This is a genomic window from Oscillospiraceae bacterium, from assembly GCA_035380125.1.
Taxonomy (GTDB): Bacteria; Bacillota; Clostridia; order Oscillospirales; family JAKOTC01; genus DAOPZJ01.
Genome location: DAOSWV010000016.1, coordinates 1 through 57,671 on the forward strand (window position 1 = coordinate 1; position 57,671 = coordinate 57,671).

Below are 57,671 nucleotides of genomic sequence, written 5' to 3' on the forward strand. Positions count from 1 at the left end.
GGTTGGAACCGATCTTGGAGGTTGCGGGTGTCGTGGTGGTCGAGGAAGCAACAGATGTTTCTTCCGAAGACGGAACGACAGAGGTTTCTTCCGAGGACGGAACGACAGAGGTCTCTTCCGAAGACGGAACGACAGAGGTTTCCTCCGAAGACGGGACGGTGGATTCAACCGACGGAGTTGTAGATTCAACAGACGGGGTCGTGGATTCAACCGACGGAGTCGTGGAAGATGCCGGTTCTGAGGATTCAGATGTCGTACAAGCTGCGAACATGGTGATTACCATGACCAATGCAAGCAAGACGACAATAGCCTTTTTCTTCATGCGAAAAATCTCCTTTCAAATTTTGAGGCAGAATGCCCCTAAGTGGTTTTTATTTTATCACATTTTGTGGTTATGTGAAAGTAAAAATAGCAAAATGTTATATTTTAACCACTTAAAAGAATAATAATACAATTTGTTTTAGGGGATTGCACCCATTATTGGCGTTTATAATATACAAATTGCACAAAAAAAGACCGATTATAAAGAATCGTCCGATACATAATTTAAAATATTAAAAACAAAAAAGGTTACATAAAAACAGATTTTTATGCAAAAATTATCCCAATTTGTATAATTCTGATTTTTGTATTATTTGATTGCATTTATGGATTTCATAGTTATGACACGCTCAATTCCCGATTCATCCCGGTCAATATTTATGGTAAATCCGCAAAACATCTCTTTTGCATCAGCAGCTTGTCCGACTCCGAGTTCGGCGCAAAGCGCACCATCTTCCTTCAGCCGTTTTTCCGCTAACTCCGTAAGAACACGATAAAATTTCAAACCGTCTTCACCGCCGTCCAGGGCAGTGCAGGGTTCCCGAAGCACTTCCCGCTGAAGGTTGGGGATATCATCTTTCGGGATATAAGGCGGATTGCAGAGAATCAGATCGGGCGCGGGCAGTTTTGTCAGTTTGTTTTTTAATATATCCGCCCGAACAACCGCACAATTTTCACGGTCCCCCACATTTTCCCGTAAAATCTTTAAAGCTGCCGCATATTTTTCAACAAAGAACACCTTCGCATCGGGCAGCAACTGTTGCAGACCCAAACCCACACAGCCGCTCCCGGCGCACAGATCCCACACGATTTTTGCCTTGGGTACGGCCCTTGCACCGGCACGCACCAACAGTTCCGTCTCGGGTCTCGGTATCAGGACGCCCCGGGCGACCTTGATTTCCAATCCCATAAAATCCTGTGTACCTATTATATATTGTAACGGTTCGCCCGTAGCTCTTGTTTGTACCGCCCTCAGAAATGCGGACGGATTTTCAACTTCAAAATCCATTGCCAGTTCTGCCGCAGAGCAGCAAAAAAACCGCTCGGCCAGCCAGCGTGCTTCGGCGGCGGTGTTTTCAACGCCCGCCGCTTTCAGCGTCTCGACCGCCTCGCGGTATAACTTTTTCGCGCTTTTATTCATTCCCTGATCTCTGCCGATTCGATGGATTCAGCCGGTTGTTGTTCAGCCTTAACAGGCGGATCGACCGGTACGGTGATTTCGAGATTCAAAGCCGCCTGCAGCGAAGCGATGCCGACTTCGAGAATACCGTCGTCGTCCGGTTCCTTGGTGGTAATGCGCTGGAACCAGAGACCGGGCGCCGAAATAATCGTCGTCAGCAGATTGTCATGTTTTCCGCAGAACTGCAGAAGTTCAAAGCCAAGCCCCATTATAATCGGTAAAAGCAGCAGTTTGACGCCAACCGTGATCAGGCTGTTCAAAGCATTGGATGCCGTAACATTGTCAAAACGCACAAACGTATAAACGACAATGCCGATGGCCAGCATTAAAAACAGAAAACTCGTGCCGCAGCGGGGATGGAAGCGTTTTTGCTTTTTCACATTCTCAACAGTCAGCGGCAGATTGTTCTCATAGCAAAAGATCGTTTTGTGTTCGGCGCCGTGATACATGAACACCTTTTTGATCTCTTTATTTAATGTACACAGCAGCAGATAGCCCACATAAATAATCAATTTCAGCACGCCCTCGGCCAAGCCCTTCCAGATGCCCAGATCGCCGACCAGTTTCCCGATAACGTCAACGACCAAAAAATTCGGCAGCCAGAACATCAAAAATATAGCCGCAACGATGCCCAACGCCCCGCCCAGCCAAACTGCTGCGGACATCAGCGTCTCGTCTTTCTTTTTCTGTTTCTCGGTCATTTTTTCGGCTTCTTCATCCTCGGGAAAAGTCAGCTCGATTGAACGGTTCAGGGCCGCATAACCCACCTTCATGGACTCGATAAAAGCGACAATGCCGCGTATCACCGGCGTTTTCAGCCATTTGTGTTTATCCCGCGCACTGACGCTCGGAGATTTCTCAATAAACAGTCCGCCGTTCGGAAGGCGAACGACAAATGCGTTTTGTTTGGTCGAGTTGGCGCGCATCATAATGCCGCCCATCAACGCCTGACCGCCCACCGGGGCGTAATTGCAAGCCTTTTTCTTCTCCTTGGCCATAATTTAAGTCCTTTCCAAACCCAAAAGCGATCGTAAAAACGGTTTATAAAGCCGTCATCTGACGGCTGCCATTCAATTCTATCTGATATTTTCACGCTTGTCAATGGACTTATAATGTGGTAATATAGGAAGCGGGTTGGTGTGCGAACGCGCACTGATACGATTTTCGGGAGGTCGGATGATGCCAATTAGGGCGAGATTTATCGCATTTGAAGGGTGCGACGGGACCGGTAAATCCACACAGGCGGCCCTGCTCACACAGCGCCTGCTGTCCGCGGGACAACGGGTAAAAATGCTCAAATTCCCGGCCTACGACAGCCCGTCCAGCGGACCCGTGAAGATGTATTTGGGCGGAGAACTCGCCAAAGACCCCAACGCGGTCAACCCTTATGCGGCTTCATCACTATATGCGGTCGACCGGTTCTGCTCGTTTCGCAGCGATTGGCAAAAAGATTACGAGAACGGCGTTTTACTGGTCTCCGACCGCTATACAACCTCAAATATGATTTTTCAGGGCGCCAAACTGCAAAACCCCGAGCGCACGGACTATATCCGTTGGCTCAAGGACATGGAATACGGAAAACTCGGTCTGCCCGTACCCGATCTGGTGCTCTATCTGGATCTGCCGGTTGACGTCAGCGAAAAGCTGGTGCGACAGCGCTCGAATCTCACGGGGCAGGGCGAGGATATCCACGAGAGCGATTTAAATTATCAGCGTGCCGTACACGACGCCGGCCGAGAGATCGCCGAAAACGAGGGATGGATCGTCATCAACTGCGCAAAAGACGGCATGTTGATGCCGCCTGACGAATTGAGCGCATTCATCTGGTCAAAGATTAACGATTAGGGAAGTTTCTTTTTATGCATTTCGAGGAGGTCACCCTCTCACATCGTCCCATCATCACCTCCATCGTCGCCGAGAGCGGCGAACTGGGCTGCGAATACTGTTTCGGCAATTTCTTCATGTGGGCTTGGGTCTATAACACCCGCATCCACCTCGGCGATAACTTTTTCGTCACCAAGGAAGAACGGCCTTTCAAGCGCTTTCTGTGTCCGATCGGCAATCCGAACGACGCCGAACTGCAGGCGCTGATTCCGGCATTGATTGCCGACGCGAAACAAAACCGTCATCCGTTTACGATGCACCGCGTACGCAAAGAGTGCATCGGCCGCATCCGAGAGATGTTTGGCGACCGCTTCATCTTCACCCCGGAACGCGATGATTTCGACTATATCTACCGCCGCGACGATCTGGCTTTTCTGCCGGGCAAGAAGTACCATTCCAAGCGCAATTTTATCACCCGGTTCGAGGCGGAAAACCCCGACTGGTCCTATGAGGAGATCAACGAAAAAAACCTCTCCGCCTGCGTGGAAATCTGCGAAAAATGGCTGACGACCCAAATCGGAAACACCGGCGCTGAAATCGAATATAAAGCGCTGTGTCTCGGGTTTGACCACTACGAGGAACTCGGTTTCAAAGGCGGACTCCTGCGTGTCAAAGGCGTTCCCGTCGCTTTCACTTTCGGCGAACCGATTACAGACAAATGCTTTGTGACCCATGCCGAAAAAGCGCTGCGTGAATATACCGGCATCTACGCGATGATCAACCGCGAATTCGCCAAAAACACCTTATCCGATTACGAACTCATCAACCGTGAGGAGGACATGGGCATCGAGGGCCTGCGAACCGCCAAATTATCCTATCACCCGACGATGCTTTATGAAAAATACATCATGACCGAGAGGAGCATTTTATTATAATGGTATACGTATTTATGGCCGACGGCTTTGAGGAACTCGAACTGACCGCGCCCGTGGACATGCTCCGGCGGGCAGGGGCACAGGTCGCTCTGGTCGGCATCAGCAAAAGACAAATCACCTCGTCGCACGGATTTGTTCTCACCGCCGACATCTCCGAAGCGGAAGTCGACTTAAAAAAAGCTGAGATGCTGGTTCTGCCCGGCGGCAGCGTCGGCACCAAGAATCTCATCGCCAGCAAGACTGTTAAAAACGCGGTCGAAACGGCAATCAATAATAACATCTGGATCGGTGCGATCTGCGCAGCCCCGAGTTTATTGCAGCAGCGCGGTTATTTAGACGGCAAAAACTTCACCTGCTATCCGGGCTGCCAAAACGATTCACTCGGCGGCAATTATACGGGAAACCCCGTCGAAGTCGCGGGGAATATCATCACCGCAAAAGGCGCAGGCATATCCCTGCTGTTCGGAAAAGCACTGGTCGCGGCGCTGTACGGAAATGCGGCGGCCGAAAAACTCTGCGCCACCATGCAGATGATTTCATTGTAAGGCATGTAATTCGGAGGGAGATATGAAACAAAAACGCGAGAAAAGTCCGGTGGAAAAAGGCACGCTTAAAGAACGTTGGCGGCGTTTTCGCCGTACCGCGATGGGTGATTTGACAGTCGCCTTGATTTGGGTTGTAGCCGGTATCATGATGGGTGCGTGGCTGGTCGGTGCATTTTCCGACGTGCTGGGTATCATGAAAGACGATACACAACACGAAATCCAGATACAGGCCGGATGGTCCACGCTGGATATGGCCTATGCGATGAAAAAGGCCGGCGTGATCAACCACCCTTGGGTCTTCTCGGTCTACACCATGCTCAACGACACCGACGGCACCTTTAAATCGGGTACCTATCTGCTCGACGGCGGTATGACCTATGACAAGATCATCAGCACCGTCCAGCGTAAACAGAGCAGCCAGACCGTGCGTATCACCTTCACCGAGGGCATGAACGCCGCCGAAATCGGCGCGCTGCTCGAAGAAAACGAAGTCTGTCTCAAGAGCGAATTTCTGAAAGCCATCAACACCGGCACTTATAATTATGATTTCATCCCGACGGACGGAGCCGAAAGCGGCCGTTTTTACCGTCTCGAGGGCTATCTGTTCCCGGACACTTATGATTTTTATATCAATGAAAATGTCGATTCGGTCATCAAGAAATTTTTAAACAACTTCAATACGAAATTCACGGCCAACCTGCGCGAACGGGCTGCCGAGATGGGTATGACGATCGATCAGGTGGTCACGCTGGCCTCGATCATCGAAAAAGAAGCGCCCGATGTTTTCGAAATGGCCAATGTCTCCTCGGTTTTCCACAATCGTCTGCTCAATCCGCAGTCCTATCCGAAACTGCAGTCGAACGTGACGAGCTACTATGTCAAAAATGTCATCAACAAAGCGCTGACCTACACCGATCCGTCCTATTCGCAGGCCTACGACACCTATATTTGTAACGGCCTTCCGGTCGGCGCCATCTGCAATCCGGGCGGTGCTGCGCTGACGGCGGCACTCTACCCCTCCGAATCGAATTATAATTACTTCGTCACCGACGCAGACGGAAATTTCTATTATGCCCGCACGCTGGCTCAGCATAACGCCAATATCAGCAAGGCCAGCAAAGCCGGCTCCAACATCGGCGGCACCTACACCCATGATTGATAATTGTGTAGGGGCGACCCCATGTGGTCGCCCGGCGGGTAGTGCCCGCTCACAACCGCGTCGTAGAATCATCAGCCCATTCGCCTGATAGCGCGCGCTTCCGACCTCGGCGCTTCTCTGCAGGGGCGGTCCGCCCGCATCACAACCGTAGGGGCGACCCCATGTGATCGCCCGGCGGGTAGTGCCCGCTCACAACCGTGTCGTAGAATCATCAGCCCATTCGCCTGATAGCGCGCGCTTCCGACCTCGGCGCTCCCTCGGGCTATGCTTCCTTCATTGTCACTGTTCACTCTTAACTGCCAACTGCTAACGAACTCTTATCTATGCCATCGCATTATCACTGCTGACTTTTATTTTAAGGAGACTCATGCAGAAAATCTATCTCGACAATGCCGCCACAACACCTGTGTGTGACGCGGCGTTCGAAAAATTCAACGAAATCTCCCGCGAAAATTGGGGAAACGCCTCGGCTCTGCACGAATACGGCCGCCGCGCTTCTCAAATTCTCGAACAGTCCAAGCATATTTTCACCGAACTCTTGGGCGACGGAGAAGCGGTATTCACCAGCGGCGGCACCGAGAGCAACAATCTGGCGCTATACGGCGTCTGCGACAAGCACCGCAGCGGCAGAATCATCATTACGGCGGACGAGCATTCGTCTCTCCTGAATCCGGTCAAACAACTGGGGAGCAAGGGCTTTGACGTGGTCATGGTCCCGTTCGGCGGCGGAGAAGAGACCTTTTTAAACAATTTTTCGGCGGCACTGACCCCCGACACCATTTTCTGCGGCGTCATGGCGGTCAACAATGAAACCGGTTTGATTTTCCCGGTCAAAAAGGTCGCCGTGCTGACGCATAAAATCGCCCCGAACGCCGTCTTTCACACCGATGCGGTTCAGGCGTTCTGCAAAATTCCGTTCAGTCCCAAAGCCCTTGGCGTTGACACCTGTTCGTTCAGCGGACACAAAATCGGTGCTTTTCAAGGGGCGGGGGCACTCTGGATCAAAAAGGGCGTCAAACTCACCCCGCGTTTTTACGGCGGCCGCCAGCAAAACAGTCTGCGTCCCGGCACCGAACCCATCGCTCTGATCGGCGCATTTGCCGAGACGGCCAAGCAGATGGCCAAAACCCTGCCCGAACGCACCGAAAAAGCCAAGGCCTTTTTCGAGACGCTGCGCAACCGGCTGTTCGGCTCCGAGGTACTGTTCAACGGCACATTCGGCTCGCCGTTTATCGGCAGCATCTCATTACCGAAAGTCCCCTCGGAGGTTCTGATGCGCTTTTTAGAGGAAAACGGCATTCTGGTCTCGGCAGGTTCTGCCTGTATGGGCGGGAAAACCAGCCCTGCCGCAGCCGACCTGATCGGCGAAAACGCCAAATACACCCTGCGCGTCAGTTTGGGCCCGCAAAACACCCCCGATGACGCCGCTGCCCTCGCCGCAGTATTGATTTTAGCCCAGGAGCGCTTTGCCAAACAGGTACAAAAATAACCGTAGGGGCGACCCTATGTGGTCGCCCGCCTGTGTCATCCTGAGCGAAGTCGAAGGATCTCGGTCTGATGAAACCTAAGGACAACAGCTGTAGGGGTCAGCGTCCCCGACGACCCAACGGCGAGACGCCGCTCTCAAACGCGTCGTAGAATCTACTGTCCGATCGCTTGATAGCGCGCGCTTCCGACCTCGGTGTTTCCCTGTATGGGCGCCCCCATGTGGTCGCCCGCAAATTCCCCTCTTTGGAGGGATGGACGCGAAACGGATGGGGTGGTCAAATAAAGATTCCCGCCGCGCGGTACCTTTCCTTTTCACTCTTCATTTTCATTCACACAAGGAGAAATCATGCAAGAAGTCATCCTCTTAAAACTCGGCGAAACCGTCTTAAAAGGCCTCAACCGCAACGTATTCGAAGACATGCTGCTGCGCAATCTGCGTCGGCGGTTAAAACGCGTCGGAAGTTACCGCGTCTCGTTCGCCCAGTCCACAATCTATATCGTCGCGCTCGAGAACAAAGAAGGCGAATTGTCCGATATCGACAAAGCCCAGGAAGTCGCCGACCGGCTGTTCGGCGCGGTTACCGTGGCCAGAGCCGCCGCAGTCGAAAAAGATTATGACAAAATCGCCGAAACGGCGGTCGAATACTGCGCCGACGAGCTCTCCCGTGCCAAGACCTTCAAAGTCGCCGCCAAACGCGCGGACAAACATTTCCCCATGAATTCCCCGCAGATCTGCGCCGAACTCGGCGGCTATCTGCTCGATCATTTTCCGAATCTCTCGGTCGATATCCACAACCCCGAAGTCACCGTGACCGTCGAAATCCGCGACTGGGCGGCCTACGTCCACTGCGGCAGCCACAAAGGAGCAGGGGGGCTGCCGACCGGCACCTCCGGCAAGGGCATGGTGTTGATCTCCGGCGGTCTTGACAGCCCGGTCGCCGCCTGGATGATGGGCCGACGCGGCCAGATTCTCGAGGCGATTCACTTCGAGAGCCCGCCCTATACCGGCCCACAGGCAGTGCAAAAGGTCATCGATTTATTGCGCAAGGTCTCGCAGTACGCGGGGCGCATCAATCTGTACATCGTCGGATTCACCGAGATTCAGGAGGCCATCGCAAACAACTGTCCGGAACCTTTTTTCACGATCATCATGCGCAGGTTTATGATGCGCATCGCCCAAAGACAAGCGCTTGCCACCGGCTGTGAATGCCTGATTACCGGCGAGAGTTTGGGGCAGGTCGCCAGCCAGACCATCGGCGCATTGGCCTGTACAGACGCCGTCTGTGAGATGCCGGTTTTACGGCCTTTGATCGGCACCGATAAAGAGGAGATCATCCAGATTTCCCGCAGACTCGATACCTATGATATCTCGATATTACCCTATGAAGACTGCTGCACGGTCTTCACCCCCAAACATCCCAAGACCAAACCGCATCTTGATGAAATCATTGAAGCCGAAGCCGCCTTGGATATCGACGGGCTGATCGAAAACGCCATGGCCACATTGAAAAAAATCAACATCAATCCATAAACAGATAGATAAAATCGAGGGAGATACATAAAGAAAGGCAACAATATGAAGACGGGATTTAAAATCATACTTGTGGTATTGGGAGCAGTTTTAATCACGGGCGGTTCCATCGCCCTGACCTCGCTGTCCGGCAGCGGGCAGTCCGTTTTTGCCCCGATCGGCTCAAGCAGCGAACCCGAAAGCGAAGAATCTTCGTTCATCGCCGTCATTGCTCCCGCCTCCGAACAGTCCGTTCCCGAACCCTCTTCCGAACCTGAACCTTCCGCCGAATCGGTTGAGCCGGAAAGTTCCAAAGAAAGCAGCAAAACCTCTTCCAAAAAGACCAGCAGTAAGGCCTCTTCGGCAGCTTCCCAAGCCAGTCAGGTGACCACCTCCATCGCCGAGGTGTCAAGCACGCCATCCACCGTCAGCGAGATGACCAAAGAGGAGCTATGGGCGTCGAAGATGGCGATTTTAAACGATTGGGAGCAGTTTCAAAAGATGCTCGACGACCCCGACAACGATTTCTGGGACGACGAAGAATTTTGGATGGGCGAGGATCAGATGTACCTCAACCCCGAATCCTATTATGCATCCTCAAACTCGACTTCGTCCCGCGCGACCTCGGTTCCGACCTATCCCGACAGCGAGCGCCTGGAGGTTATGAAAACCGATAAAGTCACCACCCGTTACGGCACCAAACTGACCACGGATACCTATTACAACACCGTTTTACGCATCATCGGCGCAGAGCTGTCCCCGTCCTATTCCGACGAGTGCATCAAAGCCCAGATGGTCGCATCCTACACCTTCCTGCGTTATCATGCGGGCTATACCGATCTGCCCCCGACCGCGATTTTAGACGACCTCGACGACATGAAGGCCTACTGGAAAGACGAAGGCATGCAGAGGCTCTATAATCTTTTGGCGGAAGTCGGCGGCTATATGCTGTTCATCGACAACCACCCGATTTTATCAACTTACGGCGCAATCAATAACGGCACAACCAATAACATCGTCGACGTGTGGGGCGGCAGCGGCATCGACGGATACGGTACGCCCTACACCTATCTGGCCGGCGGCATTGACTGCCCATGGGATCGTCTGGCAAAAGGGTATGCCTCGCAGGTCATTCTCTCCTCCTCAATCGTCAAAGAGCAGCTCGAGAATTATTTCGGCGTCACTTTGGGTAACGACCCCTCAAAGTGGATTGTCATCAAAAGTTATAACGCCTTCGGCTATGTGATGAACGTCTCCATCGACAGCAAAGTAAACACCACCGGCAAAGATCTGCGCGGCTATGTCTTCACCAGTTCCCATGTGGGCTCCAAAAACTGTCTGCGCTCGACTTCGTTCACGGTCGAATATGATGCCGCAACCGATTCCTTCTATTTTGAAGTTCAGGGTTACGGCCACGGGGTCGGCATGAGCCAGGAAGGCGCTCAGCAAATGGCACTGGCCGGCTACACCTGGCAGGATATTGTCAAGTTCTATTACCCCGGAATTACAATCGTGTAGTATTCTAAATCGTATAATATTCTATAATGTAGGGGCGAACTGTGTTCGCCCGTTGACCCTATGGGAATATTGCTATTCACCAATATACTGCGGGTTTTCGGGCGAACACAGTTCGCCCCTACATTTTTTTATTATTTATTGCAATAAATCTCGTTCTCAATCGTTATATCATTGTAGGGCTTTTCAGGGCCGCAAAGGATGGTGAGCATGGACAACAACCAGAAAAGCAAACTCTTTGAGTTCTTCGCCGCTGAAAGCCGGAGCTTAAAGCGGTATGTGACCGGCAAATTACATCACTTCAGCGAAGCGGATGCCGAAGATATCATCGGCGACGTGATGCTGAAGCTGTTCACGCGCACCCCGCCGTCCGGCCCGCTCGACAACCCCGCCGGCTATGTCTATCGCGCTCTCAACAACAAGATCATTGATTATCAGCGAACGCAGCACCGGACAATCTCGTTGGAAAATTGTCTGGACGAGGACGGAGAACTCACCCTGATGACCCTTCTATCCGACGGCGCACCCGGCCCTGAGAAAGAGACCGAACGCCGCGAGTTTATGCGGCGGTTCAAGGCGGCGGTCAATGCGCTCGAACCCAAACAGCGTGCGGTATTCATTGCCACCGAAATGGACGGCAAATCGTTCAAAGAATTGTCCGAGCGCTGGAATGAACCGATCGGCACCCTGTTATCCCGCAAATCCCGAGCGGTCAAAACCCTCAGAAACCTGTTAAACGATGAAACCATTGAATAAGGAGAATCTATATGATGTGCGGTTTTAAATCAAAATGGAAAAACGTCCCCAAGCCTCTTCAAATCACGGTTTATGTGATTTTGGGTGTCCTCGGCGTCGCGGCGATGGGTGTGCTCTTCGGCTTCATCATTATGTGGCTGTGGAACTGGTTGATGCCGGCGATATTCAACCTCGGCGAGATCACCTATTGGCAGGCCATCGGCATCTTTATCCTTGCAAAGCTGATATTCGGTTTCGGCTCAAGCAGCAGCGAATCCAAATCCCATAAAGAAAAAAAGAACCACAGCGATGACCGGGGTTCTCACTGGTCTGAATATGATGCCTGGTGGGAGACCGAGGGCAAAAAGTCCTTTGAAAAATATACAGCCGAAAAAGAAACCCCCGACCCCGACAATGTATAATTTCTTAAATACCCCTCGATTGATCCGAGCACACCGCCTAAAAAAATCATGTTATTCTGAGCTCCGCATTTGAATGGTTTGCCATCAAATGCGGAGCTGAAGAATCTCGGGCAGATTATGGCTACAGATGCGATATCCTTGGCTTCTATCAGTCAGAGATCCTTCGCTGCGCTCAGGATGACAGCCGAGGTTCTTTGGTAAGTGGTACCCCCGGCAAACCGGGTTTTTTATTTACACTTTTCAACAATTTCGTTCGCAAGCATGTGTAATTCATTCAAATCCTTTGCCACAACCGCGCGTTTGCGGAATGTTGCCGCACCCTGTACGCCTTTGATATACCATGCCGCGTGCTTGCGGCAGTCCAAAATTCCGCGTTTTTCGCCCCTGCGTTCGCAGGTCAGTTCGCATTGCCCAATCATCGTCTCCATACGCTCGGTCACGGTCGGTTCGGGTGTTCCGGCGGCGATCTCGGCGAAAATAAACGGGTTGCCCAAAGCCCCTCTCGCCACCATTGCGATTTCGCATCCGGTGGCTTTTTTCATTTCTTCAAAACGCTGCTTATCTACAATCCCGCCGTTCGCGATCACGGGAATCTTTAACGCCTCTCGCACCCGCCGGATGATCTCTTTGTCGGCATCCCCGGCATAGCCCTGCGCTTTGGTCCGCCCGTGTACCGCCACCGCCGCTGCGCCGTTTTCCTGCGCGATTTTAGCGATCTCGACCGCGTTCACACTGTTATTATCCCAGCCTTTTCGGATTTTGACGCTGACCGGCAGATCGACCGCTGCCGCTACCGCTTTGACGATTTCGCCCGCCAGTTCGGGACTTCTCATTAATGCCGACCCGCAGCCGTTCCCCGCCACTTTCGGCACCGGACAGCCCATATTGATGTCGATAAAATCCGGTTCATATTCGGCGGCAATTTTCGCGGCTTTTGCCATAATGTCCGGCTCGCTGCCGAACAACTGTATCCCGCAGGGCCGCTCGTTTTCGGTGAACCGCATCAATTCGCGGCTCTTTTTGTCCTGAAAACACAACGCCTTGGCGCTGATCATCTCGGTCACGGTGAACACCGCGCCGTAACTTCTGCAAATTTCACGGAACGCGGAATCGGCCACACCGGCCATCGGAGCCAGCGCAGCACCTTTGATTTTGTTGAAGTCAAAATTGCTCATATTGTAAATTTCCGATACCCGTCCAGCATCGCGTCATATTGCTTCATAAATTCCTCAAACCCCGGAAGTTCCGCCAAAACCGCAAACGCCTCTTTTACCGCTTGTATAAACGCCGGGTCAATATACTCTCCGCCATGCAAAACCAGCGGACAGATATAAGTTGCCCTCGGGTCGGGCTGAACCTCGATGCTATCGCCTTTGAACACCGGCACAAACGGATAGATTCTGCAGGCCATCGGGCGCCATTCGCGTTTGCAGCGCCCCTTACAGACTGCTGTTTCAAACCCGTCTTTTTCGGAAAATTTCAAAAACCGCTGCCCGTCCAAAAATTCTTTTTCATAGGGAAACAAAATCATGCCGTCTTCGTCGCCGCCCTTGCAGCATTGCTTATTGCAGAGTTCCCCGCAGTCGGCCTGAATCGGTGTTAAATCATCGAGCAGCGCATAGGCCTTTTCCCAAATCTCAAATGTGTCCATTATTACCTCTTAACCGCAATCAAAAACATCGCCTTTTTACCCTCGGCGGCAAACATCTTCTCATGTTCGGTCTCAATGTTGCCCGGATAATCACTGTTCGCCAAATTTGATGTCAAGTACACAATCTCAAATCCGCTCTCGGTAAAATATCCGAGGGATTCCTCAAATAATTCCTCGTCGTCGGTCTTAAAAAATATTTTTCCGCCATCCCGAAGAAATTCACGGTATTTCATCAGCTGTTTGGTGTGCGTCAGCCGCTTTTTCTTGTGTTTCGGGCGACCCCACGGGTTGCAGAAATTGATGTAAATGCGCTCGACCACATCCTCGGGCGACAGCATCCGCTCAATCAATCCGATCTCCTGCGACATGGTTTTGATATTTTCAATCGGCTTTCCGGCCTCAGCAAACAAGCGCTCAATCGTGCGCTTTGCCACGACCAGCACTTCACTCTTGATGTCGACGGCAATCAGATTGATATCGGGGTTTTCCAAAGCCAGCCGAGCAGCAAATCCGCCCTTGCCGCACCCCAGTTCCAGCCAGAGCGGCTGCTCTTTTTCAAACGCCGCTTTCCAGTTCCCGCGCCAAAGCTCCGGCGCGTCAATATGATGTACCCACGCCGCAAGTTCCGGTCTGGCGTAGGGCTTTCGACGCATGCGCAAGATGTTTTGTCTCCTTATAATAAATTTGTTCCCTGCATATGCGCTTGCATGCGCAAAGCAATAATCCTCTTATCTTAATACTTTTTCACTGCAAATGCGTTCCATGCGCACTTAATTATCTTCCTTTACCTTACAGTTTATATCTTTTTATACAGTTCCAAATACTGTTTTGCCGATTTGCCCCAGGTGTTGTCACAGGAAGCGGCGTATTTGCGCAGACGGTTCCAGTCCTTTTTATCGACATAGAGTTTTAACGCGTCGTCGAGGGTGTTTAACAGATCGCCCCCGTCGTACCGCCCCATCAAAAAGCCGTTTCCGCTGCCGAGGCGGCAGTCGGTGACAGTGTCTTTCAGCCCGCCGACCGGGTTGACCACCGGCACGCATGCATACCGCATCGCAATCATCTGCGAAAGCCCGCACGGCTCGGTTGCTGACGGCATCAGGAACAAATCCGACCCGGCGTAAATCTTTCTCGCAAGCGACCCGTTAAACCCGAAATACACGCCGACCCTGCCCGGATATTTTGCGCGCATCTTCTCGAAGAAATCGCAGTAGTTATGTTCGCCCGATCCGAGCAGCACAAAACGGACGTCCCGCTCCATCAGCCGCTCAAAAACCTCCAAAACCAAATCAAGGCCCTTCATCCCGACCAACCGGGTGACCATCGCAATGATCGGCGTTTCAGGTTCGGCATCCAGCCCGAATTCGAGCTCAAGCGCCGCTTTGTCATAGGTCTTTCCGCGCAGATTGGCCGCGGTAAAGTTGGATTTGATCTCAGTATCGGTCTCGGGGTTGTAAAACTCCTCGTCGATGCCGTTGACAATACCCGTCAGTTTCTGCGCGTTGCTGCGGATGATGTTGTCTAATCCGTAGGCAAACTGCGGCGTCTGAATCTCTTCGGCATAGGTCGGGCTGACCGTGGTCAGCGCGCTGCAGCAGACGATGCCGCCCTTCATAAAGTTCAGCTGCCCGTCGAACTCGAGAATCGGCAGCATGCGCTCATCCAGTCCCAGCAAATCGCCGAGGTGATAGGGATTGCACAGTCCCTGATAATTGATGTTATGAATGGTCAATACCGTGCGCACACGGTCAAACAGCGGCGTGTCGCGGTACATGGCGTTGATGAAAACCGGAATCAACGCGGTGTGCCAGTCGTTGACGTGGATCACCTGTACCCGCAGTTCCAGATGCAGCAGCATGCAGATCACGGCCTTGGAGAAGAATGCAAACCGCTCGCCGTCGTCGTCATAGCCGTAGGGCTTGTCCCGTTTAAAATAATATTCATTGTCGATAAAGTAATAATCGACCCCGTCTTTTTTCAGCAAAAAGATCCCGCAATACTGGCTGCGCCAAGCGAGTTTGACGTTAAAATTCATTAAAAACGTCATCTGTTCACGCCAAACCTGCCCGATCGAGCCGTACAGCGGCGAAACGACCGAGACGTTTTCGCCCAGCTTCACGAGTTCCTTCGGCAGAGAGCCTGCCACGTCCCCGAGTCCGCCGGACTGAGAAAACGGAGCCACCTCGGAGGCGGCGTAGAGTATATTCATGGTGCACTCCTTTCGCTGTAAAACCGTTTCATGTAGGGGGCGACCCCATGGGGTCGCCCGCCGTAACTTTTCTCTCTCGAAAATCAAATCTAATACGCAGTTTGCCCTTATTATATCACGGGCGACCACATGGGGTCGCCCCTACGGCTTTTCAAGCACTTGCTGTTTTTATCACACCACACCGTTTTTGGGTACAAATAGGGGGTTTTCGGCGCATCCGACCAGCACACGCCCCTCGGTAATCACCGTATTCTTGTCGCAGACGAGGCCGGTAATATCGGCATTTTCCCCGACGGTGCAGCCCTGCATCAGAATACAGCCCTTTACCTTGGCATTTTTACCCACCGTAACGCCGCGGAATAAAATCGAATCGCTCACCGATCCCTCAATCCGGCAGCCGTCGGCGACCATCGTATTCGAGATCTCCGCAGTCAATCCGTAGCTGGCGGGCATCTCATCGCGCACCTTGGTATAGACGGGATGATTGTTGAACAGTTCGTCGCGAACCCGTTTTTGAAGCAATGCCATATTCGCGGCGTAATATTCCCGCATCGAGCCGATGCGCAGCGCAGTCCCGGTGACCTCATAAGTATTGATTTTTAACTCGCCGATCACCTTCTGCTGCAGAATCTCCTGCTCAAAATCACAGATACCGCGCCCCTGAGTCTTATCAATCAGTTCCAGTAAAAATTTCTTGCTCATAAACATGGTGTTGAGTCCGCAGTTATATTCACCCTCGGTATTGGGATCGAGCCGTACGCCCTTGATGGCGCCGTCTTTGTTAAGATCATAAGTCACGGTATCGACCAGCCCGTCACCGGACAAGCGCATCTTCTGATAGCAACAGGTGATGTCTGCTCCGCTCTCGATGTGTTTTTCGGCCAGTTCTTCAATGTCCAGATTGAACACAAAATTGCAGTCGCTGAGCACAAACCAATCCACGGTCTCATACTGGATAAAATCGCGGGCGGTCACCATGGCCTCGACCCTGCCGCGGTACATGCCCGAACCGGCCGACGCATACGGCGGAATGATAACCAAGCCGCTGCGCTTACGAGACAAATCCCAGTCGCGTCCGCTGCGCAGATGATCCATCAGCGATTTATAATTGCTCTTGGTGATGACTCCGATGGCGGTGATGCCCGCGTTGACCATGTTGGACAGCGCAAAATCGATCAGCCGGTAACGGCCGCCGAACGGCACCGAGCCGCAGCTGCGCATGGCAGTCAGTTCGCCGATGGTCTTTTCGTGCATATTGGAAAAAATAATAGCGCCGATTCTGTTTGCGCTCATCTGGATTCACCGTCCTTCATGTCGCTGTCGATGATGGCCTTCGGCGCAACCGTACAGCCGCTGCCCACCTTGATGCCCGGCCCGACCACGGCCACACCCCAGTTGTCGCGGCACTTCATGCACTCGGGCCGGAAGCCGACCACACTGGCCGCTCCGATCTCGGCGTTTTCGCCGATAATGGCATACTGCACCTGCGCACCGGTCCGGATAGTCGCTCCGCTCATCACGATGCTGTCAAAAACCTGCGCGCCGTCTTCGATGGTCACACCGGAGAACACAACCGAAAAGTCGAGATCCCCCGCAATCTCACAGCCCTCGCTGACCAGCGAATTCTGAATCACGCTGTTGGTCGAGATATAATGCGGCGGCTTGACCGGGTTTCGGAAATAGATTTTCCAGCTCGGATCGGACAGATCGATGGGCCTTGCCGGATTCAGCAGGTCCATGTTGGCCTCCCACAGGCTGTCGATGGTGCCGACGTCCTTCCAGTAACCGGTGAACGGATATGCATACATCCGTTCTTTTGCCGCCAGCATCTTGGGAATGATGTCCTTGCCGAAGTCATTGCTGCTCTTCGGGTCGGCCTCGTCCTCAACAAGATACTTTTTCAGTTTTTCGAAATTGAAAATGTACACGCCCATACTGGCCTGGTTGGATTTCGGGTTTTTGGGTTTTTCCTCAAACTCGTAGATCCTGCCGTCGGGTTCGGTGTTCATAATGCCGAATCGATTGGCCTCGTCGATGGGCACCTCGAGCACGGCGATGGTGCAGGCGGCCTCATTTTTGATATGTTCTTCCAGCATCTTGGCATAATTCATCTTGTAGATGTGGTCGCCCGACAGAATCACGACGTTATCGGGGCTGTATTCCTCAATAAAAGCGAGATTTTGATAGATGGCGTTGGCCGTACCCTTATACCACTCACTGCCGCGGCTCCGCTGATAGGGCGGCAGGATATGCACGCCGCCGTTGAGCCGGTCGAGATCCCAGGGCAGGCCGTTTCCAATATAGCGGTTCAGTTCCAGGGGCTGATACTGCGTCAAAACCCCGACGGTGTCGATGCCCGAGTTGACGCAGTTGGACAGAGTGAAGTCGATGATGCGGTATTTTCCTCCGAACCCGACTGCGGGTTTTGCCATATCCCGCGTCAGAACATGTAATCGGCTGCCTTGTCCGCCGGCAAGCAGCATCGCAATACAGTCCTTCTTTTCCATCGTCATCATCCCTTCGTTACAGAAAGTTTTCTTTATATTTTGTCCCGCTCGAGAAACACCGCCGACAACGGCGGGAGTGTGAGCGGGATCGAATGGTCAAATCCGTGCATCGGAATATCGTCAACCTTCACAGCGCCGTTATGAATCCCCGCGCCGAAAAACCGCTCGTCGTCGGTAGTCAGCACTTCGCGGTATTGTTCGGCTTTCGGCACGCCGATGCGGTAGCCCTCGTGCGCATTGCCCGCGAAGTTAAACACACAGACCAGCTGTTTATTGCCGTCTTTTCGGATAAACGAGATTACGTCGTTTTGGCTGTCGTCGGCGGCAATCCACTGAAAACCGTCCCAGCCGTTATCGTCTTTCCACAGCGCCGGGTGTTTCAGATAAAATTCATCCAGCACGGCTTTGTAGCCCTGTAATTTTTTATGCGCCTCAAAATCGAGCATAAACCACTCCAGCCCCGAGGCATAGTCCCATTCGCGGAACGGCCCGTATTCGCAGCCCATAAACATCAGCTTCTTGCCCGGATGTGCGGTCATATAGGCCATGAACAGCCGCGTGTTGGCGAATTTCTGGGCATAGTCGCCCGGCATCTTGTCGAGCAGCGACTTCTTGCCGTGTACGACCTCATCGTGCGAAATCGGCAGAATGAACCGCTCGGAAAACGCGTACATCATCGAAAAGGTCAGTTTGTTGTGGCTGCCGCCGCGAAAATACGGATCGGTCTCCATATACGACAACGTGTCGTTCATCCAGCCCATGTTCCATTTAAACGAGAATCCCAGCCCGCCGTCGGCAATCTCGTGGCTGACTTTCGGAAAGCTCGTCGATTCCTCGGCAATCATCATTGTACCCGGATACGCCCCGAGAATATGCCCATTCAACGTTTGCAGCAAGGCTATCGCCTCAAGATTGTGGTTGCCGCCGTGGATGTTGGGCGCCCACTCCTTGCGCCCGTAGTCGAGGTAGAGCATCGCACTGACCGCATCGACCCGGACGCCGTCGAAATGATAGCGGTTGATCCAGTAATCTACGCTCGACACCAAAAAACTGACGACCTCATTTCTGCCGTAGTCAAAATAGTGCGTGCCCCATTCGGGACTCTCACGCTTGCGGGGGTCGGCGTATTCATAACAAAAATCCCCGTCGAATTGATAAAGCCCGTATCCGTCTTTCGGAAAATGCGCGCCCACCCAGTCCATAATCACGCCGACGCCGGCCTTGTGGCAGCGGTCGACAAATTCCATCAGTTCGGGCGGTTCGCCGTAGCGCGAAGAGGGCGAAAAATAGCCGGTTGTCTGATACCCCCAGGACATGTCGAGGGGATATTCGGCCAGCGGCATAAATTCGATGTGGGTGTATCCCATCTTTTTAACGTAGGGAATCAACTCATCCGCGAGCTTTTGATACGAAAAATGGTTCCCGTCTGGATATTGCCGCCACGAACCCGCGTGCACCTCATAGATATTCAAGGGAGCGGTGAAGATATTCTGTTTTTCCCGCCGTTTCATCCAGACCGAGTCGCCCCATTGATGCGTGTTGTCAATCGGATAAAACTTCGACGCGGTACCGGGACGGGTCTGGGTGTGAAATGCATAAGGGTCGGCCTTGAGCACGGCGTTTCCGTCCGCCGAGACCACCCGGTATTTATAGCAGTCGAATTTTTGAACGTTTTTTATGTAACACTCCCATACGCCGTGACTGATTTTTTCCATTTTATCGGCAACGGGAGACCAGCCGTTGAAGTCGCCGACGACCGAGACGTCAGAAGCGTTGGGCGCCCATACGCGGAAAACCGCGCTGTCTCCGGCGGGATGCGCCCCCATAAATTCATAAGCACAAAAGGCACGGCCGGCGTGAAAGTCGGTCAAACGCTCTTTCAGTTCCGTTTTCCCGTCTCTCATCGCCGTCCGCCCCTTCCGATCACTGCAATTTATTTCAATATATCATTTTTACCTTCATTTTGCAAGTACAAATCAGGCCGCCGGGCGTTTTGCAAGCGCCTCGGTCTGAGCCAGCATCGTGTCGGCAAACAGACCGTAGCCCCGCGTGGGGTTGTTGACGAACACATGCGTCACCGCGCCGATCAGCTTGCCGTTTTGCAGAATCGGGCTGCCGCTCATACCCTGTACAATGCCGCCGGTCTGTTCGAGCAATTTGGGATCGGTGACTTCGATAATCAGATTGCGCCCGCCCGAATCCTCGCTCATGTCGATTTTCAAAATTTCAATTTCAAATTGCTGTGGTCCGTTTTCATCGATTGTTGAGAGGATATACGCCTTTCCCGTCTCGATCTCCTGCCGCATGGCCACCTTGACGGCCTCACCGTCCGGCCGGTCGTAGAGCTGCCCGTAAACGCCGCATTCACTGTTGATTTCCAGCGAACCGATGGTGTCGCTCAAAATCGTGCCGACCAGTTCGCCGGGTGTGCCGGATTGTCCCTTGACAATGCCGGTGATTTTGGCTGAGGCGATCTCACCGCCTGAGATCGGCAGCACTTTCCCGCTCTCAAAATCGCTGATGGCGTGTCCCAAGCCGGCGTAAATGCCGTCGGCAGGCCGGTAAAACGTCATTGTCCCGATGCCAGCGCCGCTGTCGCGCACCCACATGCCCGATCTGTATTTTCCATCCTCGGTGCGTTCGGGAATCAATGTCGTCTCAAAGGTTTTGCCGTCGCGCAGCACCTTCAGTTTCAGCTTTTTCCCGCCGCTGTTTTCGATCATACGGGCCAGCTCCTTGGCGCTCATGGGTTTTTTGCCGTTGATCTCCAATATGGAATCCCCCGGCATCAGTCCGGCCTTGGCTGCGGGGCTGCTCTCTCCGTCCTCACCGACACTGACCACCACGACGCCCTCCGTTTTCAGCCGGATACCGAACGCATCGCCCACGGCAATCACGGCGTCGTTGTCCACAATACGCACGTCTACGGTTTTGATCGGCACCGCACCGAACATCAGCTGGGCCTCATAACCCGACCCGGCAGCCAATGTCGTCACAACCGCATCGGTTTTCAGCGACAACCGCCCGTCCGAGAACGGTGCGCCGCCGGTTGTCACATAAAACACGTCGGGATATGACCCCGCACTCAGGCAAACCGCACACATCAGCGCAAACACCGCCGCCGAAGCCGCTCCCGTCACTCTCCGAATCCATTTTCTCGCGTCAAAATTTTTCATATAAAAATTGTCCCCGTTTTTGGGGACATCCTTTCCATCCCTTTTTTACGGCCGTTTTTCGCGCCGGCCGCACTCCTATTTTCAGCCGCCCGAATCGGAATATGAGTGAAAATATTTGATAAATTTCATCCCTTTTATAGATTTTTGTATAGTGGCGTGGTATAATAACGCTTATGGTAACTTTTTGGATTTCGGGCTGAAAAATTTGAAAAAAAATTGCGTTGATTCTGTTCAAAACGCCGCCCGAAAGGAAAGGAAGACAGCAGCAATGCCTGAGATAAAACCGGAACGCATCGCCGACGCGGTCTCGTTTACGGCCATCAACAACAATTTTTTTAAGACGGTCCGTATTTCCGTCAATTTCGTCCTTCCGCTTAACGCAGCAACTGCCGCACAAAACGCGGTGCTGCCTTTTATTTTGTGCCGCGGAAAGGATTTTACAGCCACAAAACGCCGACTGGAAAATCTTTTCGGTGCGCAGTTGAATCCGCGCGTGCAAAAAGTCGCCGATCGGCAGGTGCTTTCCATCGATTTGGAACTTGTCAAATCCGAATACGCAAAAAAAGACCTGCTGCCCGAAGCGGCCGAGCTGCTGTGCGAATTGATTACAAAACCGCCGGTTCGTCTGGGCGCATTTTTCAAAAAAGACACCGACGCCGAAAAACAGAACGTCTGCGGCCTGATTTTGGCCGAGCAAAACGATAAACGCGCATTGGCCATCAAACGCTGCACCGCAATCATGTTCGACGGCCAACCCTTCGGGCTCGATAAATACGGCGAACTTGAACAAGTCGCCGCACTCGACGGCAAAATGCTGTATGCGGCGTGGCAAAACATGCTCAAGACCGCCGTCGTCGAGATTATCTTCATCGGTGCCGACGGCACAGACGAAGTCAAAAAAATCTTTGCCAAACACTTCGGCGGCAAGCGTGAACCGGTCTCTTTCGGCGCAATTGAAACGCCCAAACCCTGTGAGGAATACGGCGAGGTCGAAGAACGCATGAACATCACGCAAGCCAAACTGATCATGGCCTACCGCACCACCGAGATCCTGCCGGGCGATCTGAAAGCGTTCGAAGTCATGCGGTCCTTGTTCGGCGGTTCAACCACCTCAAAATTATTTTCCAACGTGCGTGAAAAACTGGGGTTGTGCTATTACTGCGCGGCTACTTACAATAAATTTTTAGGCATGCTGATGGTCGACAGCGGCGTGCTGGAAGAAAACGTCCCGAAAGCCCGCGAGGCAATCAATGCCCAGCTGAAGGCCATCTGCGACGGTGATTTTACCGATGCCGACGTCACGGATGCAAAGCTCTATCTGCAAAACATCTATCGTTCGACCGAGAGCTCCCTGCAGCAGCTGTCGGCCTATTGGCTGTCCGAAATTTTAGCCGGCACCATGCGTTCTCCCAACAAGGCGGCCGATTCATTCGATTCCGTCTCCCGCGAACTGATCATCGCCGCGGCAAAAAGCTGCTGGCCGGATACGGTTTATCTGCTGGCCGGCACAAAGGAGGACACGAAATGATCTACCAAAGCAAGATATTAAACGAAACCACCGAAATTCTCACTCACCGCAGCGGCCTGACGGTCATTTTGTGTCAAAAACCGGGCGCGGTCAGCAACTATGCGGGCTTCTGCGCCAAATACGGCTCCATCGACACCCGGTTTAAATTATCCGAAGACGACGGCTACACCGACATTGTCGACGGCGTTGCGCATTTTCTCGAACACAAACTTTTCGAAAGCGAACAGGGCGATGCCTTAACGCTGTTTGCCAAAACCGGCGTAAACGCCAACGCGGGCACTTCATTCGATAAAACCAATTATTATTTCACCGCAACCCGCAACTTTTACGAGGCGCTGCGCATCCTGCTCGACTTTGTCACCCATCCGTATTTCTCGGAACAGACCATCGCCAAAGAACAGGGTATCATCGGTCAGGAAATCAAAATGTATGACGATCTGCCGGGCTGGCGGGTCTATTTCAACTTCCTCGGCGCGCTCTATCACAACAGCGCCGTCAAGATTGACATCGGCGGCAGCATCGAAAGCATCTCCAAGATCACTCCGGCGCTGCTCAATAAAATCTATTCGGCCTTTTATTCACTGCGCAATATGGCACTGGTTGTCTCGGGTGATTTTGAGCGCGAAAAGGTGCTTTCTCTGTGCGACGAATGCCTTGTCTTTGCACCCGAAATCGAAATCGTGTCCGACGAAAAGCCCGAACCGCCGGAGATCGTGCGTGATTTTGTCAATCAGCAGCTTGAAGTGGTTATGCCGCTGTTTCAGTGCGGTTATAAAATGCGCAAACCCTCGGCGAATGAAGAGCCGATCTATTTTGCAGCCGGTGAAGCGCTGTGCGAACTGGCCGTCGGCGAGGGTTCGACCCTCTACCGCGAGCTCTACGATACCGGTCTGATCAACTCCAATTTCGGCGGCGGTCTTGACGGCAGCCGCGGTCATTGCTGCCTGATATTCGGCGGTGAAAGCCCGGCTCCGGAGACGGTTGCGGAAAAAATCAAAACTGCTTTTGCCGGCCTCTTCCAAGGCATTTCCGACGAGGATTTTGAACGCGTCAAATCCAAACTCTGCGGACGTATTTTAAATCAATACAACACCCCCATCGGCGCAGGGCGAATCGCCAACGAGGCCTTTTTCTCGGGCGTTGATCCGTTTGCCCATGCCGAAGCCTATTTCAATCTGCAAAAATCCGACCTCGAATCGCTTTTGTCCAAAGAGGTCGACTACAGCCGTTTCGCCCTGTCCACGGTCACGGGTTTTGAACGTTCATAAAAAGTAAATTCATATTAAGTCACCACCGCGCCCACACAAACCCTGTATATAATGGATTCATACCGGTCTGATGAGAAAGGTTGAAACCTCTGCGAAAGGGAGGAAACAAGCATGTCTGAAAACTGGATCTCGTTCCCGAATCTCGGCATCACGTTCAATTTAAATCCGATCGCCTTCACCATTGGTTCTTTCCAAGTTAAGTGGAGTTTGATATTCACGGTCATTGCGGTTATTGTAGGGGGATATCTCTATTTCAAAGCGATCACAAAACAAAATTTTGAGAAAAGACAAGTGTGGAGCGTCACGGCAGTCACGGCGTTTTTCGCATTGGTCGGTGCCCGCCTGCTCTTTGTCATCCCGAATAACCTCTGGCTTATGGATCAAATCTATCAAGTCACCGGATCTTATCCCGATGCCGGTTATTACAACACGCTTTATAAATTTATCGCGTTTTTCGACAAGAATTATGCCGGACTGAATCTGTTCGGCGGTCTGATTTTCGGTCTGATCGCACTGTCGGTTTTGTGTAAAATCAAAAAATGGCCGCTGGCCAAATATCTCGACAGCTTTGCTTTTTCGCTGCCTGCCGCCGTGGCAATCAACGCACTGGGTTACATAACCGATCAAACTTCTTTCGGACAGCACAGCAATTCACTATTGGCCATCAACGGCAGTTATATCGAAGATCAGGTATACAGCCTGTATCAAAGTTCGGTTTTAAGGGGCGGCGCCTCTGTCGGGCCAAACGTCAAATGGATTGTGGGAAATCCGGTCGCACCCACTCCGATTTACGAGATTCTTGGCTGTATTGCCGTGATTTTGATCGTGACCTTGATTTCCAAACGTCTGCTGTTCACCGGTGAAAAATTTCTGTGGTCCCTGGGGCTGTATTCGTTGGTCCGCGCCTTCACCGAAAGTCAGCGCGTCGACGCCGCGCTTTTCTGGAATATGCGTATCAACGTGATGTTTGCCGTAATTGCGGTTGTTGTCTGTGTAATATTGATCGTAATTATCCGCTGGCAGGTCAAGGAAGGCCGCCTGCGCAATATCTCTCAATATATCGACGCCCGCAAGAATAACGGTTTTGAAAACGATGTGTTTGTCCAAAAGGTCTACAGAGGCGAGGCCGCAGATGTCGCCCCCGGCGAGGCCGCAGATGTCGCCCCCGGCGAGGCCGCGGATATCCTCGATGAAGCTCCGGATAAAGCCGAGGATGCAGATACACCCGAACAAACAGGCGGTAAAGGGCAGGTTTGGACTGCCGATGATACCGATGACGATACCAAATAAAATCTCCGAGGAGGAAAACGATGGCGATACTCATTGACGGAAAGGCGCTCGCCGCAAAAGTGAAAAGCGAAGTTGCCCAAGATGCCGAACTGCTGCGCGCAAAAGGTGTAGCCCCCTGTCTGGCGGTGATTCTGGTCGGCGAAGATTCGGCCTCCCAGATCTATGTCCGCAACAAGAAAAAAGCCTGCGAGGAAAACGGGATTGCATCGCGGTCCTTCGAACTCCCCGAAAACACCTCCGAAGCGCAGGTGCTGGAACTTGTCGCCGAACTCAACGCCGATCCCACGGTCGACGGCATTCTAATCCAGCAACCGCTGCCCCGCCACCTCGATCCGCTCAAGCTGATGGAGTCGGTCGATCCCAAAAAGGATGTCGACTGCCTGACCAACGACAGCTGCGGACGCCTGATGTCGGGCAGGCCGTATTTTCTGCCCTGTACCCCGGCGGGCATCATGCGGATGCTCGAAGAATATCACATCCCCGTCGCGGGCAAAAACTGCGTCGTCGTCGGACGCAGCGGCATCGTCGGACGCCCGATGTCCATGATGCTGCTGTGGCAAAACGGCACGGTCACGGTCTGCCATTCCAAGACCAAAGACCTGGCCGCCGAATGCCGCCGTGCCGACATTCTGGTCGTCGCCACCGGCAAACGTAATCTGGTCACCGCCGACATGGTCAAGGACGGCTGCGTCGTCATCGACGTCGGCATGAACCGCGATGAAAACGGCAAGCTGCACGGTGATGTCGACTTCGAAGCCATTGAGAAAAAAGCCTACGCCATCACACCGGTTCCCGGCGGCGTCGGCCCGATGACCATCGCAATGCTGCTGAAAAACACGATTTCCGCCGCGAAAATGCGGCTTGAATCCAAGGAGAGATAAATCAATGAAAACATCAAGAGCGGTTCTTGCTCTTTTCACGGCACTGTTTCTGTTTGCAGGCTGTTCGGCGCCCTCCGCCTCAACGGTTTCCACGGTTTCGACACCGGAAGTAACCGTCCCGACGGTTGTGGAAAACCCCGCATCCATCACCATTACCAATCAAAACTTTTTCGACGGGAAAGACAGCGACCAAAAGGCCGAATGGCTGACCACCCTCGGCCAAAGCGCACCGGAATTAAATATCGGTTCGCTCACGTTGGGTGACAGCGGCTACATCGAGACGGTCATTGAGATGGCCCAAAGCAAGACCCTGAGCGGTTTTGTCTATGTAGACAACTACGCCGACCTGTGGACATTGGTCAACGCGGGCGTGGTTGTTCCGCTCGACCAATACGTCGAAGACAGCGACATATATGCCTCTCTGCCCGAAAACTTCAAAGCGGCACTGACGGCCAACGGTTCGGTCTGGGGCATTCCCGCCGACGGCGAATACGTTCTGCCCTGGGTGCGCAGCTACCGCACAGAGTGGCTCACAGAGCTGAATCAAACCGTTCCGACAACCACTGATGAACTGAAAACCCTACTTGCAGCCCTTGTAGAACACGAGGAAGCCGGCCTCTATACCGTAAACGCCACCGGACTCGCCGATATTTTCGCGGCTTTCGGCGCGCCGCTGACCTATGGAAATCCCATCGGCTATAACGAAACCCTCGGCTGTGTGGCCGACGCCATGCTGACCGACGGAGCGCAGAACGCACTCTCGTACTTACGCGAACTCTATGCCATAGGCGCCATCAACAGCGACTTCCTTGAGACCGATTATGACGAACTGGTCAAAATAATGACCAAAGGCACCGCCGCGAGTACCTATTATCCGCTGGGCGGCGCCAAGTTGAGTTTCGGCGCCACGCTGGCCAAGGACAGCGATCTTACACAATATCAAATTTACACCGAATCGACCGGCGGCCTCAACGGCAGCGGCGCCCCGATCACGGTGCAGGGCGGGGCCTATTGCCTGCTCACCGGCAGCAGTCAACCGCTTGAAACCACCCGCTATCTGCTTAAAATGCTGTGGGGCAGCGAGAGCAACTGGCTCAGCTGCAGCATCGGCATCGCGGGGTATACCAAAACCGACAGCGGACTGGTACTCGATTATGCCGACAGCAATCATGCGCTGATCCCGTGTCCGAATCTCTGCGGCACGCTGCCTGGCATGTTCGAGGCCAAGGATTATATGCGCTTCTACAACGACACCTCCGACGCCGAGATAGAGCTCGCGCAGGTCGCCTCGGTGCACTATTACACGATGATCACCGAAGGCCTTGCAAACGGCAGTTTCTATTTCCGCCATCCGCTGCTGTTCGGTATCTCCTCCGTGACCTATTCCGAAAAAGCGGACGATTACAACGCCGCCTTTGTTAAATTGTTGCAATCGGCGATCACCGACTCAACTATCACGGTTGCTCAAGCGCTGGACGTCTATAAGCAGGATATGTTGGCACTTGATGCCGAAATAGTCCTGACCGAAGCCAACACCGCGTTCGGCATCTATCCGGTTCAGAGCTATTATCCGGTTGTCGAAACTTCAAGCGCAGTCTCCTCTCAGTCCTGACGACCGTTTAGCCGAATAAATCCTTACCCTGAAAGGATGATTATAAATGATGACAAGCCGCGAAATCATGCTGGCCACATTGAATTTTGAAAAACCGGAGCGCGTTGCGCTCAATTTGAAAGATCCGAATAATCCTGTTTTTGACGACACCTGCTGGATTTCCGCACTGCCCGACAAACAGTTCGACGGCAGCTGGAAAAGTCCCGAAGAGGTCCTCTCAAAATACCCCGACCTCAAAAATTTCCGGGGCGAGGTGCGCACCGACGAATACGGCAACCTATGGGGACGCCTGCCCGGCGATTTCGGCTGCGGCGAGGTCATCCACGGCGCGATCACCGATTGGGAGCAGCTCAAGGACTATCAGCTTCCGCACATCTCCGACAAAGCCCGTTTCGCCAACTCCAAAAAAGATTTTGTCAAAGATAAATTCTCAATGGGCGGGCTGCCCGGTTATCCGTTCGCCATCATGCGCTATATTCGCAAGATGGAATATTTCTTCGAAGACCTGCTGCTCGAACGCGAAAACGTCATGATCCTCAACGAGATGGTCATGAAAGAAATTCTCGGCGTGATCGACAATTACGGCGAACTGGGTACCGACGCGATCTTCACCTGCGAGGACTGGGGCACGCAGGACCGGCTGCTCATCAGCCCAGCGTTGTGGCGCGAGGTCTTCAAACCCTCGATTAAGCGGATTTTCGACCGCATCCACGAACACGGCATGTATGCCATCATGCATTCCTGCGGCTATATCTGGGAAATTCTGCCCGATCTGGTCGAAATCGGTGTGGATTGTATGCAGTTTGACGCGCCGACCCTGATGGGTATGCAGCGGGTCAGCGACCTGTTCGGCAAAAAGGTCTCGATGTTTTCCCCGGTCGATATTCAGACAATCCTGCCGATTCCCGACCCGGAAGTCACCCGCCGAAGCGCACGGGAAATGATCGACACCTTCTGTCCCAAGGGCGGCGGCTTGATTTTAAAGGACTACGGCGATTATAAAACCATTCAAATCCCGCCGGAAAACGTCGCCGCCATGCACGACGAGTTCATCAACTACGGCGCAAATCTCTCAAGATTTTATAAATAATGTAGGGGCGGATATCATCCGCCCGTGCAGCAAAGAGGTGTCAACCATGGACAAAATTAAAGTCGCCATCATCGGACTCGGGCGCAGCGGACGCAACATCCACGCCAAGCATCTGCTCACCGACGACCGCTATCAAATCGTCGCCGCCTGCGATGTGCTGGCCGACCGCCGGGAGCGCGCCAAAGCCGAGTGGAACTGCGATGTCTGCGCCGATTACCGCGACCTGATTAAAAGGAACGATATTGACCTGTACATCAACGCCACCCACAGCGACACCCATTACGCCATCACTAAAGAGTTGCTCGCCGCCGGCAAGTCGGTCGTCTCCGAGAAACCGGCCGCCAAATTGCCCGAAGAGGTCGAAGATTTGATAAAAACCGCCGAAAAAAGCGGCAGCAAGTTCTTCGCTTTCTTCCAGCAGAGCCGCAACGCGCCGTATTTTATCAAAGCCAAAGAGATCGCCGACAGTGGCGTTTTGGGGCGCATTGTCTTCGTGCGGGTCGCATTCGACGGATTTTCCCGCCGCTGGGACTGGCAGACGGTGCAGCGCAAAGTTGCCGGCAATCTTTATAATACCGGACCTCATCCGGTCGATCAGGCGCTTCGGTTTTTGAATTACAACGGCATGCCCGAGGTCTTTTGCCACATGGACCGCGCCAACAGCTACGGCGACGCCGAGGACTTTGTCAAAATCCTGCTCAAAGCGCCCGAATGCCCGCTGGTCGAGATCGACATCTCGTCCTGCTCGGCCTATCCGGACACGACTTATACGATTCAGGGTACCCGCGGCTCGCTCAAGGGCACGATGACCCACATCGACTGGAAGTATTTCGATGCCGAGACCGCGCCCAAACACGAACTCGTTCTGACCCCGATGGTCGACGAAAACAATCTGCCGACCTATCCCGCCGAGACCCTCACTTGGACGGAAGAACATTGGGATATTCCCGAGGAACAGGCCGATCTGTTCAAGACCATCAGCAAGCGGTATTACGATCTGGTCTTTGATTCGCTGACAACCGGCGCCGTGTTCCCGATCAAGCCCGAACAGGCGATCCAGCAGCTCAAAGTCATCCGGGAGTGCCACCGTCAGAACCCGTTCCCGGTCAAGTTTTAAACGCTCCCCCGAACGAAAGGAAATCACTATGGAAAAACTGCCTTTTAAAATCGATCTGTCCGATAAAGTTGCGGTTATCACCGGCGCGGGCGGCGTACTGTGTTCCGGTTTCGCCAAGTCATTGGCGGCCTGCGGCGCAAAAGTCGCGGTACTTGACCTGCGGCTCGAAGCGGCGCAAAAAGTCGCCGACGAGATCACCGCAGACGGCGGAATCGCCGTTGCGGTCGCCGCCAACGTGCTCGAAAAGGCCTCCCTCGAGACCGCGCGCAAAGAGGTCGCCGAAAAACTCGGCGTCTGCGATATCCTGATCAACGGCGCGGGCGGCAACAATCCCAAGGGCACGACCGACAATGAAACTTTATCGCTCGCCGATCTGGATAATCCCGACATCCGCACCTTTTTCGACCTCGACCCCGACGGCGTGTCGTTTGTCTTCAATCTCAACTTCATCGGCACGCTGCTGCCGACGCAGGCCTTTGCCAAGGACATGGCCAAAAACGGCGGCGGCATCATTTTAAATGTCTCGTCGATGAACGCCTTCCGCCCGCTCACCAAAATTCCGGCCTACAGCGCGGCCAAAGCGGCGGTCTCGAATTTCACGGCGTGGCTGGCGGTGCATTTCGCACCGGTCGGCATCCGGGTCAACGCCATTGCCCCGGGCTTCTTTGTGACGAATCAAAATTATAATCTCCTGTTCGATGCCGAGGGCAACCCCACGGCGCGCTCCAAGAAGATTCTGGCCCACACCCCGATGAACCGCTTCGGCGAGCAGGAAGACCTGACCGGTACCTTGCTGTGGCTGTGCGACAACGGGGCCTCCGGCTTCGTCAACGGCGTGGTCGTCCCGGTCGACGGCGGTTTTGCCGCCTACAGCGGCGTCTAAATCGGAACTGCTTACGCAGTTCCTTTAGAAGAATATTTCTTACGCAATATTCTTCCCGACTGCAAATAACTCCTTCGAAACCGGGAAGAACATTTCTTGCGCAATATTCTTCCTAATCTCCGAAAACTCTTATTAAAATCAAACTGCGTGCAAAAATGTAGGGGCGGATATCATCCGCCCGCCAACTCACTATTCGAATGATAAAAAACGAAGGGTTCTCGTTTGAGAATCCTCCGTTTTTATTTGCAAATCTGCGGAACCTGCCATCGGCAACCCTGATATCTTTTTAACTCGTCTTTGCGAGAAAAAGCGTGGGGCAGAGCCCCATGCTTTGACGAAGCAATCCAGAAGCCCAACCGATCCGAATTGCCGCGGGGTTGAAGCCCCTCGCAATGACGACCGAATCCAATCAATTTTCAGATCACTACATTTCTGTTGCAAATTTTCACTTATTATATCTTTGTAACCTTACTTTTTTACTCCATATATAGCGTATAAATCCGATGCAAATACTCTTTCCCCCGGAACACATAAACCTTGGTCTCTCCGCAAAACCGGAACCCGTGCCGTTCCGCCAATCTGACCGATCCGAGGTTTTCGGGGTAAATATGCGCGTCAATCCGTTTCAATTTCATCCGGTCCCGGGCAAACACCAAAATCGCCTCCAGCGCTTCCGACATATATCCTTTGCCCCAAAAATCCGGCTGCAAATCGTAACCGATCTCGGCTCTTTGATTGCGTCTGTCCCAGTTGTGAAACCCGCAGGTGCCGATCTTTTCGCCGCCGTCCTTCAAGACCAAAATCCAGCGGTGCAGGGTACGGGGCTCGGGCTGCGTGAAATAGTCAATCAGTTCATCGGCCTCTTCCAGATTGGAAAACGGCTCGGTGTCATATAAATACCGGTTGACGGAATCATCGGAAAATTGCTTTAAAATGAACGCCCTGTCGTCGGCAGAGATGTTTTTGAGCATCAGTCGTTTTGTTTCGATCGGTGAAAAAAATTCGGATTCCCCCATTTTTTCTCCTTTCAGCTGCTCTGCTTCTGTTCCTCCTCGACGATCATCCGCTTGCGCATCCACGGCAGCATAATCCGCTCACGCGGCATCTTGGGCGGTTCTTTCCAGTTCTCGGGATTGATCTTGGGCAGCAGAGTAAACACCATCAGACTGACCCCGGCCTCCAGCACAAACGTCATAAACAACAGCATCTGAACGCTGTTCAGCGCCAGCCCGAATAAGGTGATCGAAAAATCCCCGACCAGTTTGACAAAACCGGTGCCGAACAGCATGCTCAGCAGCGCCGATGAATGCACCGCAATCACATAAAACGACATATACGCCGTTCGGTCGGCCTCCGGAAGGTTAATATACGGGAAATTCGAATAGGTCAGCGTGATAAACAGACCCGTGACGTGCTGCATCAAACGAACCGTGATAAATAACCAATTTAAACTCCCGTCGACATTATGTACAAAAGTATACAACAAATATGTCGGTGCCTGAATCAACACCCAGATCGCATAGGTCTTGAACCAAGACCAACGCGCGATCTGCCGTTTGGCGATGTTTCCGAACAGAATAAATACGAGGAAATACGAGGCGTTGATGCCGTTGATCAGCGAATAGCTGACCTTGACGTTTTCGATCAAATGCACGTTGATGAACGGAGCCGAGACGTTGGCGGCAAACGTATAAGCGAACATGACCAACATTGTCAGCATGAATTTTTTATTTTTAAAAGGCAGTGTCAGAACTTTTCCGGGACTGAGTTTCTGTGCGGTCTGCGGATACGGGTATTCCTTGGGCAGCAGCAGCACCAACACGTCAAAGAAGGCGATGGCATAGGCAATAAAACGCAGGATGACAATGATGCGCAGCTGTTCGGGACCGCCGGCGGGCAGCGCGTCGGTGATGGCCGAGGAGGCGATCAGCACCGCGCCCGTCATGATGTTGTTAATAATGTTGGACTGGTTGAAATAATCCGCCCGGATGTCCTCCGGCAAAAAATTGAGGTGCCACACCGAATAGCCCTGTGAAAAGATGTTGTTAACGGCGTTTGCCAAAAAAATGATTATGGCAAAACCGATAATCCGGGAACTCGGATCCTTCACCAATTGGGGCAGCAGCGTCAGTCCCAGAATATTGATGGTGTAATAGAGAATACGCCCTCCGGCCAATACCCACTTGCGCTTTTTAAACCGCTCCAATACGAGCGGCGACAATAAACAGAACAGCGACGCCATATACGGCACGAACGAGAGAATGCCGATATTGACGAGATTAATCCCGTATCCGACCAGGAATCCGGAATAAAACACGCCGCCGGTGAGGTTTGCGGCAATGCTGGCGATGACCGCCGAAGCGATCATGGCGGAACGGCCGCGCGCTTTTTCCTCATGCAGATTGAACACGCGGAAAAAAGCCGAATTTTTTATAACAATTTTTATATTTCTCATGCTGTTAAATCCTTCATAAAAAGCGAACGCATTTCCCGTTCGCTAAACATTATTTTACTGAAATTCTCGGCGCTGTCAATCAATTTATGAAAATTTGTTATTTGCGCTGTTTTTCCTTGTCAATCCGGCACATTTTTGGTATAATTTCTGAGGAAATGCCGAAAAAACCGATTATTCAGCATTGAAAACACACATAACATCCGGCCCGGGGTTCCCCGGAATGAACCGAATTGCCGATCCCGTTTTGCTCTTTACTTTATCTTCGGAGGCAGCAAATGAAACAATATCCCCCCAAACTCTATCTGGCCTCGGGTTCCCCGAGAAGGCGCGAATTGCTGACTTTGGCCGACATCGCATTTGAAGTACGACCCTGCAACGACCCCGAAGAGACAACTGCTGTCACTCCGGTTCAAACCGTGCTCGATCTGTCGTCGCATAAAGCGCACGCGGTGTTTGACGGCCTGAAAAACGACGGGGCAAAGGACTTTGCCGTCTTGGGCGCGGACACGATTGTCGTCATCGACGGCGAAATAATCGGCAAACCCCAAGATGACGAAGACGCACGGGAAATTTTAAAAAAGCTCTCGGGCCGCACGCACGAAGTTTTCACCGGCGTCTGCATTTTAGTGAATGAAAACGGTAAAACCCGTAAAAAGACCTTTTGTGAACGCACCGCTGTCACGATGTACCCGATCACCGATACTGAGTTAGACGATTATCTTGCCAGCGGCGAGCATATGGACAAGGCGGGTGCCTATGCGATTCAGGGGCTTGCGGTCAAATTCGTGCGCAAAGTCACCGGCGATTACAGCAACATCGTCGGCCTTCCGGTCGCCCGCGTCTATCACGAGTTATCCAAACTACACGTGCTTTGATGATTCATCTGTAGGGGCGATTCGTAATCGCCCGTATCACATCCGTAGGGGCGGATATCATCCGCCCGCCGAGCAATACTTTAATGATTGATTCTGCACACATCAACCGTAGGGGCGGCCCCGTGTGGCCGCCCGCAACTCGTTATCTGTATCAAAATGATGCCGGTTCCTAATGTATCAGGGATTTACATCTCGTCTGCCGGATAGCACGTGTTTTCGAATCTTATTCCCCTCTGAAAGGTGTCGTTTACGACGCCTTAGGGGCAGGCACGTAGTGCCGGGGTGGTCATTTCCCGTAGGGGCGGATATCATCCGCCCGCCGAGCAATACTTTAATGATTGATTCTGCACACATCAACCGTAGGGGCGGCCCCGTGTGGCCGCCCGCAACTCGTTATCTGTATCAAAATGATGCCGGTTCCTAATGTATCAGGGATTTACATCTCGTCTGCCGGATAGCACGTGTTTTCGAATCTTATTCCCCTCTGAAAGGTGTCGTTTACGACGCCTTAGGGGCAGGCACGTAGTGCCGGGGTGGTCATTTCCCGTAGGGGCGGATATCATCCGCCCGCCGAGCAATATTTTAATGATTGATTCTACACACATTAACCGTAGGGGAGGCCCCGTGTGGCCGCCCGCAACTCGTTATCTGTGTGGTCATTCCCGATGGGGATCGGTCTTGTTCCCGTCGCGGCAGTACCTTCCTTCTTTACTTTTCATGATTACTGATTCCCCCCATTTCCCCGGGCGGCCACATGGGGCCGCCCCTACGGTATACAAATCCCGCCCGGCGATTTGTTTCGCTTGAAAAAAACCGCTGTTTATGTTATCCTATAAACGGCTCTTTATAACTTTAAGGAGTAAAACCTTTAAGGCGAAAGGACGGTCGTCAGATGCAAAAGATACTGACCTTCTGCTCGGGCAAGGGCGGGGTGGGCAAATCCACCGTCGCCACCTGTGTCGCCGCTTCCATCGTCTGCCGCGGAAAACGCGTGCTGTTGGTCGACGCGGATCAGGGCATTGCGGGGTTGGACATCATGCTCGGTATGGAAAAACCGGCGCTGTTCGACATCTGCGACGCCGTCGCAAAGCGCTGTGAGGTCTCGGATGTGGTGATCCCGTGCCCCGGGCTGGCCGGCCTGAGCACCGCTTCGGTCGCCTTATCCCCCGAAAAATTCTGCACCGGCGAAGACATCTCGCGATTCTGCCGCATCATGGCGGGCCAATTTGATTTTATTATCATCGACGCACCCGCCGGACTCGGACGGGAATTCGACAGCGCGGTTACGGCAGCGGACGAAGTTGTCATCGTCTCGACGCCGGATGACGCAGCGCTGCGGGCGGCGACCAAAACCGGTGCGCTGATTGCAAAAATGGGCAAAAAAAGCCGCCTCCTGCTCAATAAATACGACAGACGGCTGGTACGCAAAAAAATCGCCCCTTCCATCGATGATTTTGTCGACGCCGTGGGCAGCCAGCTGTTGGGCGTCATCCCGTTCGACTCGGAATTTTCAAAACTCTCACGCAAAGGCGTGCTGATGCTGCCGCGTTCGGCTGTCAGCGTTCAGTCGTTTTACAATATCGCCGCCCGAATCTGCGGCAAATACGTACCATTGATGCGCCTTTAATAAAGGCAGAAAGGTTCAAAGATGAACATCGCGCTCATTGCCGACAACGACAAAAAAGAACTTTTGGTGCAGTTCTGCACCGCTTACAAAGGAATATTGGCCAAGCATGACCTGTGTGCCACAGCCGCAACCGCGAAATTGGTTTCCGAAGGTGCGGGGTTAAAAATATTATCGCTGATGTCGGGTTCTCAGGGCGGCCTAGAACAAATCGCGGCGCTGGTAAGCTGCGACCGCATCGACATGCTGCTCTTTTTCCGCACCCCGAACGAACAGCGGGTAAACGGCGCCGAACTCAATTTAATGCGCCTGTGTGACGCCCATACGGTGCCGATGGCCACCAATATCGCAACCGCCGAGGTGCTGATCCACGGTCTTGCCAACGGCTGGCTCGACTGGCGTGACATCGTCAATCCCAAGAATTGACCGCGATTGATTTTCAACCCGTCATCAAAATCCTTATTCCCCTTTATGTAGGGGTGGCCCGCAGGCCGGAGTGGTTCTTTTTAAGTAATCAATCTGTTACTTTAAATTTTATTTCATAAACAGAAGGATGATATAACAAATGCCCATCAAATTTCAAAAACCGCGCGGCACGGCGGATTTGCTGCCCAAACAGTCGGCCGCTTTCCGCAAAATCGAAGAAATTTTTTCGACCGAAGCCCTTCTTGCCGGCTTCGGCCAAATTCGCGTTCCCACTTTTGAAAAGACAACGCTGTTTGCGCGCAGTTCCGGCGAGACCTCCGACGTCGTCAGCAAGGAGATGTACACCTTTACCGACCGAGGCGGCGAGGAGCTGACTTTAGCCCCCGAGGGCACGGCGGGCGTCGTGCGCGCCTTTTTGGAAAACGGCCTTGCCGGAGAGGCACTGCCGCAGAAATTGTTTTATTTCACAACGTGTTTTCGTTATAACCGCCCGCAGGCGGGCCGTCTGCGCGAATTCCATCAAGTCGGTTTCGAGATTTTCGGCGCGGATTCCTACTTGGCCGAGGCCGAGTTGATCGTGTTGGTCAACAAAGCACTTAAAAAAATCGGCATCGCAGACGCGGTAACCACCAAACTCAATTCCATCGGCTGCAAACAGTGCAGGGGCGAATACAAAAAAGCGCTGGTCGCTTATTTCGAACAGTATAAAGACACTCTCTGCGAGACCTGCAACGATCGGCTTTATAAAAACCCGATGCGCATTCTGGACTGCAAATCGCCCGAATGCAAAACCGTTGCCAAAGGTGCGCCGGTCATCACCGACTACCTCTGCGACGATTGCAAAACGCATTTCGACGCACTCTGTTCCTTACTCACCGACCTCGGCGTCAAGTATGAACTTGATACCGGCATCGTGCGCGGTTTGGACTATTACAACGGCCCCGTGTTTGAGTTTGTCACCGACCAACTAGGCGCACAGGACGCGGTCGGCGGCGGCGGACGCTATGACGGGCTTGTCGAAGAACTCGGCGGGCAACCCACTCCGGCACTCGGCCTTGCCATGGGCATCGAACGCATGGTTCTACTGGCCGAAAAATGCGGCTGTGATTTCCCGAAACCCGCCGCGGGCAGATTATTTATGATTCCGATCGGAGATGAGACCAGGCCGCGCGCAGCGCGGCTGGCCGACGCCGTGAAATCCGCCGGAATCCCCTGTCAGACGGAACTCTCGACCCGCAGCTTGAAGTCCTCGATGCGTTACGCCAACAAGATGGGTTTCGATTTCACCTTGATTTTGGGCGAAGACGAGCTGAAAACCGGCAAATATGTTCTCAAAGATATGAAAAACGACCGCGAACTTACCGTCGAAAACGAAGACGGATTGATCGCAGCGCTGAAATAAATCATTACGAAAGAAGAAATTTATATGATAAAACGAACTCAATACGCCACCGAAATCACCAAAGCCGACCTCGGCAAAACCGTGTCGGTCTGCGGCTGGGTGGCCAGACAGCGCAACCTCGGCGGGCTGATTTTCGTCGACCTGCGCGACCGCACCGGCATCATTCAGCTGGCTTTCGACGACGCCACCGACCGCAAAATTTTCGATCTGGCGTTTACATTGCGCAGCGAATTCGTCATCGGCGCAACCGGAACGGTGCGCGAACGCGAAAGCAAGAATTACGACATTCCAACCGGCGAACTCGAGGTTTTCGTGACCGATCTGCAGCTCTTTACAAAGAGCGAGACCCCGCCGTTCGAGATCATCGACAACTGCAACGCCAACGAAGAACTGCGCCTGCGCTACCGTTATCTCGACCTGCGCCGTGCGCCGCTGCAAAAAAACATCATTACGCGCCATAAACTTGCCCAAGTCACCCGTGAATACTTTTACGAAAACGGCTTTATCGAGATCGAGACCCCGATGATGATCAAGTCCACCCCCGAGGGCGCGCGCGACTATATCGTGCCGTCCCGCATCCACCCGGGCAATTTCTACGCGCTGCCCCAATCCCCGCAGTTGTATAAACAGCTTCTGATGCTTTCCGGCTTTGACCGTTATATCCAGTTAGCCCGTTGTTTCCGCGACGAGGATTTGCGCGCCGACCGCCAGCCCGAATTCACCCAGATCGACCTTGAGATGTCCTTCGTCGATGTCGACGATATTCTCGCGATGATCGAGGGCTATATGAAGCGGGTTTTCGAGCGCATGCTCGACCGCCAAATCGAGCTTCCGATCCGCCGCCTGACCTTTGCCGACGCGATGAACCGCTTCGGCTCGGACAAACCCGACCTGCGTTTCGGCATGGAGATTCAGGATGTCAGCGAATTGGTCAAGGACTGTGGTTTCGGGGTTTTCTCCGGCGCAGTACAAAGCGGTGGCAGCGTGCGCTGCATCGTCGCCAAGAACAGTGTTTCGACGCTCACCCGCAAGGAGATCGATAAACTCACCGAAACCGCGCGCGGCATCGGCGCAAAGGGGCTTGCCTATGTCCGCTGGAGCGAAGACGAGCCGACCTGTTCTTTCGGAAAATTTTTAGCCGAAGGCGAACTAACCAAGCTGCTTGCCGCCGTCGGATGCGAAAAAGGCGACACGGTGTTGTTCGTCGCCGATAAAAACAAAACCGTCCTGTCGGTGCTCGGTTCTTTGCGCAACATCGTGGCAAAACAGCTTGATATTATCCCGAAAGACCGATACGAACTCGTTTGGATCGTCGAAATGCCGTTTTTTGAATTCGACGAAGAGAGCGGCGAGTGGGTCGCGATGCATCACCCCTTTACCATGCCGCTCGAGGAGTGTATGCCCTATCTTGAGAGCGATCCGGGAACCGTGCGTGCCAAATCCTATGACCTCGTATTGAACGGCATCGAACTGCTCTCCGGTTCGATCCGCATCAACGATCCGGCGCTGCAAAACCGCATGTTCAGTTTGCTGGGTCTGACTCCGGAGCAGATCCAGTCCAAATTCGGCTTTTTGGTCGACGCTTACCGCTACGGCGCACCGCCGCACGGCGGCGTGGGCCTCGGCCTCGACCGTCTGGCAATGCTTCTCTGCGGCGCAGATTCCCTGCGTGACGTCACGGCGTTCCCCAAAGTTCAGAACGCCTCCGAGCTGATGAGCGGCTGCCCGTCCCCGGTCGATCTGAAACAACTCGACGAACTGAAAATCAATCTAAAATAATCGCCGGTGGAGTCGCCGGTGACAATACGCAAATCATAAATTACTAAAATTCTGATAAATAGGTGACTGCAAGCCAAACCTCAAATCCAGCGAAAGGACGACATGAATATGGGCAAAGCCGGCAGGGCGATATCCGAATTCGTCAAAAAAGTGGATATAGCGCTGATCCTGCTGTGCCTGTCTCTCTCGGGTTTCGGCGTTGCGGTGATCTACAGCGCGACCCACAACACCTCCACCCGTCATGCGGTCGTCCAGTGTCTCGGCATCGGAATCGGCCTATTTGCAATGATTCTGGTCTCGCTCATCGACTACGAGGTATTATTAAAGCTCTGGAAGGTCTATGTCCCGCTTTGTATTCTGCTGATGGTGCTGACCTATATCTGGGGCTATACCCCCGCCGGAACCGATAACAAAGCCTGGCTCCAATTGCCCGGTGGTCTGCTGCTTCAGCCCTCCGAACTGCTCAAACTCGCGTTCATCTATACACTCTCTCTGCACATACAAACCCTGGGCGATAAGATCAAAACGGCCAAAGGCGTGCTGGGTCTGGTCGCACATGCGGTGGTTCCCATCGGATTGGTGCTGATCCAGCGCGACTGGGGTTCGATGATCATCTTCGTGTTTATCTTCTTATTCATCACGTTCTCGGCGGGAGTGCAGTTCCGATATTTCGCCATGGCGTTCGGCGCAGCGGCGGTCTCTGTTCCGCTGTTGTGGACCTATGTGCTCAAAACCTATCAGAAAAAGCGGATTTTAGCGGTCTATTTCCCCGAACTCGACCCCGACTACGACTATATCTATCAACAGATCATGGGCAAATTCTCCATCGGCTCGGGCGGCTTTTTCGGCACGGGGTGGCTGCAGGGTCCGCGCACGCAAGCCTCTCTCGTGCCGGAGCAGCGCAACGACTTCATCATCGCGGCGCTCGGGGAGGAATTCGGCTTTCTGGGCTGCCTGATCGTGTTGATTCTCGTTTTTGCAATCCTGATGCGAATTTTAAACGCGGCCAAATCCTCCCGTGACATTGCGGGCAAGAGTATCTGCGTCGGCGTATTTGCGATCATCCTGACCCAGACCATCATCAACGTCGGCATGACGCTGTCACTCGTGCCGGTCATCGGCGTGACATTGCCGTTTTTCTCCTCGGGAGGGACCTCTGTCATGGTCAGTTTCATTTCCATCGGCATGGTGCTTGGGGTCTATAACCAGCGTGAGCGATACGTTTTCTTCGACAAAGTCATCCGGTAAGAATTCGATCATACATTATTATAAAACGGTTTTTCTTTTAGCAGGATAGGAGGGTAAAATCATGCGAAAAGACGCTGCTGATAAGCTCAACGACGGCATCCGGGAACGGCAAGGCATCGCCCCCGGCGGTATCATCGACTTCGAGGGCATTCAGATTTTGATCTGCTATCTGCTCAAACACATCCCGCAGACGCTGACCAAGGCGCAGCTCGACGAGATTCTGCCGGGCAGCGAGCTGGTCAACTATTTCGACTTCTCCCAGGCGCTCGACCTGCTGCAGCAAAACGGCAACGTCGAACGCGGGGAAGACGGCAGTTTTTCCATCACCCCGCGTGGCGCAAAAAGCTGCGACATTCTGCAGGACTCGCTGCCGGTCTCGATCCGCGACCGGATTTTGGGGCGCGGCATGCGGGTGGTACACAAGACCGATATGCTGGCCGAAAACGAGTTCTCGATCGAAACGGTCGACGACAACGTCTGTTTGGTCTGCAACATAAAGGATCACGGCGGCATGCTGATGTCGGTACGCGCGGCGGTCGGCAGCGGCGAACTGGCGGCTTCTCTGGGCCGGCAGTTCCTCAAAAACCCCGAACTGCTCTATAACGCGGTTTTCGCGGTTCTCTCCGCCGACAGCGGCCAGCTCTCCGCATTGGCAGAGCGTATGAAATAAATGGTTTTTACGTAAAATTTGTTTGCACTAAAGTGTTTCTTTGAATTTCTAAATTCATAAAACACCTATTCCCCTCTATGGAGGGGTGGCACAAAGTGCCGGGGTGGTCAAAGGAAATGTGTCCCCGCAGTGGTAGAAGGCTTCCCTCTGTAGGGAGCGACGCCCTCGTCGCTCCGCAGTTTCACACTCAGTGATTTATGCAACGGGATAGCTGAAAATTCCCCTCTATAGAGGGGCGCCCGCATAGCGGACGGGGAAATAGAAATTTAGCGCCCTTTTGGGCGCTTTTTTATACCGTAACCGCCGGAATGATCGCACTCATGAAGCGGGCCAACGCAGTTCGCCCCTACACCAGTCATCGTCAGCCGTTTTCACCGCACCAATTCGCCCACGTCGGCAGCCGCCTCGGTGCCGTCGGGAAAGAAATACGCGTCGAAAATTGCCTTGGCCACGTTGGCCGCCTCACCGCCGTGCCAGCCGTGCTCAATCACAATGGCCACCGCAATCTGCGGATCGTCATACGGTGCAAAAGCCACGAACACCGCATTCGGAGAACCGCTGCTGACTTCTGCGGAACCGGTTTTGCCGCCGACTTTAATCGGATAATCGCCGAAAACCCCCGCGCCAGTACCATCTAGGGTCACGCTGAGCATGCCTTTCATCACCGAACTGATGTTCTTCGGGTCGAGTTCCACCGTTCCGGCGACCACCGGCTCATCGGCGACCAGCGTCTCGGTGCCGTCTTTCGAAACCACCTGCTTGACGATGCGCGGCTGATACCGGATACCGCCGCTGCAGATTGTGGCGATATAGTTGGCCAGCTGAAGGGGTGTGAACAAATTATCGCTCTGCCCGATGGCGGCCTGCAGCGTATCACCCGGTACCCATACCTCGCCGATGGAGGAGCGATACGTGATGCCCGCGACGATACCGGAGCTCTCGGGCAGACCGATGCCGGTCTTCTCTCCGAATCCGAAGGACTTGGCGTAATTTTCAATCACTTGTATCGTGGTCAGCCGTCCGACCTCGAAGAAATAGAAATTGCATGAAACCGCCAGTGCATGTTCGAGTGAAATCGGCCCGTGCGTGCCTAAGCATTTGGGCTGGTAATCTTCATAATAAGTGTAGATATGCGTACAGGTGACCTTGGTATTCACCGTGATGGTGCCGGTCTCAAGCGCGGCCAAAGCCACCAACGGTTTATAAGTCGAACCGGGCGGATATGTACCCTGAAATGCACGGTTATAAAGCGGTTGATTCTCGGCGTTCAACACCGAATTATAATCGTTCAGCAAATCGTCCAAACTGTAGGTGGGATAATTGGCCGCAGCCAGCACTTCACCGGTATCGACTTCAATCACAACCGCAGCGCCCGCATCGGCGTCGGCGCCTTGATTACCCTCATAATTTCCCTTTGCTGCGATGTTTTGAATCGTCTCAGCCAGCGCGTCCTGTGCCACTTTCTGCAAATCACTGTCGATGGTCAATACAACAGTCGCTCCGGGGATCGGATCAGTCGCCTTGGTAACCGTAGTCTCGGGATCGTCGGAATTGGTCACGGTCGTCCCATCGGTGCCGCGCAGATAACTCTCCATCATCTTTTCGATACCGCTTTTGCCGACCTCGTCATCCAGCGCATAACCCTGCGCCTTGAGTTCTGCATACTCCTCGGCATAGATCGGGCCGGTATAGCCGATGATGTGCGCGGCGATATCGGGCATATAATAAGTGCGCTCGGGCACCGCGGCAATATAGACGCCGGGCAGCAGTTCGCTCTGTTCCCTGACCGCCGTAATCGTCGCCATCGATATGTTCTTGGCAATCGTAATTTGTCTATAGGAGGAATAGGCTCCGATCTCCATCTCATAACGTACGCCCATAACCTTGCGCGCGTCTGACGCCGGGAGTTCTTCCAACCCATACCGTTCGACCAACGCATCAAAGCAGTTCTGCGCCGTAGCGTAGGGCTGTTTATCCAAAAGTTCTTTTAAATCGGCGATATCGCCGTCCCGATCCGATAAAAACTGCGGATTTGCGGGATCGCTGTTCAACGGTAAACTCTCGGAAAGCGTCTCGCCGTTCTCAGCCAACAGGTCGCATAACAATAAGATTACCTCGATACGCTTTTCACCGTCGCTGCCCGACGGAAAACTGCCCCGCCGGATGATGACAGAATAGCTCATGCTGTTGCCGGCGATAACCCGCCCATAGCGGTCGGTGATCTCGCCGCGCGCGGCCTCGACGCTGATGGTCTTTTCCTCGCTCTGCTTGGCTTGGGTGGCAATGGCCTCGGTTTCGACGATCTGGAATTGTGCAAACCGACCCGCAAGCACGGCAAACAACACCACCGTAATGGCGATGATGATGATCATGCGTGCGTTTGCGGTCTTCTTACCCATAAGATAATCCTCTTAAATCAGCGGATGTTTTATCCGACTCGGCAAATCCGAATTTACACCTGCTGTCGGCGCATAAGGATAAAACTCCTTTTGAAAAACAATCTGTTTTTCAAATTTAATCACTCAGACGGTCATAACGAGTTTTTATCCAAATAACCAGCCAATAAAGCGGCACGATAAATGCGGCGGTATACAAAATCGAGGGCAGGGTACGCGTGACAAGCGAAAAAGTCGTCCTGTCGATACCGGCGAGCCACACAAACAGCAGCCACTCAAAAAATTTAATTAATACGATTGCCGAGGACACCAGCAACAGTGCGGTCACAAGGTTGTTGCGCATCACGGTACGGATCAAAACACCGATGAAGAAGCAGAGAATCATCATCACGAGCGGAAAATATCCCGCCGTTCCCATGTGGATGATATCAAAAAAGATACCGCACCCCAACCCGAAATACGCGCCTTTATAAGGCCCCTCGCAGATGGCGGCAAGCAGCGCCCAAACGAGCAGAAAATTCGGTCTCGTCCCGAAGATGGGCGGAAAAAACCCCGCGCTTTGAATCAAAAAGAATAAAAACCCGAGCCCGCAGTACCAAAGCCACTTAAACAACGCGGTTCGCGTTGAAAATTCCCGTTCCACTCTGTCACCTCGAAGCTGTGCCGGAGGAAGTGTTTTCGGAAGTCACCGAGGAGTCGGTAACCGTACCTTCCGGATCAAAGTCGATCACGACCAGCACCTCTTTCAGATTCGAAAAATCCGCTGACGGCGTCAGCACCGCGTCCATGGCCAGTCCCTGATCGTCGGCCACAACCCGCTGTACGACCCCTGCGACAAATCCCTGCGGATAGATGCCGCCCAGTCCCGAGGTCACCACAATATTCCCGACCGCAATTAAGCTGCCCTTCGGTAAGTAAGCGAGCTTGAACAGCCCCTGTGCGGCCAATGTACTGTCACCGGTCAAAACACCGAAATCGCCCGAGACGATATCGTATCCGCCGACGTTGCAGTCGGGGGAGAGCAGGGTCGTGACTGTACAGTGATTATACGATACCTCGCTGACAAATCCGACAACTCCGGCCGTCGTGACCACCGCATCCTTTTCCTGAATGCCGTCCCGGCTGCCTTTATTGATGGTGAAGGATCCGTAATATTCACCGCCGTCGCCGCTGATCACAGTCGCACCGATCATTTTCAGATCCTGCCGCTGTTCGGTGATGCCGACAATCTCTTTGAGCTGTTCGTTCTCCCGCTGCAATTCCTCATAGTCGGCCAATTGCTGCTGTAATTGGGCGACCTGCGCCTTAAGCGCTTCGTTTTCGGCCTCGGTGGCCGTTTTATCGGAAAAATAGACGCCGAGTCCGGAGAAACCGCCTTTAACCGCCGAGGCAAAATCCTGGAACGGTGCGGTCAGATTACCGAGCCAGTCGGAGGGCAAAGAGAGATTGCGACCGCTTGCGGCGTTGCCGATCAAAAGACCGGTCAGCACCACAACGATCGCAACCAGAATTTTAAATGCTCTTCCCTTAAAAAACTCCTTCATCCATGACTCTCCAAAACGGCGAAAACGGATTTACTAGCGCATCCGCGAACTGCGGGCATCGGACAGATGTTCGTAATATTCCAGCGCCTTGCCGGTGCCCTCGGCCACGCAGTCGAGCGGACGCTCGGCGATATGCACGGGGATACCGGTATCAACGTTGATAAACTTATCAATGCCGCGCAGCAGCGCACCGCCGCCGGTCAGCATCATGCCGCTGTCGATGATGTCCGAGGCCAGTTCGGGGGGAGTGACTTCCAGCGTGGAGCGGATGGTCTCAAGCACGGCGGCCAGCGGGTCGGCCAGCGCCTCACGTACTTCGACTGCGGTAATCGTAATATTCTTGGGCAATCCGTCGAGCAGATTTCGGCCCTTGATGTCCAAACTGCCGCTCTCCTCAACCGGAAACGCCGAACCGATCTTGATCTTGATGTCCTCTGCGGTGCGTTCACCGATCAGCAGATTATACTTTTTCTTGATATACGATACAATGGCGTCGTCAAAAGCGTCTCCGGCTACGCGGACCGATTTTGCGGTGACAATGCCGTTCAGGGAGATCACGGCAACCTCTGTCGTGCCGCCGCCGATATCGACGACCATGCTGCCGATCGGCTCATCGATGGGCAGACCCGCACCGATTGCGGCCGCCATCGGCTCCTCAATCACCTTGGCCTCTTTGGCTCCGGCTTTCAGGGTGGCCTCATGCACGCTGCGCCACTCGACTTCGGTAACGCCGGAGGGCACGCAGACCATCACGCGCGGACGGCTCCAGAATCCGCTGCCCGAGACGGCGCGGATAAAATGCTGCAGCATGCTCGCTGTGACGTCGAAATCGGCGATAACGCCGCCTTTGAGCGGGCGAATCGCCTCTATGGAACCGGGGGTCCGGCCGATCATCTCTTTTGCCGCGGTACCGACCGCTTTGACCTCGTCGGTGCGCACATCAAGCGCGATGACCGACGGTTCACGCAGCACAATGCCCTTGCCCTTGACGTGTACCAGCGTGTTGGCAGTGCCCAGGTCGATGCCGATGTCCTTTGTAAACATTGTCTTCTCTCCCTTAATTTTGATTATCTTTATAAAATTCGGAAACGAACTTTTGTTCCGGATATATTATAGTACAATTTATGCGGATTAACAAGGGTTTTATCTTTGATCCCACTTTCAAATGGGTATAATGAAAGCTTCTCAGTGAGCAGTTGACAGTTCACAGTGAACAGTGACATATCCGGAAACTCATAATACAATCTCTACGATACTGCATTGTTAATTTACTTATCACTGTACACTTTTAACTGCTCACTGTTAATTCGAAATATTCCTAAATATAGAATTTAATCCTGATTGACCTTCATTTTCAGATAAGCGGTGATAAAGCCGTCGAGGTCGCCGTCCATCACCGCGTTGATGTTGCCCATTTCGTAATCGGTGCGGTGATCCTTGACCAGCGTATAGGGCATAAAGACATAGGAACGGATCTGGCTGCCCCAGGCAATCTCCTTCTGCACCCCCTTGATGTCGTTGATGTTCTCGAGGTGTTGTTTTTCGGCGATGTCAGCCAGTTTGGAACGCAGCATTTTCATAGCGGTTTCACGGTTTTGATGCTGACTGCGCTCATTTTGGCAGGCGACGACGACGCCGGTCGGAAGGTGCGTGATACGGATCGCCGACGAGGTCTTGTTGACGTGCTGTCCGCCTGCGCCGCTGCTTCTGTACGTATCCACTCTCAAATCCTCGTCCCGAATCTGTATGTCGATGTTGTCGTCGATTTCCGGCGTAACCTCAACCGCCGCAAAAGAGGTATGTCTTCTGCCGGAGGCGTCGAACGGCGAGCAGCGCACCAGCCGGTGAACGCCGGATTCGGATTTCAAATAGCCGTAGACATTCTCGCCGGTAATTAAAATCGAAGCGCTCTTGATGCCGGCCTCGTCGCCGTCCTGATAATCGAGAATTTGATATTTATACCCGCTGCGCTCTGTCCAACGGGTATACATACGGTACAGCATCTGTGCCCAGTCGTTGGACTCGGTGCCGCCGGCACCGGGGTGAAAGGTCACAATGGCATTGCAGTCGTCGTATTTGCCCGACAGCAGCAGCGTCAGCTTTTTCTCATCCAACTGTTTTTCGAACGCCTCAACGGCTTCCTTGACCTCATCGAGCATGGAGAGGTCCTCAGTCTCGTTGCAGATCTGTGCCAGCGCCACGCAGTCGTCATAGTCGGTTTTCAGCTTTTCGCAGATGGTGATTTTAGCTCTAATCGCGCCGATTTTTTTCATCAGCACCTGTAATCCGGCCACGTCGCTCCAGTATTTCTCGTCGTGGGTCTCCTGTTCCAAGTCGGCAAGCTCCGCTTTGAGTTTTTCATAACGGACCGCCTCAAGGTATTCGTTCAGTTCGGGTTTCTTGTCCCGCATAAATAACAGTATTTCCTCATATTGCAGCATGTGTTTTCAATCCTTCCGGTTTTATATATATTTATGGGTTTCCAACCGTAGGGGCGGATATCATCCGCCCGCCGGCATCATGCCGGCTGGACATCTCATCTTCTTCCATGTTATAATCATTTCAAACAAGGGGGCATTCACCATGGAAAAAGGCAGATTTTTCGCACTGTTATCCCGTATGAAATACATCGGGCGCTGGGGGCTGATGCGCGGCACGCGCACCGAAAACCTCTGTGAGCACTCGCTCGAGACCGTCTACATCACCCACGCGCTGGCCGAAATCCATAATACGTTCGATACCGAATCCGCCATCGGCACGGCCGACGTAAAAAAGGCGGTGTTGTATGCGGCTTATCATGACGCGCAGGAGGTCTTTACAGGCGACTTGCCGACGCCTGTCAAATACCGCAACCCTGAAATTCGGGATGCTTATAAGGCGGTGGAACATGCGGCGTCCGAGCGGCTTTTGGATTCGCTGCCCGACGACCTCCGTACGGCCTATGCGCCGTATTTAGCGCCTGACCCCGATTGTTTGGAATGGAAGCTCGTCAAGGCGGCGGATAAGCTCTCGGGCCTGATCAAGTGCCGCGAAGAATTGGCGTTCGGCAACCGCGAATTCGCGGCGGCCGAGCAAGCGCAGCTGGCGGCAATCAAGAATCTGCATCTGCCCGCAGCGGAACTTTTCGTAAAAAAATATCTGCCGTTCTACGCCAAATCCCTGGATGATCTGTTGGAAACCTGAATCCCCGATCCTGTTCAAGACATGCCGCGAGGGCTGATGACAACATCAGCCCTCGAAAATTTTTATTGTCAGAGCCCGGGTTCGGGTGCGGGTGTCGTAAACATGGCGCGGAAATCCTCACCGGAGATCTTCTCATCCGCCAGCAACCGTTCCGCCACGCGGTTGAGAATGTCGGTATGTTCGGACAAAATCTCTCTGGCGCGGGCAAAACAACTGTTGATAATGTTATGAATCTCCTCGTCAATCTGAGCCGCAACGGATTCTGAGACATTCTGGGTATGCGTAAAGTCACGCCCCAAAAAGACCTCTTCGCCCGAGTCATAACAGACAGCGCCGAGTTTTTCGGAGAATCCGTATTTGGTGACCATCGTACGGGCGATCTGAGTTGCGCGCTGGATGTCGTTGGACGCGCCGGTCGAGATATCGTCGAGCATCAGCGCTTCGGCGACACGTCCGCCGAGCATGGAGGTCACATCCTCCAACAGCTCGTTTTTAGTGACAAAGCTCTTGTCTTCAGTCGGCAGATACATCGTATAACCGCCGGCCATTCCGCGCGGAATAATCGAAATTTCATGCACAGGATCTTGGTTGGGCAGAAAATAACTGACGATCGCATGGCCGCCCTCGTGATATGCGGTCAGCTTGCGGTCCTTGTCGGTGACCTTGCGGCTGCGTTTCTCGGGGCCCATCATGACCTTATTCTTGGCGTCCTCGATGTCGTCATTGGTGATGGCCTTGTGCTTTCTGCGGGCGGCCAGCAGCGCCGACTCGTTCAGGATATTTTCGAGATCGGCGGGCGAGAAGCCGACCGTCGTCTTTGCGATATTTTCAAGATTGACGTCGGGTGCAAGCGGCTTGTTCTTGGCATGCACCTTCAGCACCGCCTCACGGCCCACCATATCGGGCATGCTGACCACGATCTGGCGGTCAAAACGCCCCGCACGCAGCAGCGCCGGGTCCAAAACGTCCGGGCGGTTGGTCGCCGCAATAATCACGACGCCCTCGTTGATGCCGAAACCGTCCATCTCGACGAGAATCTGGTTCAAGGTCTGTTCGCGCTCATCATGGCCGCCGCCGAGACCCGCGCCTCTGCGTCTGCCGACCGCGTCAATCTCATCGATAAAGATAATGCAGGGCAGGTTTTTCTTGGCCTGCTCGAATAAATCACGCACACGCGACGCGCCCATACCGACATACATCTCAACGAAGTCGGAACCGGACACGGCGAAGAACTGCACGCCAGCCTCACCTGCGACAGCTCTGGCAAGCAGGGTTTTACCGGTACCCGGAGGCCCCACGAGCAAAACGCCCTTGGGCACTCTTGCGCCGAGTGCGGTATATTGGCCGGGGTTCTTGAGGAATTCGACCACCTCGGTCAGTTCCTCTTTTTCCTCGTCCTCCCCCGCAACGTCGTCAAAGGTGACCTTACGCTTTTCGTCGGAAGCGGTCTTATATCTGGCCTTGCCGAAGTTGGCGATCTTCCGACCGTCGCCGCCCTGTTGGCGCATCATAAAGTAATAGAACGCGAACATCGCGCCGAACAGCAGCACATACGGAATCATCGCCACCCACCATGCGGTCTGAGCGGCAGGCGTATAATCGAACTCGATCGGGTTTTTCAAGCCCTCTGTCGTGGCGTTATATTCGACCGCATCAGCTCTGTATTGTGCGGTATCCTCCAAGAACAGGGTAATGCTTGCAACCTTGTAGGTAATCTCGTTTTCGGGATCGCTCTTGAGAACAATTTTCAATTCGCCGGTTCCGAAGTCAAGGGTATGCGAGGCGACTTGATCGTCTTGAAAATAATTGAGTATCTGCGAATAAGTGTTTTTCTCTTCAATTCCGAGTCCGTTGATCATCCAGGAAATCATCAGCAGAATCCCGATGCAAACCAACCCGTAAACCAGGATTCGTTTAAATTTTGTCATTGTTTTTCCATGCCTTTCCGGCAAAGCCGAGTAAAGATAGTATTTCTCCGAGAAATGATTTCTATGAAACCCGTTTTACGGTCACTTCTCGTATACCGAAGGTTTCAACACTCCGATATAGGGCAGATTGCGGTATTTCTCATCAAAATCCAACCCGTAGCCGACGACGAATTCATCCGGTACGGCAAAGCCGACGTAATCCGCCTTGATGTCGGCCTGTCTGCGTTCGGGCTTGTCCAGCAGCGTGCAGATCTTAATGGTCTTAGGCCCGCGCAGGGCGAGCGTCTTTTTGAGATACGAGAGCGTCATCCCGCTGTCGAGAATGTCCTCGACGATCAACAGATCGAAATTCTTGAGTTCAAGATTCAAATCCTTGACGATCTTGACGACGCCGGAGGTTTTGACCCCGGAACCGTAGCTGGATACGCACATAAAATCGATGGAGCAGGGGATGTCGATGCTGCGCATCAGGTCGGCCATAAACACAACGGAACCTTTGAGCACACTGACCAGCAGCAGATTCTTTCCGCGGTATTCCTCGCTGATCTGAGCGCCTAAGTCGGCGACCCGTTTTGAGATCTGTTCCTCGCTGAGAAGGATGTTCTTAATATCGTTTTTCAAGAGGCGTTCTCCCTTCAACCGATTTCGATATCTAATGCCGCGCGTCCGGTAACAGCAGCAAACCGCTCGTCCGCGCCGAAACGCTCTACGAATACCGGCCCGCTGTCGTCGGCAATGACGATCAGTCGGTTTCGCATCGAGATCGGAACTCCATACTCGTTATACCACTTTTTCAGCGGCTTCCCGACGCCGCCCGAGTGAAAATAATCCCCCGGCTGCCGGCTTCGGGCAACGAGCTGTCCTGTTATTTTATCACAATTCAGTGAAGAAATAAAGTGCAATTTGTTGTTTTTCTCTGGGTTTTGGCAGATTTTCAGGGTGATTCTGCGTCCCTCGACCCAATTCTCACCGACCTCCAGCGCAACAGGGCTTATTTCACGCATCTCATCCCCCGATGTCAGCAGTCCTTTGCAGGCATTTAAACGGATACCGCAGAGCGTCCTGTGGCCCCCGCCGGCTTTGATCAGCCGTTCGGCCTCGGTGATATCCTTATAGGTCGGCGTCACGTCTTTTTGCGCAAACCACATCGCAATGGCACGGGTACGAATCGGTGCGCCCGCAGCCGCCAAAACCGCACAGCTCAAGCCGGCCTGGCTCTGCGCTTCTTCCAGAAGCGCCTCTGCCGCCGCCGAGAGGTATTCCTCATCCTCCCGCAAAAGCTGCGCCGTTCTCGCGGCGCATTCGATCGCCGCCGGATTCAAGGAGGTCAACACCGGCAGAATCTTGTGACGGATGACGTTGCGTGAGCAGTCGTCGGTCAGATTGGTGCTGTCGGTGACAAACGGAATGCCGTTTTCTTTGCAGTAATTCAAAATCTCTGCACGCGTACAGCAAAGCAGAGGCCTTGCAATGTTGCTGCGGCGCGGCGGAATCCCGCCTGCACCCTTCAGTCCGCTGCCCCTGGTGATATTAAACAGCATGGTCTCCAGATTATCGTCGCTGTTGTGCGCGGTCAAGATCAACGAGCCGTCCTTTTCGGCTTCTTCGGCTAAAAACGCATAGCGCAATTCTCTTGCCGCCGCTTCCAGCGAAAGCCCTTTTTCTTTCGCAAAGGGACGCGTATCGCCTTCGCCGAGGGTAAAGCCGACGTTTTTTCTGCGGCAGACGGCACGGCAGAATTCCGCGTCCCGACGGGCCTCGTCGCCGCGTAAACCATGGTTAAAATGGGCCGCCCGTACGATGCCGCCGTGTTCCGAAACGTACCGGCAAACAAAATCCAGCAGCACGGAAGAATCCGCACCGCCGGAAAAAGCGACCAGAAAACGATCATATTGGTCAAAAAGACCGTTCTTTTCAATAAACGCTGCGATCTTTTGAATCATTGTTCCGGTGGGGGCCCTTCGAATGCCGCTGACACAAACTTGGTCGAAGCCCGCTGATAATGCAGCATAATCGTACTCGTCGGACCGTGGCGGTTTTTTTCAATGATGCACTCCGCCTGGTTACCGGTCTCGGCCAGCTTTTCGTAATAGTCCTCGCGGTATAAAAACAAAACCACGTCGGCGTCCTGCTCGATTGAACCCGATTCGCGCAGGTCCGACAGCATGGGGCGGCGGTTCTTTGCACCGCGCTGTTCGGTGCCGCGCGATAACTGCGAGATCAAAATGACCGGAACGTTAAGTTCCTTGGCCATAATCTTGGTGGCACGGGTCATCTCACTGACCTCGACCACACGGTTATCAATGCGCCGTCCGCTCTGCATCAACTGCAGATAGTCGATAATCACGAGCGACAGATTCGGAATCCGGCGCAAACGGGCTTTGATTTCGCTGATCGTGATACCGGCGGTATCGTCGATAAAAAACGGCATTTTCGCCAGCGTGCCCGCAGCAGCGGCAAAGCTTGTCCACTCGTCGCCGTTGAGCTGACCGGTCAGAATGGAGGAGAGCGACAGATTGGCCTCGGCTGCCAGCATGCGCTGTACAATCTGCTCCTTGCTCATCTCGAGCGAAAACACGCAGACCGCGCCCTCTCCGGAAGCGGCGACGTTTTGGCCGATGTTCACGGCAAACGCCGATTTGCCCACGCCGGGGCGGGCCGCCAAAACGACCATGTCCGATTTATTCAACCCCGACAGCGCCCGGTCGAGATCGCCGTAGCCCGTCGAGATACCGCGGATGTTCTTTTTCAGCTTGGCGCGTTCGTCAATCTCGTCGAAGACATCGCCCAAAATGCTCTTGACCGGCACAAGCCCCTTATAGTCGCGGCCCTGCCGGATGTCATAAATGCGCTGCTCGGCGCGTTCAAGGACAAAATCGGCCTCTTCGGTGCCCGAAGAGATGCTGTCGATGGTGTCTTTGGACGCCGCATACAGCGTGCGCATGTAATATTTATCGAGAACAATCTTAATATAAGCCGTCACGTTGGACAGGGTCGGGACGATGCCGCAGATTTTTAATAAGTACTCTTTCAATTCCTCGTTGGCCATATCGGTCTCGCCCGACAGCGCGTTCAGAACAATGATAAAGTCGGGCTTTTTGGAGGTCTCGAAGGCGTCTTTAATCTCGGTGTAGATCTTGCGGTGCAGCGGATAATAAAAATGCTCCTCGCGCAGCCGTTCCAGCACGGACGTCAGACAACCGTCGTCCAGCAGGGCACTGCCCAGCACCGCCTGTTCGGCCTCGATGCTGTAGGGCATACCCGGTACGATGTCAAACGCTGACGCAGATGCAGAATACTCCGCGGGGCTCATGAATCCGTCGTCCTTTCTTTTCAGATGGTGGATTTATTTCTCCGGATTACTTGTCGCCTTCAGACTGTTTGGTCACCTTGAGGTTGACGTTCACCGTCACCTCGGGGTGCAGTTTGATGCAGGCGGCATAGTCTCCGTAGGTCTTAATCTCGGGAATCGTAATGCGCTTTTTATCGACTTCAATACCGGTCTCCGCCATAATCGCCTGTGCGACCTCAGAGGACGTCACCGCGCCGAAGAGTTTATTCGTGCCGCCGCGCGCCTGGATCTCAACCGTCGTGCCGTCCAGCTTCTGCCCGTTCTCAACGGCGGCCTGGCGCAGCTCTTTTGCGTGGTGTTCCAGCGACGCCGTCTTTGCGGCGACCTCATTCAAAATTTCGGTTGTGGCCTCCACGGCCATCCCTCTCGGAATCAAAAAATTGCGTGCATAACCATCTTTGGCATTGATGATCTCGCCCGCTTTCCCGACGCTCTTAACGTCCACTTTAAGTAATACTTTCATAGTAATGTGCATCCTTTCGCAGATTTTAAGAGATTTGATCCGTTTGTGAAGCCAAAAGAACCAAACGCTGTTCCTTTTTCACGCGCGGTCAATTTGAAGAATCGTCTTCATTTGAAGGTTCGTCTTCAAACGTTATGTCCTTTCCGACATCGGTATAAGATTTGAGTACCCGTTCAAGACGCTTGAGCGCGGCATATCTGCTGATACCCGCCAGCTGTGCGGCCGCCATGGTGATATTTCCGCCGCCGCCCATCTGTTCCATGATCGCCGCGACGTCAAACCGCCCGTCCGACCGTGCCGAGATACAGGTCTCGCCTTCTGCGCGATAAATGACAAACGAGGCTTTCACCCCTTGAATCGTCAACAGTTCGTTGGCCGCCTGAGGCGCCAAAACGCGGATACGGGGCTGGTTTTTGCCCGCGACCGCGATGGCGCAGTCCCCGAGCATCCGTGCAGAGAGCACCAATTTGGTGCGTTCACGGTAATGTTCCAAACTGCAGTCGAACAAATTGCGGGTATCGGAAATATCCGCCCCCATCGCAAACAGCGAACCGGACACGAAAAAGGTCTTTGGGGTGATTTTCTGCGTAAATCCGCGAGTATCGAGCATAATCCCCGCAGCCAGCGCCTCGCAAAGCACCGAAGACGGGGTCATCTCGGAATAAGATATCAGCTCCGCGGCCATTTCACAGGTCGAGGAAGCACGTTCATTATGGATAAAGAGTCCGGGAAAATCGGTCAGATCGCTGCGCAGCTGATGGTGGTCAAGGATGACCGACCGATCGCAGACGTCGAACAAAAACGGACACTCGAGCAGCGAAGTCCTGTTGGTATCGGTAATAATTGAAAGAACATTGGCTTTTGCAATTTCCCGGGCCCGTTCCGGTTCGATAAAAATACCCTCGGATTCATCGGCTCTTATCCGATCGATCAGCGGCGTTGAAAGGCTTGTCTCCTCGTTTATAACGATAAAGGCGGTTTTTCCGAGTTCCCGCACCATACAAAGCACCCCGTAGGCGGAGCCGAGTGTGTCGAAATCGGAGTTCTTGTGTCCGCTGACGATCACCGAGTCGGATTCGAGAATCAGTTGTTTCAACAAGAAAAACGACTCCTTGTTGCAGCCTGTGATCTCCAACCGGACACCCCCTCTTCTTATATCGTCATCGCCATGATAATCGGCACCACGATCGGACTGCGCTTCATCGTGAAATAAATACGCTTGGACAGCGCCTCTTTAATCTCATTGCGGTAGATATTGATATCGTTGACGTCGCGCTTGACCAGTTCCTCGATAATGCGAACCGTCTCAACGCGCAGCGTCTCGAGCAGCTGTTCGGATTCTTTGATAAAGACAAAACCCCTTGAAGTGATCTCGGGACCCACGACCAGCCGCGGATTCATTATATCAATTACAGCCGCCACCGTCAAGATGCCGTCCTGCGACAGCAGTCTGCGGTCACGCAGCACAACCGATCCGACGTCGCCGACGCCGAGGCCGTCGACATACACTCTGCCGGCCGGGACGCTGCCCACGATCGAGATGCCGTTTTGGCCGACCTCGATGATGGCGCCGTTTTCGCCGATCAGAATATTTTTACGCGGGATGCCGAGCGACTCCGCCGTTTCGGAATGACGTTTCAGGTGTTTATATTCCCCGTGCACCGGCATAAAATAAGTCGGTTTGGCCAGAGATATCACCAGTTTCTGCTCTTCCTGACAAGCATGGCCGGAGACGTGCACGTCGTACATACGCTCATAAATCACGTCGGCCCCGAGTTTCAAAAGCCGGTTGACGATCTTGGTGACCATCCGCTCGTTGCCGGGAATCGGGGTGGCCGAAATGATGATGAAGTCTCCCGACCCGACCTCAACCTTGCGGTGATCCGAAAATGCCATACGCGACAGCGCCGACATCGGTTCACCCTGGCTGCCGGTGGTGATCAAAACCAGTTGCTCAGGCAGATAGTTGTTGATTTCTTCGATATCAATTACAAGACCTTCGGGAATTTTCAGATACCCGAGTTCGGTCGCGATGGCAAAAGTGTTCAGCATACTTCGCCCGCTGACGGCGACCTTTCTTCCGAATGCCACCGCCTTGTCGACAATCTGCTGAATGCGGTGAATGTTTGATGCGAACGTCGCGATCATAATGCGCTTTTTTTCCGCGCGCTCAAACAGCCCGTCAAACGATTGGCCGACGGTGCGCTCCGAGGCGGTGTAGCCGGGACGTTCGGAATTGGTCGAGTCGGCCATCAGCAGCATAACGCCCATTTTACCCAGTTCGGAGATGCGCGGCAGATCGATCATGGGGCCGATAATCGGGCTCAGATCGATTTTAAAGTCACCGGTGTGAAGAATAATACCCGCCGGCGTATAAATGGCCATCATCACCGCGTCGGGAATGGAGTGATTCGAGGCGATAAATTCGACCGAAATCTGTCCGAAACTCACAACGTCGCCCGGTGAAATTACGCCAAACAACCGGGAACGCTCCGGAATATTGTGTTCACGCATCTTGCCGTTGACCAGCCCGATCGCCAGTTTGGTGCCGAAGACCGGCACCGCATAATCTTTGAGTAGATACGGCAGACAGCCGATATGGTCCTCATGCCCGTGGGTGATGACCACGCCGCGCAGTTTGTCTTTAATTTGTTCGACATAGGTCATATCCGGGATCACGACGTCCACGCCGAACAGTTCGTCATCATTGGGGAACGCCTGTCCGCAGTCGACCATAATGGCCTCGTCGCCGTACTCGATAATCGTCATATTTTTGCCGATTTCTTCGAGACCGCCCAGCGGAATAATACGAACCGAAGCCGCCTCAGGATCCCGTTCGTATTTAAATTGGCTTCTGGAATACTTTTTAATTTTGTTCTGGCCGACCGACTGTCGGACGTCCCGTTCGGATGAGGGATGCGAAAACTTGGGGTGAATCTCCTCTTCCTCCTCGGGAACGGGTGCGGCGGGTGCCGGACGCGGCGCCTCTTTCACGGTTTCTTCGGGCTTGCGGTTTTTGGGGGGTCTGCCTCTGCGCTTGGGCGGCTGTGCAGACAAACCGGTATTCTCACGCTCGAACTGCGCGCCCGCGAGCGTGTCATGAATTACCGGCGCACCGGTATTGTTCTTTTTTTCCTGATTCATTTTCTATGATCCTTTCGCGTTGGGATACAACGATACAAATTTAATCTATATAATGCGGTTCATGCCTCGCCGCATAATACCAAAATTCACGCGAAAACACGAATTCAGACCACAGCCGTGGAAGTTCGAGTCGGACAAATTTCAATTCTGTCTCGCGCATGATTAATCTTACACCTCCCCCAATAGATTGTCAAGCTGTTTTTCTTGACATTTTTCGCCGCCCTGTTATAATTTTCGTAATATTACGGGAGGAAGGGTACAAATGCGACTTCCAAAACGCGCCCTGCGGCAAAATCCCCTGTTCAAAATCCTTGCACCCTTTTTCTTTGCCGGGGT

The 57,671-nt window shown here is 53.3% G+C and carries 51 protein-coding genes (1 of these 51 running past the window's edge); 26 read left to right on the plus strand and 25 right to left on the minus strand.

Annotated elements, in window-relative coordinates:
- The 3 genes from PK629_07765 to PK629_07775 all read right to left on the minus strand — a co-directional run.
- The coding region (locus tag PK629_07765) for a hypothetical protein (protein ID HOP11372.1) at positions 1–322 on the minus strand (322 nt) is incomplete at its 3' end.
- A 309-nt stretch (positions 323–631) separates the two neighbouring features.
- Positions 632–1,462 carry a peptide chain release factor N(5)-glutamine methyltransferase gene (gene prmC, locus PK629_07770; GenBank protein ID HOP11373.1) on the minus strand — a complete coding sequence of 277 codons (831 nt, stop codon included), beginning with the start codon at positions 1,460–1,462 and terminating at the stop codon, positions 632–634.
- Positions 1,459–2,499, minus strand: coding sequence for a DUF1385 domain-containing protein (locus PK629_07775; GenBank protein ID HOP11374.1), 1,041 nt, complete (start codon positions 2,497–2,499; stop codon positions 1,459–1,461). Before PK629_07775 ends, prmC begins: the two co-directional genes overlap by 4 nt.
- 181 nt (positions 2,500–2,680) lie before the next feature.
- Between PK629_07775 and PK629_07780 the strand changes: the two genes are divergently transcribed.
- The 9 genes from PK629_07780 to PK629_07820 all read left to right on the plus strand — a co-directional run bounded on the left by PK629_07780 (position 2,681) and on the right by PK629_07820 (position 11,634).
- Positions 2,681–3,346 carry a thymidylate kinase gene (locus PK629_07780; protein HOP11375.1) on the plus strand — a complete coding sequence of 222 codons (666 nt, stop codon included), beginning with the start codon at positions 2,681–2,683 and terminating at the stop codon, positions 3,344–3,346.
- 14 nt (positions 3,347–3,360) lie between these two features.
- A complete protein-coding gene (locus tag PK629_07785; GenBank protein HOP11376.1) occupies positions 3,361–4,260 on the plus strand; it encodes a phosphatidylglycerol lysyltransferase domain-containing protein in 900 nt (299 codons plus the stop codon).
- Entirely contained in the window at positions 4,260–4,805 is a 546-nt protein-coding gene (locus tag PK629_07790) for a DJ-1/PfpI family protein (GenBank protein ID HOP11377.1), read from the plus strand. Before PK629_07785 ends, PK629_07790 begins: the two co-directional genes overlap by 1 nt.
- A gap of 22 nt (positions 4,806–4,827) precedes the next feature.
- Positions 4,828–5,964 carry an endolytic transglycosylase MltG gene (gene mltG, locus PK629_07795; GenBank protein HOP11378.1) on the plus strand — a complete coding sequence of 379 codons (1,137 nt, stop codon included), beginning with the start codon at positions 4,828–4,830 and terminating at the stop codon, positions 5,962–5,964.
- Positions 5,965–6,331: 367 nt separating this feature from the next.
- Positions 6,332–7,453 (plus strand): cysteine desulfurase family protein, encoded by a 1,122-nt coding sequence (locus PK629_07800; GenBank protein HOP11379.1) that lies wholly within the window; start codon positions 6,332–6,334, stop codon positions 7,451–7,453.
- A gap of 345 nt (positions 7,454–7,798) precedes the next feature.
- Positions 7,799–8,983, plus strand: coding sequence for a tRNA uracil 4-sulfurtransferase ThiI (gene thiI, locus PK629_07805; protein ID HOP11380.1), 1,185 nt, complete (start codon positions 7,799–7,801; stop codon positions 8,981–8,983).
- Between the two features lie 45 nt (positions 8,984–9,028).
- Positions 9,029–10,480: a SpoIID/LytB domain-containing protein gene (locus PK629_07810; GenBank protein HOP11381.1), complete on the plus strand. Its 1,452-nt coding sequence runs from the start codon at positions 9,029–9,031 to the stop codon at positions 10,478–10,480.
- A gap of 207 nt (positions 10,481–10,687) precedes the next feature.
- Complete coding sequence (locus PK629_07815; GenBank protein ID HOP11382.1) at positions 10,688–11,233, plus strand: sigma-70 family RNA polymerase sigma factor; 546 nt, start codon at positions 10,688–10,690, stop codon at positions 11,231–11,233.
- A gap of 11 nt (positions 11,234–11,244) precedes the next feature.
- Positions 11,245–11,634 carry a hypothetical protein gene (locus tag PK629_07820; protein HOP11383.1) on the plus strand — a complete coding sequence of 130 codons (390 nt, stop codon included), beginning with the start codon at positions 11,245–11,247 and terminating at the stop codon, positions 11,632–11,634.
- A 227-nt stretch (positions 11,635–11,861) separates the two neighbouring features.
- On the opposite strand, the gene dusB is transcribed toward PK629_07820, so the two are convergent.
- The 8 genes from dusB to spoIVB all read right to left on the minus strand — a co-directional run bounded on the left by dusB (position 11,862) and on the right by spoIVB (position 21,177).
- Positions 11,862–12,809: a tRNA dihydrouridine synthase DusB gene (dusB, locus tag PK629_07825; GenBank protein ID HOP11384.1), complete on the minus strand. Its 948-nt coding sequence runs from the start codon at positions 12,807–12,809 to the stop codon at positions 11,862–11,864.
- Positions 12,806–13,285, minus strand: a complete 480-nt coding sequence (locus PK629_07830; protein ID HOP11385.1) for a hypothetical protein — start codon at positions 13,283–13,285, stop codon at positions 12,806–12,808. The genes dusB and PK629_07830 overlap by 4 nt, the downstream gene beginning before the upstream one ends.
- A 2-nt stretch (positions 13,286–13,287) precedes the next feature.
- Positions 13,288–13,944, minus strand: a complete 657-nt coding sequence (gene trmB, locus PK629_07835; GenBank protein ID HOP11386.1) for a tRNA (guanosine(46)-N7)-methyltransferase TrmB — start codon at positions 13,942–13,944, stop codon at positions 13,288–13,290.
- Between the two features lie 137 nt (positions 13,945–14,081).
- Positions 14,082–15,494, minus strand: coding sequence for a glycogen synthase GlgA (gene glgA / locus PK629_07840; protein HOP11387.1), 1,413 nt, complete (start codon positions 15,492–15,494; stop codon positions 14,082–14,084).
- Positions 15,495–15,665: 171 nt separating this feature from the next.
- Positions 15,666–16,787 carry a glucose-1-phosphate adenylyltransferase subunit GlgD gene (gene glgD / locus PK629_07845; GenBank protein ID HOP11388.1) on the minus strand — a complete coding sequence of 374 codons (1,122 nt, stop codon included), beginning with the start codon at positions 16,785–16,787 and terminating at the stop codon, positions 15,666–15,668.
- Positions 16,784–18,007 (minus strand): glucose-1-phosphate adenylyltransferase, encoded by a 1,224-nt coding sequence (locus tag PK629_07850; GenBank protein ID HOP11389.1) that lies wholly within the window; start codon positions 18,005–18,007, stop codon positions 16,784–16,786. The genes glgD and PK629_07850 overlap by 4 nt, the downstream gene beginning before the upstream one ends.
- A gap of 26 nt (positions 18,008–18,033) precedes the next feature.
- Entirely contained in the window at positions 18,034–19,905 is a 1,872-nt protein-coding gene (gene glgB, locus PK629_07855; GenBank protein ID HOP11390.1) for a 1,4-alpha-glucan branching protein GlgB, read from the minus strand.
- A 72-nt stretch (positions 19,906–19,977) separates the two neighbouring features.
- Positions 19,978–21,177 carry a SpoIVB peptidase gene (gene spoIVB, locus PK629_07860; protein ID HOP11391.1) on the minus strand — a complete coding sequence of 400 codons (1,200 nt, stop codon included), beginning with the start codon at positions 21,175–21,177 and terminating at the stop codon, positions 19,978–19,980.
- 268 nt (positions 21,178–21,445) lie between these two features.
- Between spoIVB and PK629_07865 the strand changes: the two genes are divergently transcribed.
- From PK629_07865 to PK629_07900, 8 genes are all read left to right on the plus strand, one after another.
- Positions 21,446–22,705 carry an insulinase family protein gene (locus tag PK629_07865; GenBank protein ID HOP11392.1) on the plus strand — a complete coding sequence of 420 codons (1,260 nt, stop codon included), beginning with the start codon at positions 21,446–21,448 and terminating at the stop codon, positions 22,703–22,705.
- A complete protein-coding gene (locus PK629_07870) occupies positions 22,702–23,973 on the plus strand; it encodes a pitrilysin family protein (GenBank protein HOP11393.1) in 1,272 nt (423 codons plus the stop codon). Before PK629_07865 ends, PK629_07870 begins: the two co-directional genes overlap by 4 nt.
- 111 nt (positions 23,974–24,084) lie before the next feature.
- The gene (locus tag PK629_07875; protein HOP11394.1) at positions 24,085–25,263 is read left to right on the plus strand and encodes a prolipoprotein diacylglyceryl transferase; all 1,179 of its coding nucleotides are present in this window, start codon (positions 24,085–24,087) and stop codon (positions 25,261–25,263) included.
- 20 nt (positions 25,264–25,283) lie between these two features.
- The gene (gene folD, locus PK629_07880; GenBank protein ID HOP11395.1) at positions 25,284–26,144 is read left to right on the plus strand and encodes a bifunctional methylenetetrahydrofolate dehydrogenase/methenyltetrahydrofolate cyclohydrolase FolD; all 861 of its coding nucleotides are present in this window, start codon (positions 25,284–25,286) and stop codon (positions 26,142–26,144) included.
- Between the two features lie 4 nt (positions 26,145–26,148).
- The gene (locus tag PK629_07885) at positions 26,149–27,756 is read left to right on the plus strand and encodes an extracellular solute-binding protein (protein HOP11396.1); all 1,608 of its coding nucleotides are present in this window, start codon (positions 26,149–26,151) and stop codon (positions 27,754–27,756) included.
- A 46-nt stretch (positions 27,757–27,802) separates the two neighbouring features.
- On the plus strand, positions 27,803–28,846 hold the full coding sequence (locus PK629_07890) for a uroporphyrinogen decarboxylase family protein (protein ID HOP11397.1): 1,044 nt from the start codon (positions 27,803–27,805) through the stop codon (positions 28,844–28,846).
- A gap of 46 nt (positions 28,847–28,892) precedes the next feature.
- Entirely contained in the window at positions 28,893–29,963 is a 1,071-nt protein-coding gene (locus PK629_07895) for a Gfo/Idh/MocA family oxidoreductase (protein HOP11398.1), read from the plus strand.
- Positions 29,964–29,991: 28 nt separating this feature from the next.
- Complete coding sequence (locus PK629_07900; protein HOP11399.1) at positions 29,992–30,846, plus strand: SDR family oxidoreductase; 855 nt, start codon at positions 29,992–29,994, stop codon at positions 30,844–30,846.
- Positions 30,847–31,322: 476 nt separating this feature from the next.
- On the opposite strand, the gene PK629_07905 is transcribed toward PK629_07900, so the two are convergent.
- Both PK629_07905 and PK629_07910 read right to left on the minus strand, forming a co-directional pair.
- On the minus strand, positions 31,323–31,862 hold the full coding sequence (locus PK629_07905) for a GNAT family N-acetyltransferase (GenBank protein HOP11400.1): 540 nt from the start codon (positions 31,860–31,862) through the stop codon (positions 31,323–31,325).
- 11 nt (positions 31,863–31,873) lie between these two features.
- The gene (locus PK629_07910) at positions 31,874–33,301 is read right to left on the minus strand and encodes a hypothetical protein (protein ID HOP11401.1); all 1,428 of its coding nucleotides are present in this window, start codon (positions 33,299–33,301) and stop codon (positions 31,874–31,876) included.
- A 275-nt stretch (positions 33,302–33,576) separates the two neighbouring features.
- On the opposite strand from PK629_07910, the gene PK629_07915 reads away from it, so the two are divergent.
- The 7 genes from PK629_07915 (at position 33,577) to PK629_07945 (ending at position 41,325) form a co-directional block, all read left to right on the plus strand.
- On the plus strand, positions 33,577–34,176 hold the full coding sequence (locus tag PK629_07915; GenBank protein HOP11402.1) for a Maf family protein: 600 nt from the start codon (positions 33,577–33,579) through the stop codon (positions 34,174–34,176).
- Between the two features lie 892 nt (positions 34,177–35,068).
- A complete protein-coding gene (locus PK629_07920; GenBank protein ID HOP11403.1) occupies positions 35,069–35,803 on the plus strand; it encodes a P-loop NTPase in 735 nt (244 codons plus the stop codon).
- A 21-nt stretch (positions 35,804–35,824) separates the two neighbouring features.
- Positions 35,825–36,226 (plus strand): methylglyoxal synthase, encoded by a 402-nt coding sequence (locus PK629_07925; GenBank protein ID HOP11404.1) that lies wholly within the window; start codon positions 35,825–35,827, stop codon positions 36,224–36,226.
- 139 nt (positions 36,227–36,365) lie between these two features.
- Entirely contained in the window at positions 36,366–37,628 is a 1,263-nt protein-coding gene (gene hisS, locus PK629_07930; GenBank protein ID HOP11405.1) for a histidine--tRNA ligase, read from the plus strand.
- A 24-nt stretch (positions 37,629–37,652) separates the two neighbouring features.
- Positions 37,653–39,407 (plus strand): aspartate--tRNA ligase, encoded by a 1,755-nt coding sequence (gene aspS / locus PK629_07935; GenBank protein ID HOP11406.1) that lies wholly within the window; start codon positions 37,653–37,655, stop codon positions 39,405–39,407.
- A gap of 102 nt (positions 39,408–39,509) precedes the next feature.
- Positions 39,510–40,655 carry an FtsW/RodA/SpoVE family cell cycle protein gene (locus PK629_07940; GenBank protein HOP11407.1) on the plus strand — a complete coding sequence of 382 codons (1,146 nt, stop codon included), beginning with the start codon at positions 39,510–39,512 and terminating at the stop codon, positions 40,653–40,655.
- Between the two features lie 61 nt (positions 40,656–40,716).
- On the plus strand, positions 40,717–41,325 hold the full coding sequence (locus tag PK629_07945) for a DUF4364 family protein (protein ID HOP11408.1): 609 nt from the start codon (positions 40,717–40,719) through the stop codon (positions 41,323–41,325).
- A gap of 371 nt (positions 41,326–41,696) precedes the next feature.
- Here PK629_07945 and PK629_07950 read toward each other — a convergent pair whose 3' ends face one another.
- The 5 genes from PK629_07950 to prfB all read right to left on the minus strand — a co-directional run bounded on the left by PK629_07950 (position 41,697) and on the right by prfB (position 47,706).
- On the minus strand, positions 41,697–43,724 hold the full coding sequence (locus PK629_07950; GenBank protein HOP11409.1) for a penicillin-binding transpeptidase domain-containing protein: 2,028 nt from the start codon (positions 43,722–43,724) through the stop codon (positions 41,697–41,699).
- Between the two features lie 115 nt (positions 43,725–43,839).
- A complete protein-coding gene (gene mreD, locus PK629_07955; GenBank protein HOP11410.1) occupies positions 43,840–44,364 on the minus strand; it encodes a rod shape-determining protein MreD in 525 nt (174 codons plus the stop codon).
- A gap of 4 nt (positions 44,365–44,368) precedes the next feature.
- A complete protein-coding gene (mreC, locus tag PK629_07960) occupies positions 44,369–45,265 on the minus strand; it encodes a rod shape-determining protein MreC (protein ID HOP11411.1) in 897 nt (298 codons plus the stop codon).
- Between the two features lie 33 nt (positions 45,266–45,298).
- Positions 45,299–46,309 carry a rod shape-determining protein gene (locus PK629_07965; GenBank protein HOP11412.1) on the minus strand — a complete coding sequence of 337 codons (1,011 nt, stop codon included), beginning with the start codon at positions 46,307–46,309 and terminating at the stop codon, positions 45,299–45,301.
- Positions 46,310–46,596: 287 nt separating this feature from the next.
- Positions 46,597–47,706 (minus strand): peptide chain release factor 2, encoded by a 1,110-nt coding sequence (gene prfB / locus PK629_07970; GenBank protein ID HOP11413.1) that lies wholly within the window; start codon positions 47,704–47,706, stop codon positions 46,597–46,599.
- A gap of 142 nt (positions 47,707–47,848) precedes the next feature.
- On the opposite strand from prfB, the gene yfbR reads away from it, so the two are divergent.
- Positions 47,849–48,448 carry a 5'-deoxynucleotidase gene (gene yfbR / locus PK629_07975; protein HOP11414.1) on the plus strand — a complete coding sequence of 200 codons (600 nt, stop codon included), beginning with the start codon at positions 47,849–47,851 and terminating at the stop codon, positions 48,446–48,448.
- Positions 48,449–48,516: 68 nt separating this feature from the next.
- On the opposite strand, the gene ftsH is transcribed toward yfbR, so the two are convergent.
- The 7 genes from ftsH to PK629_08010 all read right to left on the minus strand — a co-directional run bounded on the left by ftsH (position 48,517) and on the right by PK629_08010 (position 57,335).
- Positions 48,517–50,376, minus strand: coding sequence for an ATP-dependent zinc metalloprotease FtsH (ftsH, locus tag PK629_07980; GenBank protein HOP11415.1), 1,860 nt, complete (start codon positions 50,374–50,376; stop codon positions 48,517–48,519).
- An 81-nt stretch (positions 50,377–50,457) separates the two neighbouring features.
- A complete protein-coding gene (gene hpt, locus PK629_07985) occupies positions 50,458–50,997 on the minus strand; it encodes a hypoxanthine phosphoribosyltransferase (protein HOP11416.1) in 540 nt (179 codons plus the stop codon).
- 14 nt (positions 50,998–51,011) lie between these two features.
- On the minus strand, positions 51,012–52,319 hold the full coding sequence (gene tilS, locus PK629_07990; protein ID HOP11417.1) for a tRNA lysidine(34) synthetase TilS: 1,308 nt from the start codon (positions 52,317–52,319) through the stop codon (positions 51,012–51,014).
- Complete coding sequence (gene dnaB / locus PK629_07995; protein ID HOP11418.1) at positions 52,316–53,689, minus strand: replicative DNA helicase; 1,374 nt, start codon at positions 53,687–53,689, stop codon at positions 52,316–52,318. The genes tilS and dnaB overlap by 4 nt, the downstream gene beginning before the upstream one ends.
- A gap of 46 nt (positions 53,690–53,735) precedes the next feature.
- Positions 53,736–54,191 carry a 50S ribosomal protein L9 gene (gene rplI, locus PK629_08000; GenBank protein HOP11419.1) on the minus strand — a complete coding sequence of 152 codons (456 nt, stop codon included), beginning with the start codon at positions 54,189–54,191 and terminating at the stop codon, positions 53,736–53,738.
- 88 nt (positions 54,192–54,279) lie between these two features.
- Complete coding sequence (locus tag PK629_08005; GenBank protein ID HOP11420.1) at positions 54,280–55,326, minus strand: DHH family phosphoesterase; 1,047 nt, start codon at positions 55,324–55,326, stop codon at positions 54,280–54,282.
- A 17-nt stretch (positions 55,327–55,343) separates the two neighbouring features.
- Positions 55,344–57,335 (minus strand): ribonuclease J, encoded by a 1,992-nt coding sequence (locus PK629_08010; protein HOP11421.1) that lies wholly within the window; start codon positions 57,333–57,335, stop codon positions 55,344–55,346.
- Between the two features lie 262 nt (positions 57,336–57,597).
- On the opposite strand from PK629_08010, the gene PK629_08015 reads away from it, so the two are divergent.
- Positions 57,598–57,671 carry the 5' portion of a hypothetical protein gene (locus tag PK629_08015; GenBank protein ID HOP11422.1) on the plus strand. Its footprint extends 1,201 nt past the window's final position, so the window shows 74 of its 1,275 coding nt (coding positions 1–74); the start codon lies at positions 57,598–57,600; its stop codon lies beyond the right edge, outside the window.

Excerpts from the sequence above, each read along its gene's own strand:
- PK629_07830 (HOP11385.1), bottom strand. The coding sequence starts at position 13,285 with ATGGACACATTTGAGATTTGGGAAAAGGCCTATGCGCTGCTCGATGAT.
- PK629_07915 (HOP11402.1), top strand. The coding sequence starts at position 33,577 with ATGAAACAATATCCCCCCAAACTCTATCTGGCCTCGGGTTCCCCGAGA.
- glgD (HOP11388.1), bottom strand. The coding sequence starts at position 16,787 with ATGAGCGCAAACAGAATCGGCGCTATTATTTTTTCCAATATGCACGAA.
- dnaB (HOP11418.1), bottom strand. The coding sequence starts at position 53,689 with ATGAGCCCCGCGGAGTATTCTGCATCTGCGTCAGCGTTTGACATCGTA.
- PK629_07920 (HOP11403.1), top strand. The coding sequence starts at position 35,069 with ATGCAAAAGATACTGACCTTCTGCTCGGGCAAGGGCGGGGTGGGCAAA.
- prfB (HOP11413.1), bottom strand. The coding sequence starts at position 47,706 with ATGCTGCAATATGAGGAAATACTGTTATTTATGCGGGACAAGAAACCC.
- PK629_07800 (HOP11379.1), top strand. The coding sequence starts at position 6,332 with ATGCAGAAAATCTATCTCGACAATGCCGCCACAACACCTGTGTGTGAC.
- folD (HOP11395.1), top strand. The coding sequence starts at position 25,284 with ATGGCGATACTCATTGACGGAAAGGCGCTCGCCGCAAAAGTGAAAAGC.
- PK629_07900 (HOP11399.1), top strand. The coding sequence starts at position 29,992 with ATGGAAAAACTGCCTTTTAAAATCGATCTGTCCGATAAAGTTGCGGTT.
- PK629_07815 (HOP11382.1), top strand. The coding sequence starts at position 10,688 with ATGGACAACAACCAGAAAAGCAAACTCTTTGAGTTCTTCGCCGCTGAA.
- yfbR (HOP11414.1), top strand. The coding sequence starts at position 47,849 with ATGGAAAAAGGCAGATTTTTCGCACTGTTATCCCGTATGAAATACATC.
- spoIVB (HOP11391.1), bottom strand. The coding sequence starts at position 21,177 with ATGAAAAATTTTGACGCGAGAAAATGGATTCGGAGAGTGACGGGAGCG.
- PK629_07950 (HOP11409.1), bottom strand. The coding sequence starts at position 43,724 with ATGGGTAAGAAGACCGCAAACGCACGCATGATCATCATCATCGCCATT.
- PK629_07890 (HOP11397.1), top strand. The coding sequence starts at position 27,803 with ATGATGACAAGCCGCGAAATCATGCTGGCCACATTGAATTTTGAAAAA.
- PK629_07820 (HOP11383.1), top strand. The coding sequence starts at position 11,245 with ATGATGTGCGGTTTTAAATCAAAATGGAAAAACGTCCCCAAGCCTCTT.
- PK629_07810 (HOP11381.1), top strand. The coding sequence starts at position 9,029 with ATGAAGACGGGATTTAAAATCATACTTGTGGTATTGGGAGCAGTTTTA.
- PK629_08010 (HOP11421.1), bottom strand. The coding sequence starts at position 57,335 with ATGAATCAGGAAAAAAAGAACAATACCGGTGCGCCGGTAATTCATGAC.
- tilS (HOP11417.1), bottom strand. The coding sequence starts at position 52,319 with ATGATTCAAAAGATCGCAGCGTTTATTGAAAAGAACGGTCTTTTTGAC.
- hisS (HOP11405.1), top strand. The coding sequence starts at position 36,366 with ATGCCCATCAAATTTCAAAAACCGCGCGGCACGGCGGATTTGCTGCCC.
- PK629_07945 (HOP11408.1), top strand. The coding sequence starts at position 40,717 with ATGCGAAAAGACGCTGCTGATAAGCTCAACGACGGCATCCGGGAACGG.
- PK629_07925 (HOP11404.1), top strand. The coding sequence starts at position 35,825 with ATGAACATCGCGCTCATTGCCGACAACGACAAAAAAGAACTTTTGGTG.
- PK629_07850 (HOP11389.1), bottom strand. The coding sequence starts at position 18,007 with ATGACGATGGAAAAGAAGGACTGTATTGCGATGCTGCTTGCCGGCGGA.
- ftsH (HOP11415.1), bottom strand. The coding sequence starts at position 50,376 with ATGACAAAATTTAAACGAATCCTGGTTTACGGGTTGGTTTGCATCGGG.
- glgA (HOP11387.1), bottom strand. The coding sequence starts at position 15,494 with ATGAATATACTCTACGCCGCCTCCGAGGTGGCTCCGTTTTCTCAGTCC.
- PK629_07895 (HOP11398.1), top strand. The coding sequence starts at position 28,893 with ATGGACAAAATTAAAGTCGCCATCATCGGACTCGGGCGCAGCGGACGC.
- PK629_07775 (HOP11374.1), bottom strand. The coding sequence starts at position 2,499 with ATGGCCAAGGAGAAGAAAAAGGCTTGCAATTACGCCCCGGTGGGCGGT.
- rplI (HOP11419.1), bottom strand. The coding sequence starts at position 54,191 with ATGAAAGTATTACTTAAAGTGGACGTTAAGAGCGTCGGGAAAGCGGGC.
- PK629_07790 (HOP11377.1), top strand. The coding sequence starts at position 4,260 with ATGGTATACGTATTTATGGCCGACGGCTTTGAGGAACTCGAACTGACC.
- PK629_07885 (HOP11396.1), top strand. The coding sequence starts at position 26,149 with ATGAAAACATCAAGAGCGGTTCTTGCTCTTTTCACGGCACTGTTTCTG.
- prmC (HOP11373.1), bottom strand. The coding sequence starts at position 1,462 with ATGAATAAAAGCGCGAAAAAGTTATACCGCGAGGCGGTCGAGACGCTG.
- PK629_07965 (HOP11412.1), bottom strand. The coding sequence starts at position 46,309 with ATGTTTACAAAGGACATCGGCATCGACCTGGGCACTGCCAACACGCTG.
- PK629_07875 (HOP11394.1), top strand. The coding sequence starts at position 24,085 with ATGTCTGAAAACTGGATCTCGTTCCCGAATCTCGGCATCACGTTCAAT.
- mltG (HOP11378.1), top strand. The coding sequence starts at position 4,828 with ATGAAACAAAAACGCGAGAAAAGTCCGGTGGAAAAAGGCACGCTTAAA.
- dusB (HOP11384.1), bottom strand. The coding sequence starts at position 12,809 with ATGAGCAATTTTGACTTCAACAAAATCAAAGGTGCTGCGCTGGCTCCG.
- mreC (HOP11411.1), bottom strand. The coding sequence starts at position 45,265 with ATGAAGGAGTTTTTTAAGGGAAGAGCATTTAAAATTCTGGTTGCGATC.
- aspS (HOP11406.1), top strand. The coding sequence starts at position 37,653 with ATGATAAAACGAACTCAATACGCCACCGAAATCACCAAAGCCGACCTC.
- PK629_07910 (HOP11401.1), bottom strand. The coding sequence starts at position 33,301 with ATGAGAAATATAAAAATTGTTATAAAAAATTCGGCTTTTTTCCGCGTG.
- PK629_07865 (HOP11392.1), top strand. The coding sequence starts at position 21,446 with ATGCCTGAGATAAAACCGGAACGCATCGCCGACGCGGTCTCGTTTACG.
- PK629_07780 (HOP11375.1), top strand. The coding sequence starts at position 2,681 with ATGCCAATTAGGGCGAGATTTATCGCATTTGAAGGGTGCGACGGGACC.
- PK629_07905 (HOP11400.1), bottom strand. The coding sequence starts at position 31,862 with ATGGGGGAATCCGAATTTTTTTCACCGATCGAAACAAAACGACTGATG.
- thiI (HOP11380.1), top strand. The coding sequence starts at position 7,799 with ATGCAAGAAGTCATCCTCTTAAAACTCGGCGAAACCGTCTTAAAAGGC.
- PK629_07785 (HOP11376.1), top strand. The coding sequence starts at position 3,361 with ATGCATTTCGAGGAGGTCACCCTCTCACATCGTCCCATCATCACCTCC.
- glgB (HOP11390.1), bottom strand. The coding sequence starts at position 19,905 with ATGAGAGACGGGAAAACGGAACTGAAAGAGCGTTTGACCGACTTTCAC.
- PK629_07940 (HOP11407.1), top strand. The coding sequence starts at position 39,510 with ATGAATATGGGCAAAGCCGGCAGGGCGATATCCGAATTCGTCAAAAAA.
- PK629_07870 (HOP11393.1), top strand. The coding sequence starts at position 22,702 with ATGATCTACCAAAGCAAGATATTAAACGAAACCACCGAAATTCTCACT.